The 44,050-nt window shown below is 71.5% G+C and carries 40 protein-coding genes; 26 read left to right on the forward strand and 14 right to left on the reverse strand.

All coding sequences use genetic code 11. The features are described from left to right. Positions 1-153: 153 nt before the first annotated feature. Complete coding sequence (locus ACZ4S3_RS26945; protein WP_467938437.1) at positions 154-2,859, reverse strand: penicillin acylase family protein; 2,706 nt, start codon at positions 2,857-2,859, stop codon at positions 154-156. Positions 2,860-3,059: 200 nt separating this feature from the next. On the opposite strand from ACZ4S3_RS26945, the gene ACZ4S3_RS26950 reads away from it, so the two are divergent. The 6 genes from ACZ4S3_RS26950 (at position 3,060) to mscL (ending at position 8,894) form a co-directional block, all read left to right on the forward strand. After that, positions 3,060-4,607, forward strand: coding sequence for a potassium/proton antiporter (locus ACZ4S3_RS26950; RefSeq protein WP_467938533.1), 1,548 nt, complete (start codon positions 3,060-3,062; stop codon positions 4,605-4,607). A gap of 389 nt (positions 4,608-4,996) precedes the next feature. Continuing rightward, a complete protein-coding gene (locus ACZ4S3_RS26955) occupies positions 4,997-6,298 on the forward strand; it encodes an MFS transporter (protein ID WP_467938439.1) in 1,302 nt (433 codons plus the stop codon). A 112-nt stretch (positions 6,299-6,410) separates the two neighbouring features. Further along, the gene (locus tag ACZ4S3_RS26960; protein ID WP_467938441.1) at positions 6,411-6,758 is read left to right on the forward strand and encodes an FmdB family zinc ribbon protein; all 348 of its coding nucleotides are present in this window, start codon (positions 6,411-6,413) and stop codon (positions 6,756-6,758) included. Between the two features lie 101 nt (positions 6,759-6,859). Then, positions 6,860-7,693 carry an S-methyl-5'-thioadenosine phosphorylase gene (locus tag ACZ4S3_RS26965; RefSeq protein WP_467938443.1) on the forward strand — a complete coding sequence of 278 codons (834 nt, stop codon included), beginning with the start codon at positions 6,860-6,862 and terminating at the stop codon, positions 7,691-7,693. 132 nt (positions 7,694-7,825) lie between these two features. After that, positions 7,826-8,155: a hypothetical protein gene (locus tag ACZ4S3_RS26970; RefSeq protein ID WP_467938445.1), complete on the forward strand. Its 330-nt coding sequence runs from the start codon at positions 7,826-7,828 to the stop codon at positions 8,153-8,155. 235 nt (positions 8,156-8,390) lie between these two features. Then, on the forward strand, positions 8,391-8,894 hold the full coding sequence (gene mscL / locus ACZ4S3_RS26975) for a large conductance mechanosensitive channel protein MscL (RefSeq protein WP_467938447.1): 504 nt from the start codon (positions 8,391-8,393) through the stop codon (positions 8,892-8,894). 39 nt (positions 8,895-8,933) lie between these two features. Here the strand turns inward: mscL and ACZ4S3_RS26980 are convergent, their stop codons facing one another. Further along, positions 8,934-9,149: a hypothetical protein gene (locus tag ACZ4S3_RS26980; protein WP_467938449.1), complete on the reverse strand. Its 216-nt coding sequence runs from the start codon at positions 9,147-9,149 to the stop codon at positions 8,934-8,936. Positions 9,150-9,230: 81 nt separating this feature from the next. Between ACZ4S3_RS26980 and ACZ4S3_RS26985 the strand changes: the two genes are divergently transcribed. Beyond that, positions 9,231-9,602: a MerR family transcriptional regulator gene (locus ACZ4S3_RS26985; protein WP_467938451.1), complete on the forward strand. Its 372-nt coding sequence runs from the start codon at positions 9,231-9,233 to the stop codon at positions 9,600-9,602. A 60-nt stretch (positions 9,603-9,662) separates the two neighbouring features. Here ACZ4S3_RS26985 and ACZ4S3_RS26990 read toward each other — a convergent pair whose 3' ends face one another. Next, positions 9,663-10,184 carry an AMP-binding protein gene (locus ACZ4S3_RS26990; protein ID WP_467938453.1) on the reverse strand — a complete coding sequence of 174 codons (522 nt, stop codon included), beginning with the start codon at positions 10,182-10,184 and terminating at the stop codon, positions 9,663-9,665. Positions 10,185-10,427: 243 nt separating this feature from the next. Between ACZ4S3_RS26990 and ACZ4S3_RS26995 the strand changes: the two genes are divergently transcribed. Continuing rightward, positions 10,428-10,805, forward strand: coding sequence for a hypothetical protein (locus tag ACZ4S3_RS26995; RefSeq protein WP_467938455.1), 378 nt, complete (start codon positions 10,428-10,430; stop codon positions 10,803-10,805). Between the two features lie 30 nt (positions 10,806-10,835). Here ACZ4S3_RS26995 and ACZ4S3_RS27000 read toward each other — a convergent pair whose 3' ends face one another. Next, positions 10,836-12,221, reverse strand: a complete 1,386-nt coding sequence (locus ACZ4S3_RS27000) for a rhodanese-like domain-containing protein (RefSeq protein WP_467938457.1) — start codon at positions 12,219-12,221, stop codon at positions 10,836-10,838. A 160-nt stretch (positions 12,222-12,381) separates the two neighbouring features. Between ACZ4S3_RS27000 and ACZ4S3_RS27005 the strand changes: the two genes are divergently transcribed. From ACZ4S3_RS27005 to ACZ4S3_RS27025, 5 genes are all read left to right on the forward strand, one after another. Then, positions 12,382-13,185: a GntR family transcriptional regulator gene (locus ACZ4S3_RS27005; RefSeq protein ID WP_467938459.1), complete on the forward strand. Its 804-nt coding sequence runs from the start codon at positions 12,382-12,384 to the stop codon at positions 13,183-13,185. 19 nt (positions 13,186-13,204) lie between these two features. Further along, positions 13,205-13,951: a sulfite exporter TauE/SafE family protein gene (locus ACZ4S3_RS27010; protein WP_467938461.1), complete on the forward strand. Its 747-nt coding sequence runs from the start codon at positions 13,205-13,207 to the stop codon at positions 13,949-13,951. Between the two features lie 41 nt (positions 13,952-13,992). After that, on the forward strand, positions 13,993-15,198 hold the full coding sequence (locus ACZ4S3_RS27015) for an NAD(P)/FAD-dependent oxidoreductase (protein WP_467938463.1): 1,206 nt from the start codon (positions 13,993-13,995) through the stop codon (positions 15,196-15,198). A gap of 248 nt (positions 15,199-15,446) precedes the next feature. Further along, the gene (locus tag ACZ4S3_RS27020) at positions 15,447-16,325 is read left to right on the forward strand and encodes a S1 family peptidase (RefSeq protein ID WP_467938465.1); all 879 of its coding nucleotides are present in this window, start codon (positions 15,447-15,449) and stop codon (positions 16,323-16,325) included. 290 nt (positions 16,326-16,615) lie between these two features. Beyond that, positions 16,616-17,554 carry an LppY/LpqO family protein gene (locus ACZ4S3_RS27025; protein ID WP_467938467.1) on the forward strand — a complete coding sequence of 313 codons (939 nt, stop codon included), beginning with the start codon at positions 16,616-16,618 and terminating at the stop codon, positions 17,552-17,554. 60 nt (positions 17,555-17,614) lie between these two features. On the opposite strand, the gene ACZ4S3_RS27030 is transcribed toward ACZ4S3_RS27025, so the two are convergent. Together ACZ4S3_RS27030 and ACZ4S3_RS27035 are read right to left on the reverse strand one after the other, a co-directional pair. After that, positions 17,615-18,709, reverse strand: a complete 1,095-nt coding sequence (locus tag ACZ4S3_RS27030) for a MerR family transcriptional regulator (RefSeq protein ID WP_467938469.1) — start codon at positions 18,707-18,709, stop codon at positions 17,615-17,617. Between the two features lie 98 nt (positions 18,710-18,807). Next, complete coding sequence (locus tag ACZ4S3_RS27035; protein ID WP_467938471.1) at positions 18,808-20,073, reverse strand: amidohydrolase; 1,266 nt, start codon at positions 20,071-20,073, stop codon at positions 18,808-18,810. Positions 20,074-20,311: 238 nt separating this feature from the next. Between ACZ4S3_RS27035 and ACZ4S3_RS27040 the strand changes: the two genes are divergently transcribed. From ACZ4S3_RS27040 to ACZ4S3_RS27060, 5 genes are all read left to right on the forward strand, one after another. Further along, entirely contained in the window at positions 20,312-21,286 is a 975-nt protein-coding gene (locus ACZ4S3_RS27040) for a methyltransferase (protein WP_467938535.1), read from the forward strand. A 161-nt stretch (positions 21,287-21,447) separates the two neighbouring features. Then, a complete protein-coding gene (locus tag ACZ4S3_RS27045; protein ID WP_467938473.1) occupies positions 21,448-21,774 on the forward strand; it encodes a nuclear transport factor 2 family protein in 327 nt (108 codons plus the stop codon). An 11-nt stretch (positions 21,775-21,785) separates the two neighbouring features. Further along, on the forward strand, positions 21,786-22,943 hold the full coding sequence (locus tag ACZ4S3_RS27050; protein WP_467938475.1) for a low temperature requirement protein A: 1,158 nt from the start codon (positions 21,786-21,788) through the stop codon (positions 22,941-22,943). 425 nt (positions 22,944-23,368) lie between these two features. Continuing rightward, complete coding sequence (locus ACZ4S3_RS27055) at positions 23,369-24,199, forward strand: L,D-transpeptidase family protein (RefSeq protein ID WP_467938477.1); 831 nt, start codon at positions 23,369-23,371, stop codon at positions 24,197-24,199. A 39-nt stretch (positions 24,200-24,238) separates the two neighbouring features. Continuing rightward, positions 24,239-25,363 (forward strand): P1 family peptidase, encoded by a 1,125-nt coding sequence (locus tag ACZ4S3_RS27060; RefSeq protein WP_467938479.1) that lies wholly within the window; start codon positions 24,239-24,241, stop codon positions 25,361-25,363. Positions 25,364-25,378: 15 nt separating this feature from the next. On the opposite strand, the gene ACZ4S3_RS27065 is transcribed toward ACZ4S3_RS27060, so the two are convergent. Further along, positions 25,379-26,095 carry a VIT1/CCC1 transporter family protein gene (locus tag ACZ4S3_RS27065; RefSeq protein WP_467938481.1) on the reverse strand — a complete coding sequence of 239 codons (717 nt, stop codon included), beginning with the start codon at positions 26,093-26,095 and terminating at the stop codon, positions 25,379-25,381. Between the two features lie 84 nt (positions 26,096-26,179). Between ACZ4S3_RS27065 and ACZ4S3_RS27070 the strand changes: the two genes are divergently transcribed. Next, on the forward strand, positions 26,180-26,809 hold the full coding sequence (locus tag ACZ4S3_RS27070) for a YIP1 family protein (RefSeq protein ID WP_467938483.1): 630 nt from the start codon (positions 26,180-26,182) through the stop codon (positions 26,807-26,809). A gap of 16 nt (positions 26,810-26,825) precedes the next feature. Here the strand turns inward: ACZ4S3_RS27070 and ACZ4S3_RS27075 are convergent, their stop codons facing one another. Beyond that, the gene (locus tag ACZ4S3_RS27075) at positions 26,826-27,086 is read right to left on the reverse strand and encodes a hypothetical protein (protein ID WP_467938485.1); all 261 of its coding nucleotides are present in this window, start codon (positions 27,084-27,086) and stop codon (positions 26,826-26,828) included. A 301-nt stretch (positions 27,087-27,387) separates the two neighbouring features. On the opposite strand from ACZ4S3_RS27075, the gene ACZ4S3_RS27080 reads away from it, so the two are divergent. After that, on the forward strand, positions 27,388-28,590 hold the full coding sequence (locus tag ACZ4S3_RS27080; RefSeq protein ID WP_467938487.1) for a CaiB/BaiF CoA transferase family protein: 1,203 nt from the start codon (positions 27,388-27,390) through the stop codon (positions 28,588-28,590). 81 nt (positions 28,591-28,671) lie between these two features. Continuing rightward, entirely contained in the window at positions 28,672-30,000 is a 1,329-nt protein-coding gene (locus ACZ4S3_RS27085) for a L,D-transpeptidase (protein ID WP_467938489.1), read from the forward strand. A 185-nt stretch (positions 30,001-30,185) separates the two neighbouring features. Here the strand turns inward: ACZ4S3_RS27085 and ACZ4S3_RS27090 are convergent, their stop codons facing one another. Beyond that, on the reverse strand, positions 30,186-31,019 hold the full coding sequence (locus ACZ4S3_RS27090; RefSeq protein WP_467938491.1) for an AfsR/SARP family transcriptional regulator: 834 nt from the start codon (positions 31,017-31,019) through the stop codon (positions 30,186-30,188). A 193-nt stretch (positions 31,020-31,212) separates the two neighbouring features. On the opposite strand from ACZ4S3_RS27090, the gene ACZ4S3_RS27095 reads away from it, so the two are divergent. After that, positions 31,213-33,414, forward strand: a complete 2,202-nt coding sequence (locus tag ACZ4S3_RS27095) for an MMPL family transporter (protein WP_467938493.1) — start codon at positions 31,213-31,215, stop codon at positions 33,412-33,414. A 244-nt stretch (positions 33,415-33,658) separates the two neighbouring features. Here ACZ4S3_RS27095 and ACZ4S3_RS27100 read toward each other — a convergent pair whose 3' ends face one another. The 4 genes from ACZ4S3_RS27100 to ACZ4S3_RS27115 all read right to left on the reverse strand — a co-directional run bounded on the left by ACZ4S3_RS27100 (position 33,659) and on the right by ACZ4S3_RS27115 (position 38,710). Further along, the gene (locus tag ACZ4S3_RS27100) at positions 33,659-35,704 is read right to left on the reverse strand and encodes a PTS fructose transporter subunit IIABC (RefSeq protein ID WP_467938495.1); all 2,046 of its coding nucleotides are present in this window, start codon (positions 35,702-35,704) and stop codon (positions 33,659-33,661) included. 67 nt (positions 35,705-35,771) lie between these two features. Then, positions 35,772-36,719, reverse strand: a complete 948-nt coding sequence (gene pfkB / locus ACZ4S3_RS27105; RefSeq protein WP_467938497.1) for a 1-phosphofructokinase — start codon at positions 36,717-36,719, stop codon at positions 35,772-35,774. Next, positions 36,716-37,489, reverse strand: a complete 774-nt coding sequence (locus ACZ4S3_RS27110) for a DeoR/GlpR family DNA-binding transcription regulator (protein WP_467938499.1) — start codon at positions 37,487-37,489, stop codon at positions 36,716-36,718. The genes pfkB and ACZ4S3_RS27110 overlap by 4 nt, the downstream gene beginning before the upstream one ends. A 219-nt stretch (positions 37,490-37,708) precedes the next feature. Continuing rightward, positions 37,709-38,710 (reverse strand): sigma-70 family RNA polymerase sigma factor, encoded by a 1,002-nt coding sequence (locus ACZ4S3_RS27115; RefSeq protein ID WP_467938500.1) that lies wholly within the window; start codon positions 38,708-38,710, stop codon positions 37,709-37,711. A gap of 210 nt (positions 38,711-38,920) precedes the next feature. Here ACZ4S3_RS27115 and ACZ4S3_RS27120 point away from each other — a divergent pair, with 210 nt between their 5' ends. From ACZ4S3_RS27120 to ACZ4S3_RS27135, 4 genes are all read left to right on the forward strand, one after another. Then, positions 38,921-39,523 carry a GNAT family N-acetyltransferase gene (locus tag ACZ4S3_RS27120; RefSeq protein ID WP_467938502.1) on the forward strand — a complete coding sequence of 201 codons (603 nt, stop codon included), beginning with the start codon at positions 38,921-38,923 and terminating at the stop codon, positions 39,521-39,523. 221 nt (positions 39,524-39,744) lie between these two features. After that, positions 39,745-40,290: a hypothetical protein gene (locus tag ACZ4S3_RS27125; RefSeq protein ID WP_467938504.1), complete on the forward strand. Its 546-nt coding sequence runs from the start codon at positions 39,745-39,747 to the stop codon at positions 40,288-40,290. 281 nt (positions 40,291-40,571) lie between these two features. Further along, positions 40,572-41,621: a questin oxidase family protein gene (locus tag ACZ4S3_RS27130; RefSeq protein ID WP_467938505.1), complete on the forward strand. Its 1,050-nt coding sequence runs from the start codon at positions 40,572-40,574 to the stop codon at positions 41,619-41,621. Positions 41,622-41,754: 133 nt separating this feature from the next. Further along, complete coding sequence (locus ACZ4S3_RS27135) at positions 41,755-42,252, forward strand: MarR family winged helix-turn-helix transcriptional regulator (RefSeq protein WP_467938507.1); 498 nt, start codon at positions 41,755-41,757, stop codon at positions 42,250-42,252. A 161-nt stretch (positions 42,253-42,413) separates the two neighbouring features. Here ACZ4S3_RS27135 and ACZ4S3_RS27140 read toward each other — a convergent pair whose 3' ends face one another. Next, entirely contained in the window at positions 42,414-43,943 is a 1,530-nt protein-coding gene (locus ACZ4S3_RS27140) for an MFS transporter (RefSeq protein ID WP_467938509.1), read from the reverse strand. Positions 43,944-44,050: the final 107 nt, after the last annotated feature.

The following is a 44,050-nucleotide window of genomic DNA, read 5'->3' on the forward strand; positions in this document are numbered from 1 at the left end:
GGGCCGGCGGGGGCCCCCCCCGGGCGGGGGATGGGGGGGGGGCCGCGGGGGGGGGGGCCCGGGTCCGGCAACTGCGGCGGCCGGGGCGGGGGGGGGGGGGGGGCGGCCCCCCCCCCGCCCCCCCCGACGGCGTGCGCTCCGTGCGTAACGGCGTTACGGCGTCAGCGTCAGGGTGTCCTTCGCCTTCTTCTTGACCTCCGACTCGCTGAACGCCCAGGGCAGCAGTTCGCCCTTGGCCCACTTGTCGGTCTGGTCGTAGTAGTGATCGTTGTAGGCGTGCCCGGAGGCGCCGGTGAGGTTGATCCAGCGGGACTTGTCGAGGTCGGCGAGGTTGACGACCATCCGCATGGACGGGACCCAGGTGACCTTGTAGCCGCCCGCGGCGTTCCAGCCGGTGGCGTCGACCGCGGCCTCACCGCCGCCGACGTTCCACGGGCCGCGGTTGAACAGGCCCTGCAGGAAGCCGGGACCGTCGGTGCCCAGGGTCTGGTTGTTCAGGTACATCTGGTGGAGGCGGCCCCAGCTCCAGTTGTCGATGTTCTTGCCGAGCTTGGCGGTCAGCTCGTAGCGGGCGTCCTTCATGGCCTCCGCGAGGAGCTGGTCGCGGTTCTTGTCACCGGGGTGGCCGGGCCGGTCCTCGGTCTTCCACCAGGCGTTGTGGGGGTCGTCGAGGATTTTCCGGACCACCTCGTACCAGCGGTCGCCGCCGTCGGGCTGCGCCGAGTCGGGGGCCCGCTCGCCGCATTCGCGCACCAGCTTGTCGAGGTCGTCGGCGGGGCCTGTCTCATCTGCCGGGCGGACGTTGAGGCACTGGCCCTCGAGCCGCAGTTCCTTGGGCATCTTGTTGCCGAAGGCGAGCTTGAGGGTGTTGCGCCAGACCGCGTTGAAGTAGGCGGCCGCGGCGGAGTCGGGCTCCTGGGTGAAGTCCCAGCCGTCCAGCAGCTGCTGGGCGTCGCGGACGTATTTGTCCTTGATGTCGATCTTCGTCAGGTACGGGGTCAGCAGCCGGGCGATCTCGCTGCTGTTGTCCTTCTGGAAGGTCTGCATGTCGTCCGTGGAGACCTTGCCGCCGTCCTTGATCTTCGACTCGATGAGGTCGTTGATCCGCTGGCTGCGGGAGCCGTAGCCCCAGTCCTTGGTGAGGAGGTAGGGGTACTTCTCGTCGGTGACGGCCTGGTTGGCGGTGACGATGTAGCCGCGCTCGGGGTTGTACTCGTACGGCAGGGCCTGCTGCGGGACGTAGCCGGTCCAGCGGTACTTCGGGTCCCAGCCGGGCGCCGGGTAGGTACCGTCGCCGCTGCCGCGGACCGGGATCCGGCCGGGCGCCTGGTAGCCGATGTTGCCCTTGGTGTCGGCGTAGATCAGGTTCTGCGAGGGGACCTCGAAGTGCCCGGCGGCCTTGCGGAAGCTCGTCCAGTCCTTGGCGCGGCCGAGCTCGAAGACGGCGTCCATGGACTTGCCGGGCTCCAGCGCGGTCCAGCGCAGCGATACGGCGTAGCCGTCGCCGCGGTCCGGTGCGGCGTTGCCGACCGGGGCGTCCTTGCCGACGCCGGTCAGTTCGTCGTCGCGGTCGGAGACGATCGGCCCGTTGTTGGTCGAGCGGACGGTGATCTGCCGGCTCTCACCGCCGGCGACCTTGATGGTCTCCTTGCGCGTGAGGAACGGCTCCTGCTTGTTGCCCCAGAGGTACCCGTTGGCGCTGATCTTCTCCAGATAGAGGTCGGAGACGTCGGCGCCCAGGTTGGTCATGCCCCAGGAGATGTTCTGGTTGTGGCCGATGACGACGCCGGGCATCCCGGAGAAGGTGAAGCCGGAGACGTCGTAGTTGCACTTGGGGCCGGTGGTACGGCAGTGCAGGCCCATCTGGTACCAGAGCGAGGGCATCTGCGGCGCCAGGTGGGGGTCGTTGGCCAGCAGCGGTTTGCCGGTGGTGGTGTGGTCACCGGAGACGACCCAGGAGTTGGAGCCGATGCCGTTGCCGTTGGGGCCGAGCAGCGCCGGGACCTTGTCGAGGGTCTTGGACAGCGAGGACAGCTGCGACTGGAGCCCCGCGGTGGCGGTGCCGGCCGGGGCGGCGTTGGCCGATCCCTTGGGCTTGAACTGCTTGGTGGCCCGGTCGACCGAACCGCCCTCGACGATCGGCTTGTTCCGCTTGTACGGATATGCCGGGTAGAGCTGGGCGATCTGCGCCGGCTTGAAGCGGCTGGTCATCAGGGAGCGGTCGATCTCCTCCTGCATGTTGCCGCGCAGGTCCCAGGCCATCGCCTTGAGCCAGGCGACCGAGTCGACCGGCGTCCACTTCTCGGGCTTGTAGTCGGTCTCGAAGTCCAGGGCCGTGTATTCCAGGGACAGCGCCGAGCCCTCGTGGCCCTTGAGGTAGGCGTTGACACCGTCGGAGTAGGCCTGGAGGTACTTCTTGGTACTGGGCGACAGCTTGGTGTCGTACTCCTTCTGCGCCACGCGGTGCCAGCCGAGGGTGCGCAGGAATTCATCGCTCTTGACCTGGCTCTTGCCGAACATTTCCGACAGGCGCCCGGCCGTCATGTGGCGGCGGACATCCATCTCCCAGAAGCGGTCCTGGGCCTGGACGTATCCCTGGGCGCGGAAGAGGTCCTCGTCGGTGTCGGCGTAGATCTGCGGGATGCCGTTGCCGTCCCGCGAGACGTCCACGGGGTCGGTCAGACCCGGAAGTTTGAGCGACCCGGTGGTCTCCGGGAAGGAGGCGCGCACGGAACTCACGCCCCAGTACGCGCCACAGCCGATGCCCGCCACGAGCAGCAGCACGACCGTGATGGCGACGAGGCGGCCGCGCCGCCCCTTCTTCTTTTTTGGGGCTGGGCCGGACTTGTTGGCGGGCATCTCTGTCCTTCGAGGGGCAGGGTGGGAGTGCTGGAGCAACCATAGGCGCACGGGTCCGGCGACCCCTACGCGGAGTCACTACGGGCACATTCGACTTTCAAGTAATGGTAAATTGTTAGCCTCAGTAACTAGATACGGTAAGGATCGTCGGTCCGCAGGGACCGCTCCCCTCCGGCTCCCGTGCGAGAAAGGACCAGCTCCTGACTGTCGACCACCTCAATCAACTCCTGCTGGTCTGCTCGCTCGTACTGCTCATCGCGGTGGCCGCGGTACGGCTCTCCTCGCGCAGCGGGCTCCCCAGCCTGCTCATCTATCTGGGGATAGGCATCGCCATAGGGCAGGACGGCCTGGGCGGAGTCGTCTTCGACAACGCCGAACTGACCCAACTCCTCGGCTATGCGGCCCTGGTCGTCATCCTGGCGGAGGGCGGCCTGGGCACCAAGTGGAAAGAAATAAAGCCGGCGCTGCCCCGGGCGGCGCTGCTCTCGACGGTCGGCGTCGCGGTGAGCGTGGGGGTCACCGCGGCGGGAGCGCACTATCTGGCCGGGCTCGGCTGGCGCCAGGCGCTGCTGATCGGCGCCGTGGTCTCCTCGACGGACGCCGCCGCGGTCTTCTCCGTACTGCGCAGTGTGCCGCTGCCCGCCCGCCTGACCGGTGTCCTGGAAGCCGAATCGGGCTTCAACGACGCCCCGGTGGTCATCCTGGTCGTGGCCTTCTCCACGGCCGGGCCGGTCGAGCACTGGTACGCCCTGCTCGGCGAGATAGCCCTTGAGCTGGCCATCGGCGCCGCCATCGGGCTGGCCGTCGGCTGGCTCGGGGCGTACGGCATGCGGCATGTGGCGCTGCCCGCCTCCGGCCTCTACCCGATCGCCGTCATGGCCATCGCGGTCTCCGCCTACGCGGCCGGCGCCCTGGCGCACGGCTCCGGCTTCCTCGCCGTCTATCTGGCCGCGGTGGTCCTCGGCAACGCCAAACTGCCGCACTCGGCCGCCACCCGAGGCTTCGCCGAAGGGCTCGGCTGGATCGGCCAGATCGGCATGTTCGTCCTGCTGGGCCTGCTGGTCACCCCGCACAACCTGCTCGACGACATAATCCCGGCCCTGGTTATCGGCATGATCCTGACGCTGGTGGCGCGGCCGCTGTCGGTGTTCGTGAGCCTGCTGCCCTTCTCCATGCCCTGGCAGGAGAAGACCCTGCTGTCCTGGGCCGGGCTGCGCGGCGCGGTGCCGATTGTGCTGGCCACCATCCCGATGGTCACCGACATCCCCGGCAGCGAACGCGTCTTCAACATCGTCTTCGTGCTCGTCGTGGTCTACACCCTCATCCAGGGCCCGACGCTGCCCTGGCTCGCCCGGCGGCTGCGGCTCGGCGACGACGAGGAGGCCGCCGACCTGGGCATCGAGTCGGCCCCTCTGGAGCGGCTGCGCGGCCATCTGCTGTCGACGTCCATCGGCCCCACCTCCCGGATGCACGGCGTCGAGGTCAGCGAGCTGCGGATGCCCGCGGGTGCCGCGGTCACCCTGGTCGTACGGGACGGCTCCAGCTTCGTACCGTTCCCCACGACCGTGCTGCGGCACGGCGACGAGCTGCTGGTGGTGGCCACCGATCCGGTACGGGATGCGGCCGAGCGGCGGCTGCAGGCGGTCTCCCAGGGCGGCAAGCTGGCCGGCTGGCTGGGGACGGGCGCGGGCGGCCGTGGACACGGCGGCTCCGGAGAGCGCCGGGGCAGGCAGCGGGACGCCGGGTAAGGGATCACGCCTCAGGTCCCGGACGGGTCCCGGAGGTCCGCGGGGCCCGGAAAGGCCCGCGAGGCCCCGGATAGGCCCGTGCGACTCCGACCGGCCGGTATGTGCCGTATCTCTCCACGGATCCCAAGGAATTGCGCGTGAAGCTCTGGTTAATCCCAGGGCTTCACGCGCTCCGGCCTGTAGTATGAAGAAGCAATAAACGAACCAACTCTGCCTGAAGCAGAGCTGGCGCGACCGCTCGGCGGCCGCGGTCCACTGCCACACGCGCAGCCACTTCCTTTAGTGAGGACCACGCGGTATCACTCGGTCCTGCGCGAGAGGACAGCTCTCGGCGCGTACCCGTGACGACCTTGCGGCGGCGCGCTACCAGGCAGCAGAAAGGCCCGGCCGTGGTATCCGCGGTCAAGGACTCCCGTCCCGGTTACGGACAACTGCTGCGCACCCCTGGTGCATGGACATTCGTGCTGCCTGGTTTTCTGGCCCGGCAGCCGTTCGCGATGCTGACGATCGGCATCACCCTGCTCGTCCAGTCCACCACCGGCTCCTACGGCACCGCCGGCGCGGTGACCGCCGCCACCGGCGTCTCGATGGCGCTCTTCGCCCCGCAGAGCGGCAAGCTCGCCGACCGCTTCGGCCAGCGCACGGTGCTGCTCCCCGGCGTCGCGGTGCATGTCGCCGGCGTCGTGGCGCTGATCGTCCTCGCCCTCGCGCACGCCCCCCTGTGGGCGCTGCTCGCGGTGGCCGTCCCCACCGGCGCCTCGACGCCGCAGGTCGGCCCGATGGTGCGGGCCCGCTGGGCGGCGAAGCTGGGCGGCAGCCCGCTGATGCCGACGGCCGCCGCGTTCGAGTCGGTGACCGATGAGTTCACCTTCGTCGTCGGCCCGGTGCTGGCGACCGCCCTCTGCACCGGCATCCACCCGGCCGCCGGCCTGATCGCCGAGGCCGTCCTCACCCTGGCCGGCGGCCTGCTGTTCGCCTCGCAGCGGCGCACCCAGCCGCCCGTCCACCGGGCGCAGGCCGGCGACCGGCCGCGCGTCTCGGCGCTGTCGGTGCCCGGCGTACGCGTCCTGATCGTGGCGTTCCTCGGCATCGGCACCGTCTTCGGCGGCATGCAGGTCTCGCTGACCGCCTTCACCGAGCACATCGGGCACCCCGGCATCAACGGCGTCCTCTACGGGATCTTCGCGGCCGGCAACATGCTGGCGGGCATCGCCTGCGGTGCCATCGCCTGGAAGGTCGGCCCGCGGCGCCGGCTCCTGGTGGGCTACGGACTGCTGGCGCTGGCCACCACCCCGCTGTGGACGGTCACCGCGGTGCCGCTGCTGGCCGCCGTCGGCCTGGTCATCGGCCTGTGCATCGCCCCGGCCCTGATCTCCGGCTACACCCTGGTCGAGTCGCTGGTGCCGGCCGGCGCCCGTACCGAGGCCTTCACCTGGCTGACCGGCGCGGTCGCGCTGGGCCAGGCGGCCGCGTCCTCCTCGGCCGGCCAGCTCGCGGACCGCTTCGGCCCGAGCGCCGGATTCCTGGTGCCGCTGGCCGGTACGGCGTTGGCACTGACGGTGCTGCTGACGCTGCGCGCGCACCTGCTGCCGCGCTCGTCGACCGTGGTCGCGGGCAGCGCCGCCGGAGGCACGGACGCCCCGGCCACCGCCGTCACCGAGGACCGGGAGCGGGAGCTGGCGAGCGCCTGACCGAACGTGGAGTCGGTCACCGTACGCCGGTCACAGTGGACTGACGGGCGGGAATACTGCACTATGGATCGTCGTTAGCACTCATCGAGTGAGAGTGCCAGGAGGAAGTCAAGTGCCGACCTACCAGTACCAGTGCACCGCGTGCGGCGAGGGCCTTGAGGCCGTGCAGAAGTTCACCGATGACGCGCTGACCGAGTGCCCCAGCTGCGACGGACGCCTCAAGAAGGTGTTCTCCGCGGTCGGCATCGTCTTCAAGGGCTCCGGGTTCTACCGCAACGACAGCCGCGGCTCGTCGTCCAGCAGCAGCCCGGCGAAGACTTCCTCCTCGTCGAGCGGCTCGTCCTCGTCGGACTCGGCGGGAAGCTCGGACACCAAGACGGCGTCCTCGTCGTCCTCGGCTTCCTCCTCGTCCTCGACGGCGTCGTCCTCGTCGTCCACGAGCAGCAGCTCCGCGGCCTGACCAGACCTTCTTCGGACCCCGCCGGCATGGACGGCGGGGTCCGCGGCTTTTCCCCGGCCCGCACCTGTGGCCGGTCGCCTCGCCCCGATAGTGTGACCGGCATGTCTCATGCGGAGCTTGGTGTGATCGGCGGCTCGGGGTTCTACTCCTTCCTCGACGACGTGACCGAGATCACGGTGGATACCCCCTACGGGCCACCCAGCGACTCCCTCTTCCTCGGCGAAGTGGCCGGCCGCCGGGTCGCCTTCCTCCCCCGGCACGGCACCGGCCACCACCTCGCGCCGCACCGCATCAACTACCGCGCCAACCTGTGGGCGCTGCGTTCGGTCGGCGTCCGCCAGGTCCTCGGCCCGTGCGCCGTCGGCGGCCTGCGCCCCGAATACGGTCCGGGCACGCTGCTCATCCCCGACCAGCTCGTCGACCGCACCAAGTCCCGTACCCAGTCCTATTTCGACGGCGACCCGCTGCCGAGCGGCCGCATCCCGAACATCGTTCATGTGTCGTTCGCCGACCCGTACTGCCCCGTCGGACGGCGGACCGCCGTCGCGGCGGCCCGCGGGCGCAACTGGGAGCCGGTCGACGGCGGTACCCTCGTCGTCATCGAAGGCCCGCGCTTCTCCACGCGCGCCGAGTCCCGCTGGCATGCCGCGCAGGGCTGGTCGGTGGTCGGTATGACCGGCCACCCCGAGGCCGTACTCGCCCGCGAACTGGGCCTCTGCTACACCTCATTGACCCTGGTCACCGACCTCGACGCGGGCACCGAAACCGGCGAGGGCGTCTCCCACGAAGAGGTCCTCAAGGTCTTCGCCCAGAACGTCGGCCGGCTGCGCGAGGTGCTCTTCGACGTGGTCGCCGCCCTCCCAGACAGTGCCGCCCGCGACTGCCGCTGCGCGGGCGCCCATGAGGGCTGGGACCTGGGCATCGAGCTGCCGTAGGGCTCTGGCGGGTGGCCGAGTTGTCCACAGGGGGCGGGCTCGTCCACAGCCCGCGGCGGGCGGCGAGGAATTCCGGCACGGTGGTGATCACCGGTTCCGAATTCCGCACCCACCCGACAGGCGGTGACGACGATGCCCCGTCCCTCCCCCGGCTTCCCCGCACCCGGCCTTCCCGCACTCGGCCGCCACGTACCCGGCCTTCCCGCCACCGCCTTACGGCTCCCTGCGCCGCCGCTCCCCGAACCGCCGCTGCCGACTCCCCCGACGTGTGAAGTGCCCCACTTCGCACCGGTACGGCCCGAGGGCGGCCGACGCCGATGGCAGCGGATGTCGCGCCTGCGGCTGCTCGCGGCCGGGCTGGCGCTGGCCGCCGCAGCGCTGGCCGCCGGCGCTTCGTACGGTGCCGTACGGACCGCGCCCGCGACCGGATGCCAGGCGGCGGCGCTCTCCGGAGGGCGGTAGCCGTGCCCCAAGATCGAGTGGCTTCTCCACCCGTCGCACGCAAAACTTCTCCGGGTGGGGGTACCCCCTGCTCTTCAAGAGCTCGGGGGAGGGCCGGTCCGCCGAATCCGTACTGACGCTCCTGCCGATCGCCGGTTCGTGTGGTGCGACTGGACAGCCCCGCCCCGCCCTGCCGTAAGTTGCGGTGCTGATTGTTGCTGCACCGTCCGTACCGAGCGTGGAAAGAGGCTGTCAGGTGAGCGAGAACAAGGGCGTCCTGCAGGGATTCAAGGAATTCCTGATGCGGGGCAACGTCATCGAACTCGCGGTCGCGGTCGTCGTCGGTGCGGCGTTCACCAACATCGTCAACGCCGTGGTCAAGGGCGTGATCAACCCGATCATCGGCGCGCTCGGCTCGCAGAACCTCGACAACTACAAGGCCTGCCTCAGCGCCAGCTGCCACCCGGACCCGAAGACCGGCGCATTCACGGATGGCATCTACATCCTGTGGGGCTCGGTGCTCAGCGCCGCACTGACCTTCCTGATCACCGCCGCGGTCGTGTACTTCCTCATGATCCTTCCGATGAACAAGTGGAAGGCCCGCCAGGACGCCCGCAAGCCGGCCGACGACACCGCCGCCGCCCCCACCGAGATCGAACTGCTCACCGAGATCCGCGACGCACTCCTCGCCCAGCGCAACGGCTCGGCCCCGGCCTCCTCGGCATCGGCCACCATCGGCACGCAGAAGACGCAGCGCTAGCGAGCACCACGGACCGGCCCCGCCGCCCCGTCGCCTCGCTCAGAGGTGGTGGGGCGGCTTTTCGTCGAGGAAGCGGGCCAGGTCGGCGGCGCTGCCGGAGGACGTGGGGCGCTCGCCCCAGCCACGGTCGGTGTCGTCCGAGGACTGCTGGTCCAGCGGGTCGTCGAAGATCAGCGCGGCGGGGCGGGGAGCGGGGCGGGCCGCCTCGGGGGTCTCGGGCGCGGGTGCCGGTTCGGGTTCACGGGTGGTGCTCACCTCTTCAGGGTACGGGGCCGGGCCCCTCCAGGATCCGGTGCTGCGCAGGCTCCAAAGCGTCACATTGTGTGAGGGGAGCACATGCGCATCGGAGAGCTCGCGGAGCGTACCGGCACGCCCCGGCGGTTGCTGCGGTACTACGAGGAGCAGCAGCTGATCGTCGCCGGCCGTGCCGCGAACGGCTATCGCGAGTACGACGAGCGGTTCGTGGACCGGGTCCTGCAGATCAGAGCTCTGCTCGACGCCGGACTGCCCACCCGGATCATCAAGCAGATCCTTCCGTGCCTGGACAAGCCCCGGGTCATCCACTTCGCCGACGCGACACCGGACATGCTCGCCACCCTGGGACTCGAGCGCGACCGCATGACGGAACGCATCGAGTGCCTGATCCGGAGCAGGGACGCCGTGGCCGAGTACCTCGAGGTGGTGCGCGGCAACAAAAGCCCGGCTTGAGCTTCCCTCGGCGGCACCGCGGCGTTGCGGTGCCACCGGGCTCGGTGCCGGTGACAGGCCCTACGCCTCGTCGAGCGCCTCGTGCCACCACCGGTCGCGGCCCGGCGTCCAGGACACCGGGCGCGCGCAGCGGTTCACGACCAGGACCGTACGGTCCTGCGCACCGCCGTTGGCGCGGCCCCGCGCCAGCGCGTGATCGAGGACCGCCTTCACCGGCCGTATGGCCCCGTCCCAGAACGCCGCGTCCGCCGTGATCAGCACCCGGGCCCCCGACTCCCGGGTCCGCGCGACCAGTTCGGGCACCGTGAGCGAGACCGGCAGCGTGGTGCGCAACGCGTCCAGGCGGCCGCAGGCGAGTGTGGCGATCACCGACTCGGGCACCAGCGGCAGATGCACCGCCACCTGGTCACCGGCCCGCACGCCGAGTCGGGCGAGTGCGGCCGCCGCCCGGTCGGCCTGCTCGAGGAGCATGCCGTGCGTCAGCTCCTCCATCCGGCCCGGCTCCCCGCTCCAGGTGAGGGCGATCCGCGACGCCTGCGGTTCTCGATTTTCCCGGGCGTCATCTGCATGCTCTGAGGTCACACGGCGCAACATGCGGTTCAGCATGAAGATGAGCGATCAACGATCGATTAACGTCCGTTGTACAGGTGTTCGTTGTACGACGCCCCGCGCCGCTCCCACGCCGGCCCCGCGCCGTTCTTCCCGCACCCGCCGCCGGTAACTCCGCGGCCACCCGGGCCTTTCTGCCCCGCTTCCGGTGCCTCCAATCTCCCTTCCCCGTACCGGCACGTTCCCTGACGTCTTCCGTACGTGTGAGAGGCCCCCGTGTCCCCTTCCTGGCGCAAGCCCCCGCCGCCGCTGCCCCGTTCCCTGCCCGGTTCTGTGTCTCTGGTCCGCGAGCCCGCACTGCTCGCCGTCGCCCTCGGCGTCTTCTGCGTCCAACTGGACTCCTTCGCGCTGAACCTGGCGCTGCCCGCCTGCGCGCGGCCTTCGTACGAGCCGAGCGCCGCTCGCGTGCCCCGCTGGTGGACCTCGCGCTGTTCCGGAACCGGTGACGGCGGGCAGGGCTCCGCGGGCGGGCGTCCGTCGCTGCTGCTCTTGGCCCTGGTCCGCCTGGTGGCGGCGCCGGCCGTGGCCTTGGCCGTACGGGGTGAGGGACGGGGCGCCGTACAAGGTGAGGGAAGGGGCTCCCGGCGGGAGTGACCGCCCGCCCTGGCCCGACCGGGCAGCTCCTCACCCCACGTGGACCGCGCCCTCCCCCGCCACCGCCTGATAGCCCCCCACCACATCCCGCACATCCCCGAACCCCCGCGCCTCCAGCAGCGCCGCCGCGATCACCGACCGGTTTCCGCTGCGGCAGTACAGGACGACGGGCCGCTCGCGGTCCAGGCGGCCGATGTGGCCGGGGAGCGTGGCCAAGGGGATGTTGCGGGCGCCGGGGAGGGCGCCGGCCGCGTACTCGGCGGGGTTACGGACGTCGATCAACTGGTGTTCTTCGGAGGGGAGTTGATGGATGTGGATGCGGTGGCTGCGGGTGGTCAGCGCGGGCTCGCGGGCCAGGGCGGCGGCCGGGTCGGGGACATGGCCGAGGACGCGGTCGTAGCCGATGCGGGCGAGGCGGAGGCGGGCCTCGGCCTCCGTGCCGGGGTCGGCGAGCAGCACGATCGGGGTGCCGGGTGCCACCACGCTGCCGGCGTACTCGGCGAACCGGGTGTCCAGGCTGGTGTGCAGGGAGCCGGTGAGATGGGCCTCGGTGTAAGCGGCGAGGGGCCGGCAGTCCAGGAGGGCGGCGCCGTGCTGGTCGCGGGCGGCGCGGGCCTCCTCCAGGGTGAGGGCCGCCAGCGGGGTGGGCTCCAGGAGAGGGTGTCCGTCGCGGTTGAGGGCCGCGTCATGCGCGAAGTAGCCGGGGGTGGCGGGCTGGCCCGCGGTGACCAGACGGACGAAGTCGGCCTGGGACATGGGCTGCAGGGCGTAGTTGAGGCGCCGCTGGTGGCCGATGGTGGAACTGGTCTCGGTGGAGAGGTTGCGGCCGCAGGACGAGCCGGCGCCGTGTGCGGGAAAGACCCGGGTCGCGTCCGGGAGCACCATGAGTTTGGTGTGCAGGGAGTGATGCAGCCGCAGCGCCATGTCGTGCGGGGAGTGCCCGGCGGCGGAGAGCAGATCGGGGCGGCCGACATCGCCGACGAAGAGGGTGTCGCCGGTCAGGACGCCGAACGGCACGGCGTCGTCGGGGTGTTCGTGGATGACCAGGCAGATGGACTCGGGGGTGTGGCCGGGGGTCGCGAGGACGGTGAGGGTGACGCCTTCGTCCTCGGCGTCGCCCAGCCGGATCCGCTCGCCGTCCCGTAACCGCCGTATGGGGAAGCCGGTCGCGGCGGCCTCACCGAAGGCGATGGTGGCGCCTGTCGCCCGCGCCAGTTCGAGGTGGCCGGAGAGGAAGTCGGCGTGAATGTGCGTCTCAATGACCAGTTCGATACGCAGGCCGACCTCGTCCGCGTCGCGCAGGTAGTCGTCGATGTCGCGCCGCGGGTCGACCAGGACGGCGCGTCCGGTGCGCTGGTCGCCGATCAGGTACGACGCCTGGGAAAGGCAGTCGAGGTAGTACTGCGCGAAATGCACGGTGGCCTCCAGGGGGTGTGCCCAAGGCCCGCTCGGGCAGCGTCCGTTGTGCGGATGCACGGATGTACGTACATTAGGCAGCCTGATGGGCGGCAACAAGCCCGCTCCCTCACGCCCGTCCCTCGCGCACACCCGCGTACGCCCGCCCGCGGAGGAATCCATGACGACCCGCCAGCCGGACTCCCCCGACCCCGGCCCGCGCCCCCTGGACCGGGGCTCGCCGCTCCCCCTGTGGGCGCAGCTCTTCGCCGATCTGCGCCGGAGGATGGAGACCGGCGCGTTCACCGAGGAGTTCCCGGCCGAGCACCGGCTCACCGGCGAGTACGAGGTCAGCCGGCACACCGTCCGCGAGGCGCTGCGCAAACTGCGCGCCGACGGCCTGGTGATCGCCGAACGCGGCCGCGCCAGCCGGCTGGACACCCGCCGCATACAGCAGCCGCTCGGCTCGCTCTACAGCCTCTTCCGTGAGCTGGAGGGCCAGGGCGTGGAGCAGCGCAGCGAGGTGCTGCGGCTGGAGCGGACGGTGGACGGGACGGTCGCGGGGTATCTGGGGCTGGTTCCGGACGCGCCGCTGGTCGTACTGGAGCGGCTGCGCCTCGCGGATGGCGAACCGCTCGCGCACGACACCGCGTATCTGCCCGCCGAGATCGCCGAGCCGCTGCTGGAGACCGACTTCGGGCACACCTCGCTCTACGGCGAGCTGGCGCGGCGCTGCTCGGTGAAGGTCACCGGCGGCCGGGAGCGGATCCAGCCGTTTTTGCCGGACGTCCGGCAGGCGTGGCTGCTGGGGCTCGCCGACCGGGAGGCGGCGTTCGCCATCGAGCGGCTGGGCCGGGCCGGGGAGCGGCCGGTGGAATGGCGTGAGACGGCGGTACGCGGCGACCGGTTCGCCTTCGTCGCGGAGTGGTCCGACGCGAGCCGGGCCGTGGCCCTCGCGCCGCGGGCCGCGTGTCCGTCCGCGTAGCGTGTCGGTCCTCTTAGCCGTGACGGCGCTGCCGTGCGGGCTGCTGATCGGGGTGCTGCTGGGTGCCCTCGGCGGCGGCGGTTCGATAGTGGCCGTACCGGCGCTGGTGTATCTGCTGGGCCAGTCGCCGCACGAGGCGACCGCGGGTGCGCTGGTGGTGGTCGCCGTCGGCGCCGTCACCGGCCTGGCCTGTCATGCGCGTGCGGGCCGGATCCGCTGGGCGGCCGGGGCGGTCTTCGGCGCGCTGGGCACGGCGGGCAGCTATCTCGGCACCCGGTGGAGCGCGGCGCTGGACCCGGCGGTGCTGATGACGGCGTTCGCGGGGCTGATGCTGACGGTGGCGGCGGCGCTGCTGTTACGGGGCCGCGGGCAGCGGCAGACGGCCGCGGGTGCCCGCCGGCATCCCGCCCGCATCGTCGTGACCGCGTCCGCCGTGGGGCTGCTGACCGGCTTCTTCGGTGTCGGCGGCGGCTTCGTCGTCGTACCGGCTCTCACGCTCGTGCTGGGCCTGGAGATGCCGGTCGCCATCGGCACCTCGCTCCTCGTCATCCTCATCAACTCCTTGACGGCGCTGGCCGCTCGGGCCGGTACCGGCGGCCTGGACTGGCCGCTGCTGGCCGGATTCGCGGCCTGTACGGCGGCCGGCAGCTATCTCGGCAACCGCCTCACCACCCGGCTGCCCGTACGCGTCCTGACCACCGCCTTCGCCGCCCTCGTCATCGTCCTCGCCGTCAGCATGGCGGCCACCGCGATACCTCGCCTGTAACCCCGACGCCACCGACCGAGCACCCCTACTGGAGGACCCCCATGACACCCCCCGCCACCCACCACCAGATTCTGATCATCGGCGGCGGCACCGCGGGCATCACCGTCGCCGCCCGGTTACGCCGCGCCGGCATACGGGACATCGCGCTGCTGGAGCCCTCGGACACGCACTGGTACCAGCCGCTGTGGACACTGGTCGGCGGCGGCCAGGCGCCGCTGCGGGCCGCGCTGCGCACCGAGGCGGACGTCATCCCGCCCGGCGTGCGCTGGCTGCGCGAGCGCGCGACCGCCGTCGACCCGGCCGCCCGCACGGTCACCACCGCATCCGGCAGGGTCCTCGGCTACGGGCGTCTGGTCCTCGCGCCCGGCCTCCACCTCGACTGGGACGGCGTGCCCGGCCTGGCCGCGGCGCTCGGCCACGGCGGGGTGAGCAGCAACTACCGGCCCGATCTCGCCCCGCACACCTGGGAGCTGATCCGCCGGATGCGGCGCGGCACGGCGGTGTTCACCATGCCTTCCGGGCCGGTCAAGTGCGGCGGCGCCCCGCAGAAGATCGCGTACCTGGCGGCCGACCACTGGCGCAAGCGCGGCGTGCTGGGCGCGATCCGCACGGTCCTGGTGCTCCCGGAGCCGGCGATGTTCAAGGTGCCGGTGTTCTCCCGGGCGTTGACGGAGACGGCCCGGCGGTACGGCATCGAGGTGCGGCTGCGGTCGGAGATGACGGCCCTGGACGGCGCCGCGCGCGAGGCCGTCGTCACCGATCACGCCACCGGCACGACCGAGACCCTCCGCTACGACCTCCTCCACGCCGTACCGCCGCAGCGCGCCCCCGAATGGCTCGCCGACGGCCCGCTCGCCGACCCCGACTCCCCCTACGGGTATGTCAAGACCGACCGCGAAACCCTCCAGCACCCTGATTTTCCCGAGGTGTTCGCGCTCGGCGACGTGGCCAATCTCCCGACGTCCAAGACGGGAGCGGCAATCCGTAAGCAGGCCCCCGTCCTCGTCGCCAACCTTCTCGCCGGCCTCCGCGGCCGCCCGGCCACCGCCCGCTACGACGGCTACACCTCCTGCCCGCTGGTCACCGCGCGCCACAAGATGCTCCTCGCCGAGTTCGACTACGACCTGCGGCCCGCCCCGTCGATCCCGTTCCTGGACACCACCCGCGAGCGCACCGACATGTGGTTCCTCAAGCGCTACGGGCTGCCGCAGCTGTACTTCAAGGGGATGCTCAAGGGCCTGGCGTAGGGGCGGATCCTCGCCCGGGACTTCGGCGCGTGCCGCGCGAGGGGGCCTCCCCGTCTGAGTACGACAACGGATACCCGAACTCCAGTAACTCCTGGGACTGTTGTGACTTCTGTGAGCTCTGTGAATCCAGTGAGCTCTGCGGCTACTGAGTCACTTGTTATTGACGTTGTGAGACATGAATCAAGTGGCTAGCGTGGCAACAGGATTGAACATACATTCGAGGGAGCAGTTCCTACGTGAAACGCGGAATGAAGTTAAAGGGCGCCGCCAAGCGGGCGCGGTACGCACCGGTCGCGGTCGCCGCGACCGTTCTCGTCGGTGCGATGGCGGGTACGGGGACGGCCGGTGCGGCCCCCGCCCCCGGGCCCGGCGACAACTCGCCGAAGATCATTGGTGGCGGCGCGGCACCGGCCTACTCGTTCATGGCCGCTATCCACGGCGGCTGGGGTGACCCCAAGGCCTTTACCTGCGGCGGCGGGCTGATCCGCGGCGACTGGGTGGTCACCGCGGCGCACTGCGTCTCCAAGCCGGGCAAGGACGGCACGTCCGAGACCATCCCGGCCTCGGAGTTCCAGGTGCGCATAGGCTCCACGGACCGGACCACCGGCGGCACCGTCGTGGGCGTCAAGAGCATCATCGTGCACCCGGACAACGTCGCCTCGGACGATCGCAGCAACGGCAACGATCTCGCGCTGCTGCACCTGAACAAGAAGGTCTCCCAGGAACCGGTCGCGATGTCGTCCACGGCGACCGGCGCCGGCACGGCGGTCCGCGAGATCGGCTGGGGTTACACCAGCCCGGCGGACAAGGGCCAGGACAAGCTCCCCAAGGCCCTCAACCAGCTCGACACCACCACCATCCCGGCCAACACGCCCAAGTGCGTGAAGGGCCCGGACGGGGACGAGTCCTGGGGCATCCACAAGGGCGACGTGTGCGCCGACAACCCCACCGGCAAGTTCGGCCCGTGCGGCGGCGACTCCGGATCCCCGCTGCTGAAGAAGGTCAACGGCCGCTGGGAGATCATCGGCGTCGACAGCCGCGGCGTCGGGCATGTCTGCGGCGAGACGCCGGATGTCTACACCGAGATCCACTACTTCAAGGACTGGGTGTCCAAGGCCATCGGCTGAACCGGCGGATGCGTACTGCCTGACACCCACAGATGACTGACGGGGGCACAGCTGTGAGAGCTGTGCCCCCGTGCCGTTCCGGGTGCCCCGCGGCGCCGCGGGAACACCCCGGCCGCCTGCCACGTCGACACCACGGGCCTGACTACTTAGGCCACTTGGCCCCACGCGATGACGGCGATGACGTGGGGCTCCGGTCCGTCGTGCTTCCATCCCGTCATGGAGGTGCTCACGTGATGGCCGGAGACCGACCGCAGGACAGTTACCCGCATGCAGGTGCACCGCGACGGCGCATGCTCGCCGCAGCCGCCCTGGCTCCCCTGCTGGCCGGGGCGCAGACCCCCGCCCGCGCCCTGCCCACTACGACGGCCGGGGCACAGAGCAATCCCGTCAAGCCCGTTTCCACCACCCTGTCGGACTGGTCGAATGTGGCCGACACGCTGGGCCGACGGGGCGACATGAAGCGTAAGACGATGTACCACACCGCTCTCCCCCGCCGGGACCTGCTGGTGGTCTCCCGCCATATCGCCGTCAAACCGGCGCTCGCCCTCGGCTCGCATGTGTCCTTCGTCCGTTACGCCGACGACACCACGCTGCTGATGGGCGATGTGGTGGTCACCGAGGACGAACTGCAGCCTTTCACCGATGCCCTGCACGAGCACCGGATCGGGCAGACCGCGATCCACAAGCACCTCCTTTCCCAGACGCCCGACATCTGGTGGATCCACGTCCATGGCCACGGCCACCCGGCGGCCCTGGCCCGCGGCCTGCGCGCGGCGTTCGACCGCACCGGCACCCCGCCCGCGCTGCTGTCCGTCCCGGAACAGCCCGTCGACCTGGACACCGACGGCATCGATGCCGCGATGGGCGTCAAGGGCTCCGTCGACGACGGCATCTACAAGTGCATCTACGTCCGCCGCGAGACCATCACCGACGGCGGCATGGTGCTGCCCCCGGGCCTGGGCTCGACCACCGCGCTCAACTTCCAGCCGCTGGGCGGCGGCCGGGCCGCGATCAGCGGCGACTGCGCGATGATCGCCGAGGAAGTCCAGGACGTCCTGGTGGCCCTGCGGCGGGCCGGGGCCGAGCTCGTCGAGCTGCACAACCACGGACTGACGGACGAACCCCGCCTGTTCTTCACCCACTTCTGGGTCGTCGGTGACGGCGTCCGGCTCGCCCGTGCCCTGCGCCCCGCGGTGGACGCGACCAACGTCGTACCGGCGGCCGGCTGACCACCGCGCGGGGTGGGCTCCGTCCCGCTACGGGCGGGGCCGACTTCAGGCGCTACGGCCTCACCCCGCACCCACCTCCCCCACCGCACACGCCACGTTGTCCGGCGCCCCCGCCTCATGGGCCAGCGCGATCAGCTCCCGTACGGCCTCCTCGGGGCCGGCCGCCGCCGTCAGGACGTCCCGCATCCCCTCGGCCGTGACCACGCCCGACAGCCCGTCGGTGCACAGCAGATACCGCTCGCCCGGCCGCGCCTGAAGCAGCTGCAGATCGGGGGCGAACTCCGCGCCCCCGCCGAGCGCCCGCAGCAGCAGCGCGCGCTGAGGGTGCGACGGCACCTCCTCAGGGGTGAGCCGGCCCTCATCCACCAGCGACTGCACCATGCTGTGGTCGTGGGTGATCCGGAACAGCCCGGAGTCGCGCAGCACATACGCCCGCGAGTCCCCTACGTGCAGCAGCCCCAGCCGCGAGCCGGAGCGCAGCAGCGCGGTCAGGGTGCAGCCGGTCGCCCCGTCCGCCGCCGGGGCCGCCCGGTTGGCGCGCCGGGCCGCCTCCTCCAGGGCGGTGAGCGGGTCCACGGTGGCCGGGTCGGTGTCCTCCAGGGCCGTCAGCTCGTCGATCGCGGCGGCCGCGGCCGGGCCGCCCTGCGCGCCGTAGCCGTCGGCCACCGCGAGCAGCCGCGGTCCGGCGTACGCCGCGTCCTGGTTGGCCGGGCGGACCAGCCCCCGGTCGGTCCGGGCGGCGTAGCGCATCGTCAAGGGGGAGGGTGAAGGGGTACGTGGTGCCGTCATGACGGTGTCGTCCTTCCTGTGCAACTGGTCGACGAGGAAGGCGGCCAGGTCCCGGCGGGCGGCCGTGTCGGCCTCGACCTGCGCCCAGTACGCGGCGACCGCCTCGGCCGCCGGGCGGGGCGCCAGTTCGCACACCTCACGGATGCGGGCGAGCGGCATACCGAGCCTGCGCAGCCAGGCGACCAGCCTGGCCCGCTCCAGCTGGGCCGGGGCGTAGCGGCGGTAGCCGTTGTACGGATCGACGCGGGCCGGGCGCAGCAGGCCGAGCTCGTCGTACAGGCGCAGCGCCTTGGGCGAGAGCCGGGACGCCCGTGCGAACGCCCCGATGGTCAGCAGTTCACCGGCCGTCCCGCCGCTCCCCGCCACCCGTCCGCCCTCCTCGTACCGGGCCCTTCGCCCGGCACGGCCGATGCTGGGCCTTCCCCCAAGGACAAGGTCAACGGCCCGGGTCAGGGCCCCGTGCGTCAGCTCTCGGCCGGCTCCAGCCGGTTCATCGCCGCCGCCGTCAGTGCCTGCACGCCCATCGTCAGCGTCGGCCGCACCACCGGCACGAAATGCGGCGAGTGGTTGGAGGGGATGTCCTGCGCCAGCCGCCCCGCCGCCAGTGCCGTACGGAACTCCTCGGGGTCCCAGCCGCCCAGCCACCAGTAGTAGAGCGGCGCCTCGGCGGCGGTGGCCAGCAGGCCCGCGTCCTCGCTGCCCGATGCCGGGTCGTAGGCGAACAGCCGTTGCTCGCCGAAGAGTCGGGTGAATTCCTCGTTGACCTTGCGCAGGGTCCGGGAGTCGTTGACGGTGACGGGGAAGGAGTCGAGGACCTTGGTCTCCGGGGGGCACTCGGCGCCGGAGGCGGTGGCCTCGGCGCGGGCGATCCGGTCGATGGCGGCCAGCACCCGGCTGCGTACGGTCTCGTCGAAGCTGCGGACGCTGAGCCGTACGACGGCGTGGTCGGGGATGACATTCGCGCCGTCACCGGCGTGGAAGGAGCCGACGCTGATCACGGCCTGGTCCTTGGGGGCCACTTCGCGGGCCACGACGGACTGCACCCGCTGCACGAACGACGCCGCCATCAGGATCGGGTCGATGGTGGTCTCCGGGCGCGAGCCGTGTCCGCCGATGCCGTGGAAGGTGATCTCCAGACTGTCCGCGGCGGCCATGCAGGCCCCGGGGCAGTACGCGATCAACCCGGCGCCGAACGGGGCGACATGCTGGGCCAGCACCACGTCGGGGACGGGCACCAGGCCCTTGCTGTAGAGGCCGTCGTCGAGCATGGCCCGAGCGCCGTTGCCGACCTCCTCGGCGGGCTGGAACAGCGCGACCAGAGTGCCCGACCAGCTGTCCCGGCCCGCGGCGAGCAGGTCCGCGGCGCCCAGCAGACAGGTCACATGGACATCGTGGCCGCAGGCGTGCATCCGGCCGGGCGTCTCGGAGGCGTAGGCCAGGCCGGAGCGTTCGGTGACGGGCAGTGCGTCCATGTCGGCGCGGAGCAGGACCACCGGCCCCGGTCCGTTGCGCAGCACGCCGGTGACGCCGGTGCCGCCGATGCCGGTCGTGACGTCATAGCCGTACGCGGTCAGCCGGCGGGCGGCCTCGGCGGCCGTACGCGTTTCCTGGAAGCCGAGTTCGGGGTGGCGGTGCAGGTCCTCGTAGAGCGCCACCAGGTCCGCGAGGCGGGCGTCGAGCGGGGCCAGGACGGAGTCGATGACGGGGCTGGAGTGGTCGCTGTCGCTCATACGCGCATTCGACCATGAACGGCCCCGGCCGCACCCACCGGCAGACCCCTCGCACGGCATCGGTCCGTACCCGCCCCCGCCTGGCCGGACTTCGCGGGTCGCCCGCGGCCGCCCCGTGACACCTCGGCCCCCGACTGCCACCGTGAACCAGCCTGCCCGAGCCGCTGACTGGAGGCTGACATTGGCCACCGCATCCACCCCACCGAACGGCGAACCCACCGACCTCGCGGCCCACCTGATGGACCAGGCCATGGGCCATCTCTTCTCCGCCGCACTGCGCACCGCGGCCCACTACCGCATCGCCGACCATCTCGCCGAGGGCCCGCGCACCGCCGAACAGCTGGCCCTCGCCACCGACACCCACGCCCCGCATCTGCGCCGGGTGCTGCGCTATCTCGCCGCCCGCGGCATCTTCCGGGAGGACGCCGCGGGCGCCTACCAGCTGACACCGGCCGCCAGAGCGCTGCGCACCGACGTCCCCGACTCGCTGCACCCCGCCGTCATGATGATCACCGACGAGCTGTTCCTGCGGACCTCGGCACGGATGCCGGAAGCGGTACGGGAGGGCGGCGCGGCCTTCGAGCGGCTCTTCGGGGCGCCGCTCTTCGAGCATCTGAGGTCCGACCCGGTGCAGCGCGAGCTGTTCGACAGCGGGATGTCGTCACTGTCCGGCCCGGTGGACGAGGCGGTGGTCGCCGCCTACCCGTTCCCGGAGAACGGCACGGTCGTGGACATCGGCGGCGGCCGCGGCGGCCTGCTACGCGCCGCGCTGCGCCGCCACCCTCAGCTGACCGGCGTGCTCTTCGACCAGCCGCCGCCGCTGGCCCACCATCTGCTGGACGGCGACGAGCTCAAGGGCCGCTGGCGCACCGAGGAGGGCGACTTCTTCGCGTCCGTACCGGAGGGCGGGGATGTGTATGTCCTCAAGCATGTGCTGCACGACTGGCCGGACGAGGCCTGCCGGCGCATTCTGCGCACCTGTCATGCCGCGATGGCCCTCGGCAGCCGGCTGCTGGTCATCGACTGCGTACTGCCGCAGGGCAATGCACCGCATTTCGGCAAGACGATGGACGTCGCGATGATGACGGTCCTGAACGGCCAGGAGCGGACCGCGGAGGAGTTCTCGAGGCTGCTTTCGGACGGGGGATTCCGGCTGACGCGGGTACTGCCGACGGCGGCGTTCCCCTCGATCGTGGAGGCGGTGGCGGATTAGCCGCCCGGCCGCGCCGGCGGCCCGGCCCGCCCCGGCTCCCGCGACACGACACGCCGCGCTCTCGCGCCCAGCGCGGCGCCGCGGCCCGCCCGGGATGTACTGATGCCACCCCGCGCCCACGGCCCGGGGCCGGAACCAGCGCACGGAGCCAAGGAGCCGCCATGCCCACCCCGCCCCTCCCCGCGCCCGTCGACCGAGCCCTGCACGCCGCCAACGGCGGCGACATCGACGGTTTCCTCGCCGCCTTCGCCGACGACGGAGCGGTCAACGACTGGGGCCGCGAATTCCGGGGCCATGAGGCCATCCGCGACTGGAGCGACGCCGAGTTCATCGGCCGCCAGGTCACCCTCGAGGTGACGGCCGTACGGACGCAGGGCGCCACGACCACGGTCAGCCTCCAGGTCGGCGGCAACGGCTACACCGGCCCGTCCGACTTCGCCTTCACCATCGAGGGCGACCGCATCGCGCTGATGCGGATCACCGGCTGACGGTCCCGCCCATGACAGTCCCCATGCGGGCGCGCAGCCGTGACGAGGCACACCGCACCGCCACCCCGCTGGAACTCTTCTTCGACCTGTGCTTCGTCGTGGCCATCGCCCAGGCAGGCCGCCAGCTGGTGCACGCCCTGGCCGAGGGCCATCCGGGCCACGGCATCACCGGCTATCTGATGCTGTTCTTCGCCATCTGGTGGGCCTGGGTCAACTTCAGCTGGTTCGCGTCGGCCTACGACACCGACGACGTGCTCTTCCGTGTGGTGACCCTCATTCAGATCGTGGGTGTGCTGATCCTGGCCGCGGGGGTGCCACGCGCCTTCGCCGACAGCGACTTCCGGATCGTGTGGTTCGGCTATGTGGTGATGCGGCTGGCCCTGGTCTCCCAGTGGCTGCGGGCCGCGCACGGCAGCCAGGGGGCCGAACGGCGGACCGCGCTACGCTATGCCCTGGGCGTCACCGTGTGCCAGATCGGCTGGCTCGCGCTGGTGCTCCTGCCGGCGGCCGCCGCGCCCTGGGTGTTCGTGGTGATGGGCCTGCTGGAACTGTCCGTCCCCGCCCTCGCCGAGCGGGAGCGGCAGACGACCTGGCATCCGCATCACATCGCGGAGCGCTACGGCCTGTTCACGATCATCGTGCTCGGCGAGACGATCGCGGCGGCCACCGTCGCCGTGCAGTCCGCGCTGGACGAGCACGACGCGCTGGGCACCCTGCTGCCGATCGCGGGCGGCGGCCTGCTGCTGGTCTTCGCCGCGTACTGGATCTATTTCGCGGTCCCCATCCATCTGCATCTGCGCTCCAACACCCAGGCGTTCGGGTGGGGCTACGGCCACTACCTGGTCTACGTCTCGGCGGCGGCGATCGGCGCGGGCATCGAGATCGCGGTGGAGGAATCGGTGGGCAAGACGCATCTGTCGGTGTTCGCGGCGTCCGCCTGTGGCACGGTGCCCGCCGCCCTGTTCATGTTCACGGTCTGGCTGATCCACTCCCGCCACCAAAAGCGCGGCCTGGCGCAGCAGCTGGTGCTCCCGGTGTCCTGCGTGCTGGTCCTGGTCTGCACCTTCGCGGGGCGGCTCGCGGTGCCGGCGGCGGGTCTGGTGGCCTGCGTCACGGTCGCGGTGGGTGTCACCCTGACGGCGCGGCAGGGCACGGCTCTGGAGGCGTAACCGGGCACCCCGGACGGCCCGGCCCGTTACGGCCGCCGGCGCCGTTTCGCCCGTAAGCGTGCCGAACGGCCGTACGCGGCCACCGAAGCGGGCGAATCCCGTGCGGACGTATGCCGTCGGCCCTCAACTGGCCTGCCGCTGGGCCGAATCGGTGCCGTATTCGGCCATCTTCGGACGTCGGAGGCGGTCTGCCCGCAGCGCTGCCGCGCCCACCTCAATCCCCACCAATTCCCCGCGAACGGGCATCACTTCCCGTGCCGTCATCCGCCCTTTCCCCGCCCTTCACCAGGGGCGGAGGAGGGGCCTCGGCAGGGACGCGGTAGGGTGCAGATTGCCCTTTTTATGCCTGCGGGTTTCCGTATCAGCAGTCCGGTATCGGTAGTCTGCACGGCCGTCCACCCGTCCGTACCCGAGGAGACGCCAGCATGGCCCGCCACGCTCAGCCCCGCGCGCGCAAGAGCCTTTCCCGGCGCAGCAAGGCCGTCGGCGGTCTGGCCCTCACCACGCTGGTCGGCACCGCCCTGTGGGCCTGGCCGGCCTCGGGCAACGATCACAACGGCCTGGCCGACGGCAAGAACGGCACGCCGAAGACGGCCGCCGGCCGCGACTCGGCCGCCGCCCCGAACAGGTCCGCCGCCTCCAGGACCGAGCCCAACGCCGTCTCCGCCGCCCGGATGATCCCCGGTCTGAGCGACGCCGCCCGCAAGCAGATACCGGCCGCCACCCGCCAGGTACTGGTCGTCACCGGCAAGACCGGCGACTCCTACCAGTCCCGGGTCATCCTCTACACCCGCGCCAAGGGCTCCGAGGACTGGCGGCCCGGCGGCACCTGGGACGCGCACAACGCCGCCCACGGCTGGACCGAAGACCACCACTACGGTGACCTTCGCTCGCCGGAGGGCGTCTACACCCTGACCGATGCGGGCGGCCGGCTCGCCGCCCCCGACGGCACCAAGCTGCCCTACGACCACAACAGCAACTTCGTCGCCCATGGCACCGGTGTGGAGGGTGAGCCGCTGGCCGGCGCCTTCGACTACGTCATCGCCATCAACTACAACCGGGTGCCGGGCACTTCCCCCCTGGACCAGCAACGGCCGGACGGCGCGCACAAGGGCGGCGGCGTCTGGCTGCACGTCGACCACGACGGCCCCACCCAGGGGTGCGTGAGCCTCAAGCCGAAGGTGATGCGGGAACTGCTGCGCACCCTGGACCCCGCCCAGCACCCGGTTGTCGTGATGGGCCCGGCCGGTATCTGACTCCCGCCGGGGCGCCCGCCGGCGTGGTACCCATGACCCATGGCTGACGCACAGCAGGGACGGGACGTACCGCATCTGCCGGGGCCGCACGACGCACTGACCGACGTCACCGGCCTGCGGGTGGGGCACGCCGAGCGGATCGGCGACGGATATCTGACCGGCACCACCGTGGTCCTCGCCCCCGCGGGCGGCGCCGTCGCGGCCGTCGACGTACGGGGCGGCGGGCCCGGCACCCGCGAGACCGACGCGCTGGATCCACGCAATCTCGTCCAGCGGGTGGAGGCGGTGGTGCTGACCGGTGGCAGCGCCTTCGGGCTGGATGCCGCGTCCGGTGTGGTGGCGTGGCTGGAGGAGCAGGGCCGCGGCTTCCTCGTCGGCCCCGACCCCACTCAGGTCGTGCCGGTGGTCCCGGCGGCCGCCCTGTTCGACCTGGGGCGCGGCGGCGACTGGCGGGCCCGGCCGGATGCCGCGCTGGGCCGGGCGGCGGCCGAGGCGGCGGCGGGTACGGACCCGCGCTCCCCGGTGACACAGGGCAATACCGGCGCCGGTACGGGGGCGGTGGCCGGCGGCCTCAAGGGCGGCATCGGCACCGCGAGCGTGGTGCTGCCCTGCGGCACCACCGTCGCCGCGCTGGCCGCGGTCAACGCGGCGGGCGGCTTCGCCGATCCCGACACCGGCGCGCTCTACGGGCGGCTCGCGGGCGGCCCGGCCGCCTTCCCCTCCCCCGACGTCCACGCCACCGCCCAGCACCGGCTCGCCGAGGCCAGGGAGCTCTCGCGGGCCCGCGCGGCCGCCTCGGTCCGGCCGCCGCTGCACACCACCCTCGCGGTGGTCGCCACCGACGCGGTCCTCACCCGCGCCCAGGCCCACAAGCTCGCGGGCACCGCACACGACGGCCTGGCCCGCGCGGTCCGCCCCGTCCATCTCCTCTCCGACGGCGACACGGTCTTCGCACTGTCCACCGGCACCCGCCCGGTCGCCCCCCAGGAGGTTCTCGCCGACCCGGTGTTCGGGGTGCACAGGGAGGCCGGGGCGCTGAACGAGATCCTGGCCGCGGGGGCCGATGTGCTGACGCGGGCCGTGGTCAAGGCGGCGCTGTCGGCGGAGACGGTGGACGGTCCGGGGGGCGTGTTTCCGTCGTACCGGGATCTGTACGGGATCTGACGGCGGGCGCCGCGGTCACACCCCCGCAGCCCCCAGCAGCGTTCCCGCCGCGTACGTCACCGCCATCGCCAGCGCACCGCCCGCCGCATTGCGCAGCAGCGCCGGGCCGACCGGGGCGGCTCCCATCCGGGCGCTGCTCCAGCCGCACAGGACGAGGGCGGCGAGCACCGCGACCACGGTGACCGGCAGGCGCACCACGGCGGGCGGCAGCACGATCGCGAGCAGCGGCAGCAGGGCGCCGACGGTGAAGGCGAGGAAGCTGGCGCCGGCCGCGTGCCAGGGGTTGGTCAGTTCGTCGGGGTCGATGCCCAGCTCGACCTCGGCGTGGGCACGCAGCGCATCGTGCGCGGTGAGCTGCTCGGCGACCTCCCTGGCCAGCTCCGCGCTCAGCCCCTTGCCCTCCAGCAGCTCGGTGAGTTCGGTGAGTTCGGCCTGCGGTTCGGTGGCCAGCTCGCGCTTCTCCATGGCCAGGGCGGCCTTTTCGGAGTCGCGCTGGGTGGAGACCGATACGTATTCGCCCGCGGCCATCGACATCGATCCGGCCAGCAGTCCGGCCAGGCCCGCGGTCAGCAGGGCGCCGCGCTCGTCGGTGGCGCCGGCCACGCCGACGACGAGGCCGGCGGTGGAGACGATGCCGTCGTTGGCGCCGAGGACCGCGGCCCGCAGCCAGTTGAGCCGGCTGCCGAGCCCGCGGCCATGGGCCTCGTCGTGCTCGGGTGTCTGAGAGCTCACCGGCCGAGCGTCTCATCTACGCCACGGTGTCGCCGCCCGACTCCCCCGCGCCGCCCGGAAATCGCCGGTGGTAGAAACGGCCGTATGTCCGCATCGCCACCTCCCCACTCCCCGCCCCCTTCCCCTCCTCCCCCCACGCTCGTCCAGCCGGCACCCCGTAAGCCCGCGCCACGCCGCCGACTGTGGTGGCACCGGCTGATCTTCGGGCTCTGGTACCGGCCGGTGGAGGTCCTGGACGAGGCGCGGGACCGCAGCGCCTGGGGTGCGGCGGTGCTGTTGTCGCTGGTCAGCGGCGGTATCGGCATACTCTCGGTGGAGGCGTTCCGGCAGCAGTGGTCGGCCGGGCGGACCATGGCGCTGCAACTGGCCGGGCTGGCCGAGGCCGGCGTCCTGGTGGCCAGCCTCGCGCTGGGGTCGGTCACCCACGCCATAGCTCGCACGCTGGGCGGCAGCGGCCGCTACGCGCCGACCGCGAGCCTGTTCATCGTGCTGTTCTGGGTGACGGATCTGCCCCGGCTGGCCATCGTGGCCTGGCTGCCGACCGACACCACCTTCGTCCAGGCCGCGACCTATGCGACCTGGGGCTTCGGCTATGTCCTGGCAGTGCTGCTGATCAGGGGTCAGCACCATCTCACTACGCTGAAGTCGGCGGCCGCGGTGGCGGTGCAGATGCTGGCCGCGCTGGCGCTGCTCCGGCTGGGCCCGGTCCGCTGACGGTGCGGCCGGTCAGCTAACCGCGGCCGGTCAGCTGCCGTACGAGTCCCGCGAACGCCTCCCGCTCGGCGGCGCTCAGCTCCACGCTCTCCGAGGGCGGTCCGGCGGGCCCCGTCTGCCGTGGGACCGCGCCGAGCAGCTGCGGCCGGCCACGCCCGGCCGCAGCCTGGTGGCGGGCCCGTCGCATCAGTCTGACCAGTGCGACAACCCAGGCGACGGTCGCGACGAACAGCGCGGCGAGCGTGACCTGCTGCAGAATCGAAACGGAGGGGAGCATACGGTCCTCCAGGACAGGCGCTGGACGGGACTGGGCCGGGCGGGACGGGACGGGACTGGGCTGTTCCATTGGACACCACGGCTCATGGCTTCCGACAGGGGATCTAGCACCGTAATTGCCGAAGTGACACATCTCCTATGACATTTCAGCCCTTTCCCAGTGGCCGCCCCCAGGCGCGCCCCCGCCACCTTCCGGCGTGGCAGGGTCCGTCGCCGCTCCTTGGACACCCCGGAGGCTTCCCTCCGGCGAAGACCGCCCCCAACGATGGCGGCACCTCGTCCGCGACGTGAGGAGTACGTACGTGCCGCAGCAGTCCCCGCCGCAGCCGCCCCAGCCCCCGGCCCGCGCCCTCGACGGCGTTCTCGTGGCCGACTTCAGCCGGGTGCTGGCCGGGCCGCTGGCCGCCGCCACGCTCGCCGACCTGGGCGCCGAGGTGATCAAGGTGGAGCGGCCCGGCACCGGCGATGACACCCGCGCCTGGGGGCCGCCGTTCGCCGCGGAAGGGACCGCCGCGTACTTCGATGCGGCGAACCGCTCCAAGCGCGGCCTGGCGCTGGACCTCGGCGATCCGGCCGACGCGGCCGCCGCCCGCGAACTGGCGCGCCGGGCCGACGTGCTGATCGAGAACTTCCGCCCCGGCTCGCTCGCCAAGTACGGCCTGGACCACGCGGCCACCCGCGCCGCCAACCCCGGCCTGGTGCACTGCGCCATCACCGGCTTCGGCTCCGGCGAGGGCGCCCGGCTGCCGGGCTACGACTTCGTGGTGCAGGCCGTCGGCGGCCTGATGAGCATCACGGGGGAGCCCGGCGGCACGCCCCTAAAGGCGGGCGTGGCGCTGGTGGACGTACTGACCTCCAAGGACGCCACCACCGGCATCCTCGCGGCGCTGCGGCACCGCGACCGCACCGGCCAGGGCCAGCTGGTGGAGGTCAACCTGCTGTCCTCGCTGCTCGGCTCGCTGGTCAACCAGGCATCGGGTCATCTGGCCACGGGGCACGACCCGGGGCCGATGGGCAACCGGCACCCGAGCATCGCCCCGTACGAGACGCTGGCCTGCCGGGACGGGCTGCTCGCGGTGGCGGTCGGCAACGACCGGCAATTCCGGGCACTGGCCCAGGCGCTGGGCGCACCGGAGCTGGCCGACGACCTGCGCTTCGTACGGAACCAGGACCGGGTGGAACACCGCGGCGACCTCATCAAGTCGCTGGAGGAACGGCTGGCGGCCGACACCCCGCAGGGCTGGACCGAGCGGCTGAGCGCCGTCTCCGTGCCGTGCGGGCCGGTCAATACACTCTCCGAGGCGCTGGAGCTGGCAGCGCGCCTCGGGCTCGACCCGGTCATCCCGGTCGGCGAGGGCCGGATTCCCCAAGTCGCCAGTCCGCTCCGGCTCTCGGGGACCCCGGTGACCCAACCGCTGGCGCCACCCCGCCTGGACGAACACGGCACACCGCTGCGAACCTGGTTGTCGGGACCCGCCGACCGGCCCCTCCCCCCGCGAGTGTGACCTTCGTCACAACATGGCCGTGCCCGCAACCAAATCCGCCCGTAGGTGCTGTTTACCAGCACGGAATCACAACACCCCTGTATGGAGCAGCTCGTGACATCGCCGGACAACCCCGCACCCGCCTGGTCCCGCACCGCCCACCAGCCGCTCCAGCCAGCCGAACAGACCACGGCGGGTGTCTCACGCCGCGCCCGCCGGACCCGCCGTACGCTGGCCGTGGCCTCGCTCCTCGCGGCCGGTGCGCTGACCCTGTCGGCCTGTGGCGGCGACGCCGAGGCCGGCGGTCATGACGCCAAGAACGGCCAGGCCGGTGCGGATGCCGCGGCCAAGAAGGACGCCTCGGACGCCAAGATCAAGGTGTCGTCGAAGGACGGCGCCACCGACGCCAGCATCAACGACACCGGGGTGAAGGTCACCGGCGGCAAGTTGACCGATGTGAAGCTCACCGTGGCCGACTCCGGCGCCCCGGTGGCCGGAGCCATATCGGACGACAAGGCCTCCTGGAAGCCCGGCGTCCAGCTGGAGCGGGGCACCAAGTACAAGATCACGGCGAATGCCAAGGACGCCAAGGGCCGTTCGGCCACCGAGAACGCCACCTTCACCACGGTCTCCTCGGCCAACAGCTTCATCGGCTCGTTCACCCCCGACAACGGCAAGACCGTCGGTGTCGGGATGCCGGTGTCGTTCAACTTCGACAAGGTGATCACCAACAAGAAGGACGTCCAGTCCCACATCAAGGTCACCTCCAGCAGCGGCCAGCAGGTCGTCGGCCACTGGTTCGGCGCCCAGCGCCTGGACTTCCGGCCGCAGGACTACTGGAAGGCCGGCTCCAAGGTCACCATGAAGATCGACCTGGACGGTGTGAAGGGCGGCCAGGGCATCACCGGCGTCCAGTCCAAGACGGTCACCTTCACCATCGGGCGCTCGCAGGTCTCCACCGTCGACATGAACACCCAGACCATGACGATCAAGCGGGACGGTAAGACCTACAAGACCATCAAGATCTCCGGTGGCAGCCCCGACCACCCGACCTACAACGGCCAGATGGTGATCTCGGAGAAGTTCGAGCAGACCCGGATGGACGGCTCGACGGTCGGCTTCGGCGGCGAGTACGACATCAAGGACGTCCCGCACGCCATGCGCCTGTCGTCCTCCGGCACCTTCATCCACGGCAACTACTGGGGTTCCCCGTCCGTCTTCGGCAACACCGGCACCAGCCACGGCTGCGTCGGTCTGCAGGACAACAAGGGCGGCGGTGGCGACACCCCGGGCAAGTGGTTCTTCAGCGAGTCGCTGGTCGGCGATGTCGTCATCGTGAAGAACTCGAAGGACCAGACGGTCCAGCCGGACAACGGCCTCAACGGCTGGAACCTGTCCTGGTCGCAGTGGCAGGCGGGCAGCGCGGCCTGAGCGGTGCCATGACCTCTGAGCGCTGACGGTGGCCGGTCCCTTTCCGGGGCCGGCCACCGTCGCGTTCACTGTCGCGGTCCCCTCCCGCCCCGGTCGCGGTCCTCGTCGCGCTGCTTACGGGCGTCGCCGGTCTTTGCGGAAGCCCGGGGGCGGACAAGTACGCACTAATGAGTGCGTACTCACCTTTAGGTGAGCAGGCGAGCGCCCATCAAGCCCTCGTCCCGGCGGAGCGTCGGGACCGTCATCAGCTGCGGGTCCTGGAGCAGCAGCCGCTCGTGGAGCGCCCGTAGCGCCGGGCCCGGCTCCGCGCCCAGTTCGTCGACGACGCGGCGGCGGTGGGCGGCGTACACCGCCAGCGCCTCGTTGCCGCGGTCGGAGCGGTAGAGCGCCAGCATCAGCAGCCACACGAACCGCTCCCGCAGCGGGTACTTGTGCACCGCGTAGTGCAGATACGGGATGGCGTTGCGGTGTCCGCCCAGCTCCAGTTCCAGCTCGGCGCGTATCTCCATGTCCGTCAGGAACCGCTCCTGCCGGTAGAGCCGTTCGCGCTCCAGCATGGGCCCTTCGAGGCCTTCGGCGAGCGGCCCGGTGGACATCGTGCGCGCCTTCTCCAGCAGCCGCGCCGCCTCGTGGATGTCGCCCTTGCGGGCCGCGGAGATACCCGCCGACGCCAGCCGTTCGTACACATACAGATCGACCTCGGCGGCACCGATGTCCAGCCGGTAGCCGGCGCCGGACCAGTCCACCGACACGCCCTGGCCGCGCAGTCCGGAGACGGACTTCTGGATCAGGTTCTTGGCGTACGCCGGGTAGTCCTGGCCCCACAGCGCCTCGGTCAGCTGCTGTACGCCGGTCTCCAGGCCGGGCCGCAGCAGCAGGACGGCCAGCAGGGCGCGCTGCTTGGGCGGCCCCAGATCGAGCACCGCCGAGCCGCGGGTGACATGCAGCGGCCCGAAGAGCCGGCAGCGCAGCCGCGTCCCGCCGTCCTCGCCGTCGCCCTCGAAGCCACGTTCGCGCAACAGCACACCTGACATCAATTCCCCCCGGATACGCCCGCGGTAAGGCTACAGAGGACCGCCGCGGCCCTTCGTCCAGCGTCTGCTCCAGCACATTCGCCAGCGACTTCACCAGCGGTCCGTCAAGTGGCCTGCTCCAGGGTGGAACGGATCCCCGTCACCCGGGGTGCGAGCTGGATGAGAGCGGAGAACAACAGTGATACGACGGTGGGGGCGGGTGGTCGCGCGGCGGCCACGGCCGGTGATCTGGGTCGGCGTCCTGCTGGCCGTGGTGGGGCTGGTGCTCGCCGCGGGTGTCATGGACCGTCTGGTGCTCAGCCGCTTCGAGAGCCCAGGGTCCGAATCGGTGCGCACCCGGGCCGTCCTGGCTAAGGAGTTCGGTACGGGCACGCCCAGCGTGCTGCTGATGGTCACCGCCCGGCACGGCACCGTGGACGGCGCCGCGGTGGCTGCCGAGGGCCGCAAGGTGGAGCGGGAGCTGGCCGGGCGGGACGGCGTGGCAGAGGTCGCCTCGTACTGGTCGCGGGGCAACTCGCCCGCCATGCGCGGCGCCGACGGCAGACAGGCCCTGATCATCGCGCGGATGGCGGGCACGGTGACCGAGGCCCGCACCCGGCTCGCCACTCTCTCCCCGGACTTCACCCGGGACGAGCCGCGGGTGTCGGTCGCGGTGGGCGGCGGGGACGAGGTGTTCCGGCAGGCGGCGCAGCAGTCCCGGCAGGACTTCCTGCGCGCCGAGCTGATCGCCCTCCCGCTGGTGCTGGTGCTTCTGTTCGCCCTCTTCCGCCGGTTCTCGACCGCCGTGCTCACCCTCGTCATGGGTCTGTTCTCAGTGATCACCACGCTGGCGCTGCTGCGCGGCGTCACCTACGTCACCGATGTCTCGACCTTCGCCGCCAATCTGGCGCTGGTGATGGGCATCGGGCTCGGCGTGGACTACAGCCTGTTCGTCATCAACCGCTTCGGGGAGGAGCTGTCGGCCGGGCGGACGGTCGCCGAGTCCGTCGAGCACGCGGTCGCCCGCGCCGGGCGCACCGTCGCCTTCAGCGGCCTGACGGTACTGGTGTCCCTGTCCTGCCTGCTTCTCTTCCCGTTCCCCTTCCTCCGGTCGTTCGCGTACGCCGGTATCGGCACCGTGCTGACCTCGGTGTTCGCGGCGCTGGTGCTGCTGCCCGCGGCTCTGGCCCGGCTGGGCGGGCGGGTCGTTCGCGGCGGCGCGGCGGGGCGGTGGGGCATCGGCGCCGGCGGTAGTGGCGGCGGCTGGTGGCGCGCCACCGCGCTGCGGATGATGCGTCGGCCCCTGCTGTACGGCATCCCGGCGGTGGCCGTCCTGCTGGGGCTGGCGTCGCCGACGCTGGGCCTGACCTTCGGTACACCGGACGAGCGGGTGCTGCCCGCGAGCGCGTCCAGCCGGGTGGTGCAGCAGCAGATCCGCGACAACTTCGCCGGGGAGGAAATGGACGCGATCCAGGTCCTGCGCAGGGAAGAAGCCGGTGCCGGCGGGCGGCGCTCGATCGAGGCGACGGCCGTGGCCCTCTCCCGTGTCCGTGAGGTGCTGCAGGTGGACACGCTCACCGGTTCCTACGCCGACGGCCGCAAGATCTCCGCACCGGACGGCCCGGCGGGGAGGTTCACCGGCGGGGGCGGCGACACCTGGTATTCGGTCGTCGCCACGCACCGGGGTCTGGACCGGGACACCGACCGGGTCCTCGCGGACGTACGCAGGACGGCGGGCGGCGGCACCGCAGCCGGGGAGGCCACGGTCCGGCTGGGCGGCTATCCGGCCGAACTGAGCGATTTCCGCCGCACGTTGACCGGCCGGCTGCCCCTCGTCCTCGGGCTCATCCTGACCGTCACCTTCGTCCTGCTCTTCCTGATGACCGGCAGTGTGCTGCTCCCGGCGAAGGCCATGGTGCTCAACACCCTCAGCATGGCGGTGATGTCCGGCGTCCTGGTGTGGGTGTTCCAGGAGGGCCATCTGTCCGGGCTGCTGGGCTTCACCCCGAGCGGCTCCATCGAGCCCAGCATCCCGATCCTGATGTTCTGCACGGCCTTCGGCCTGTCCATGGACTACGAGGTCTTCATGCTGGCGCGGATCAAGGAGGAGTACGACCGCAGCGGCGACACCACCGGCGCGGTGGTCGCGGGCCTGGAGCGCAGCGGGCCACTGATCACCTCGGCGGCGGTCATTCTCGCGGCCTCGTTCGCCACCTATGCCTCCTCCGGAATCGTCTTTCTGAAGATGCTGGGCATCGGCATGGTGGTGGTGATTCTCCTCGACGCCACGCTGATCCGGGCGGTGCTGGTACCGGTGTTCATGCGGCTCGCCGGAAAGGCGAATTGGTGGGCGCCGGGGCCGCTGCGGGCGCTGCACCGGCGCTTTGGGATATCCGAGTAGTTACGGGATATCCGGGTCGACGGAATTCCCTTGCCGTCTTCGCCGAATGCCTTCACCATCGCCGAAAAGCATCATCAGCGAGCGGATCCGATAAGCGGGCGAAACGGGGCGGCGGGCACGCAGATACGGTGATCCGCGTGCCCGCCGCGTACGTCTCCTACGAGACGCCGGCGCAGACTTTCCGCAGCGCTGGGACGCGATGGCGGACGGCGACCGGCTCGCCACCGCGCCCCCTGCTGACGGATCAGGCGGCGACCGGCGCGTCCCGCTCGTGCGAGGCGGCCTCCCCCCGCGCCGAGGACCGCGCCCCGGGGGACCCACGAAGCCCCTTGAGCAGCGTCACCAGGCCCGCGCTGACGCCCGTACCGGCCGCGACGGCCACCAGGTAGAGCAGCGGCTGCCCGATCAGGGGGACGACGAAGATGCCGCCGTGCGGGGCGCGCAGGGTGCAGCCGAAGGCCATCGACAGGGCGCCGGTGACCGCGCCGCCGGCCATCGCGGAGGGGATGACGCGCAGCGGGTCGGCGGCGGCGAAGGGGATGGCGCCCTCGGTGATGAAGGAGGCGCCCAGCACCCAGGCCGCCTTGCCGTTCTCCCGCTCGGCCTTGGTGAAGAGCCGGCCGCGTACGGTCGTGGCCAGCGCCATCGCCAAGGGCGGGACCATACCGGCCGCCATCACCGCGGCCATCACCTTCAGGCTCCCCTCGTTGGGGTTGGCGAGGCCGCCGACCGCGAAGGCGTAGGCGACCTTGTTCAGCGGGCCGCCGAGGTCGAAGCACATCATCAGGCCGAGGAGCGCGCCCAGGATGACGGCGTTGGCGCCGGTCAGGCCGGACAGCCAGTCGGTCAGCCCCTTCTGCAGCGCGGCGATCGGCTTGCCGACCACCAGGAACATCAGGAAGCCGACGATCGCCGCGGAGATGAGCGGGATGACGACGACCGGCATGATGCCGCGCAACGGAGCCGGGACGTCGACCCGCTGGATCGCCATCACCACCGCGCCCGCGATGAGTCCGGCGATCAGGCCGCCGAGGAATCCCGCGTTGACGGTGAGGGCGATGGCGCCGCCGACGAAGCCCGGGACGAGACCGGGCCGGTCCGCCATGCCGTACGCGATGAAGCCGGCCAGGACCGGGACGAGGAAGCCGAAGGCGACGCTGCCGACCTGGAAGAGCAGGGCCGCCCAGCTGGTGGACTCGGTCCAGATGAAGTGGTCGGCGACGGACGGCGCCTTGTTGATCGTGTAGCCGCCGATGGCGAAGGCGAGGGCGATCAGGAGGCCGCCCGCGGCGACGAAGGGAACCATGTAGCTGACGCCGGTCATCAGCCATTTGCGCAGGCGGGTGGCGTAGCCGTCGGCGGCCGTGTCGGCGCCCTTGTCCATGGGGGCGGTGGCGTGCGCGGGGGCGCTCACCTCGCCGCGTGCGGCCTTCTCGCGTACCTCGGCGATGAGTTCGGCGGGGCGGTTGATGCCCGCCTTCACCCCGACGTCGACGGTCGGCTTGCCGGCGAAGCGGTCCTTGTCCCGTACCTCGACGTCATGCGCGAAGATCACGCCGTCCGCGTCCGCGACCAGCTGCGGGTCCAGGCACTTGAACCCGGCCGAGCCCTGCGTCTCGACGAACACCTCGACACCGGCGGCCTTTCCGGCCTTCTCGAGCGACTCGGCGGCCATGTAGGTGTGCGCGATGCCGGTGGGGCAGGAGGTGATGGCGACGATACGGAAGGGGGCGGGGGCGGCCTCGGGCTCGGGGGTCGGCGCAGGCTCGGGGGCCGGCTCGGGCTCGGGGGCCGGCTCGGGCTCGGGAGCGGCCTCGGGCCCGGCCGCCTCGGCGGTGTCGGGCTCCGGCTCCTCCCCCCGTATGAGCGCCGCGGCACGCCCCGGCTCGCTCGCCGACCGCAGTGCCCCGGTGAAGGTCTCATCCATCAGATGGCGGGCGAGCGTCGAGAGAATCGACAGATGGTCCGCGTCGCCGCCCGCCGGAGCCGCGATCAGAAAGATCAGATCGGCCGGGCCGTCCGGCGCACCGAAGTCGATCCCGGAGGCACTGCGCCCGAAGGCCAGCGTCGGCTCCGTCACGTGTGCACTGCGGCAGTGCGGGATACCGATGCCGCCGTCCAGGCCGGTCGGCATCTGCGCCTCGCGCGCGGCCACATCCGCAAGGAAGCCGTCCAGATCGGTGACGCGGCCCGCCGCGACCATCCGCTCGGCCAGCGAGCGGGCGGCGGCGTCCTTCGTTGCTGCGGACAGGCCGAGGTCGACCAGTTCCGCGGTGATCAGCTCACTCATCGCGGGCTCCCTTGCGCGCGTGACCGCCTCAAGAGCGGTGGGGACGGTACGGGGTGGCGGAGGCCGGTCATGGCACCGGCTCCATGAGCTTGCGCTCCCAGGGCACGTCATCGGTCGTGCGGACCGCCGAAGGAGCCAGATCCGACGGCGCCGGCATCAGGCTCCCGGGGAGCTGGACGGCGGCCGCGCCATGCGCCACCGCCGCGGCCAGCGCCCGTACGCCCCTGCCGCCCGCCGCCAGGAACCCGGCCAGCGAGGCGTCCCCCGCACCGACGTTGCTGCGCACGGCGGCGACGGGGGCGCTGCCGAAGTGGGCGCCGTCCTCGTCGACCAGCAGCTGGCCGTCGGCGCCCAGCGAGGCCAGTACGGCACGCGCGCCCGCCGAACGCAGTTCCTCGGCGGCCTTGACGGCATCGCCGAGGGTGGCGAGCGGGCGGCCGACGGCCTGGGCCAGCTCCTCGGCGTTCGGCTTGACGACGTCCGGGCGCTCGGCCAGCGCCGCGGTCAGCGACGGGCCGGAGGTGTCGAGCGCGATCCGGGCACCGGCCCGGTGGGCCCGCGCGACCAGTTCGGCGTACCACTCGGGCGGCAGCCCGCGCGGCAGGCTGCCGCAGCAGGCGATCCAGTCGGCGCCCGCCGAACGCTCACCGACCGTCGCGAGCAGCGCTTCCGACTCCTCGGCGGTGAGCTCGGGCCCGGTGGCATTGATCTTCGTGAGCGTGCCGTCGGGTTCGGCGACGGAGATGTTGGAACGGGTCTGGCCGGCCACCGGAACACCCGCCACCTCGATCCCCTCGGCTTCCAGCAGCCCCGCCAGCGCCGCGCCCGCCGGTCCGCCCAGCGGGAGTACGGCAAGGGTGCGGTGTCCGGCGGCGGCGACCGCCCGCGAGACATTGACGCCCTTGCCGCCCGGGTCGATCCGGTCGGCGGTGGCCCGGAGCACGGCGCCACGGTCCAGCGCCGGGATCTCGTAGGTGCGGTCCAGGCTGGGGTTGGGGGTGACGGTGAGGATCATGCGCGTACTACTTCCGTGCCCGCGCGCTCGATGGCGAGGGCGTCGTCGGGGCTCAGCCCGGTGTCGGTGATGAGCAGGTCCACGTCCGAGAGGTCACCGAAGCGGGCGAAGTGCCGCTGCCCGAACTTGGCGGAGTCGGCGAGGAGGACGACCCGGCGGGCGGCGCGGATCAGCGCCCGCTTGACGGCGGCCTCCGCGAGGTCGGGGGTGGTCAGGCCGCCGTCGAGACAGAAGCCGTTGGTGGCGAGGAAGAGCACATCGGCGTTGATCTCGCGGTAGGCGCGCAGCGCCCAGTCGTCGACCGCGGCGCGGGTGCGGTGGCGGATGCGGCCGCCGACGAGGTGGAGGGTGAGCCCGGGGTGGTCGGCCAGCCGCGCGGCGACCGGCAGACCGTGGGTGACGACGGTCAGCTCGGCTTCCAGGGGGATCTCGGCGGCGAGCCGGGCGGCGGTCGTCCCGGCGTCCAGGATCACGCTGCCGGAGCCGGATGCGCCCCCGGGGAGCTCGGCGAGCGCGGCCCGCGCGATGCGCTGCTTCTCATCGGCCGCCACGGCGTCCCGCTCCGCGAGGTCCGGCTCGAAGTCCAGCCGGCCGGCCGGGATGGCGCCGCCGTGCACCCTGCGCACCAGCCCCGCCCGGTCCAGGGCCTTCAGATCGCGCCGTACGGTCTCGGCGGTGACCTGGAATTCCTCGGCGAGGGAGAGCACATCCACCCGCCCGCCCTCACGGGCGAGCCGCAGAATCTCCTGCTGGCGCTCCGGTGCGTACATTCGCGTTTGCGTCCGTTCCTTGCCCGAACCTGTGGTTTCGGCGCGATGCTACGCCGAGACATCCGCGAAGTAAACATGTTCGGGCAGAAGGCAGACTCAAACAGACATCACCGCCGACCGCCGGCCCACGGCACGGCCACCCGGCCCACGGCGCAAAAGAGCCCCGCCGCCATCCATGGGCACCGGGGCTCGTTCTACGAGAATCTGCAGGCTGCGGGGCTACGCCGCCGCGTCGAACCCCGTGTCCCGCGCCATCCGCTTCAGCTCCAGCAGCGCGTGCTTCTCGATCTGGCGGATCCGCTCGCGGGTCAGACCGTGCTGCTTGCCGACCTCGGTCAGCGTGCGCTCGCGGCCGTCCTCGATGCCGTACCGCGCCTTGATGATGGAGGCGGTGCGATGGTCGAGGCGGTCGATCAGATCCTCCAGCTCCTCGCTGCGCAGCAGCGTGAGCACCGACTGCTCGGGCGAGGCGGCGGAGGTGTCCTCCAGCAGATCGCCGAACTGGGTGTCGCCGTCGTCGTCCACCGACATGTTCAGGCTGACCGGGTCGCGCGCCCAGTCCAGTACGTCGGTGACGCGGGCGGGCGTGGAGCCCAGCTCGCCGGCGACCTCTTCGGGCTCCGGGTCGCGGCCGTTCTCGCGGTTGAACTCGCGCTGCACCCGGCGGATGCGGCCGAGCTCCTCGACGAGGTGCACGGGCAGCCGGATCGTGCGCGACTGGTCGGCGATGGAGCGGGTGATGGCCTGACGGATCCACCACGTCGCATACGTCGAGAACTTGAAGCCCTTGGCGTAGTCGAACTTCTCCACGGCACGCACCAGACCGGCGTTGCCCTCCTGGATCAGATCCAGCAGCGGCAGACCGGCACGGGGGTAACGTCGCGCCACGGCGACGACCAGCCGCAGGTTGGAACGGATGAAAATGTCCTTGGCCTTGGCGCCTTCGGCGGCCAGTGCCTCGAGCTCCTCGCGGCCGGCACCTGCGGCATTGCCGTCGGTGACGTCGCCGTCCAGGATCTGCTGGGCGTACACGCCCGCCTCGATGGTCTGGGACAGCTCGACCTCCTTGGCGGCGTCGAGCAGAGGCGTGCGCGCGATCTCGTCGAGGTACATGCCGACCAGGTCGCGGTCGGCGATCTCCCCGCCTACGGCGCGAACGCTGCGGGCCCCGTCAGAACCGCTGCTGCTTTCCTGACGACGGGCGACGGCACGGGTTGCCATGCGTGTGCTCCCTTTGCGATGTTGGGGTCTCCCCTGCTCGAGCGAAGCCGAGAGCTTGGGGAAGGTCGCGGGACGGTGAGGCGGGAGACTCGATACTTGACTGAGTGACCCGTCCGAAGGAAACAACGGCTGGAATCCGGACAGAATTCCCATGCCGCGACCCTATTTTTGTGATCATGCAGTACCCTGCTCCCTCACCAGGGAGGTGGGATGCTGCCCGAGAGCAGGGAAGTGCAGGTCAGAGCGGGCGTCGAGGCGGACCTCGTGGCCCTCACGGAGCTCTACAACCACTACATTCGTGAGACGTCCATCACGTTCGACACGGAGCCCTTCACTCCCGAGCGGCGTCGCCCGTGGCTGCTCTCCCACCCCGAAGACGGCCCGCACCGGCTTCTGGTTGCGCAGGAGGCCGGAACACCCCCGGACGGCGCCATTCCGGGCCCCGGCGGCCCCGCCTCCGCAGGACCGCTCCTCGGGTACGCGACCAGCAGCGCCTTCCGCCCGAAGGCCGCCTACGCGCCGTCCGTCGAGGTCACCGTCTACTGCGCCCCGCACGCCGCCGGCCGCGGCATCGGCACCCTCCTCTACAAAGCCCTGTTCGAGGCGCTGGCCACCGAGGACGTGCACCGCGCCTTCGCGGGCATCACCCAGCCGAACGAGGCCTCCCATCGCCTGCACACCCGCTTCGGCTTCCGGCACGTCGGTACGTACACCGAGGTGGGCCGCAAGTTCGACCGCTACTGGGATGTCGCCTGGTATCAGAAGGATCTGAACCGGGACATGGGTCAGGACCTGGACCGGGGCACGGAGTAGGGCCTGGACCAGGGCATGGGGGGCAGGACCTGGACCGGGAGATGGGTCGCGGGCCGGGTCAGCACATGGACCGAACGGCGGCCCCGCCCCGGGCCGGCCGGCCCCGCTCCGGACTTCCTTGCCCGCTGATCCAGTTGACGCATGCCCTACGCGGGTGTCGCCTGGACGGAGAGCCATTTCGACTGCCTCCCGAAAGGCGGGGCAAGCGAGAGGAGCCCGTCATGGACACGCACCCCCAGCGGCGCGAGGCACACGAGGCCGCCCGCTCACACGGCACCGTCGAGCCGGAGCACGGCGCGAGCCCCGAGACCCCAGAGACCGGCTTCAGGCTCCCGGGCACCACGCGCCGGGTCCCGACGACCGTGGCGATGCCGATCATCGCGGCCCTCGCCTTCGGCTGCTTCACGATCTTCCGCGTGCACAGCGACGGCACCAAGGGCGGTCCCACCATCCTGTACGGACTGTGCGCGGCCGTGGTCACCGGGGCACTGGGGCTGTATCTGGTCCACTTCCAGTCGACCATGATCACGGAAACCCGGGCGCTGGGATACGGCGCGCTCTTCGGGGCGTCGATGGGCTGGGTCTACAGCCTCGGCGGGGAGTCGATCCTCAAGTCGTGCGCCTTCGGCCTCGGCCTCGGCGCCGTGATGTTCGTCGTCTCGCTGTACCTCTTCCGTGGCCGCCGCGTCCGCGAACCGCACGGCTCGCACCGGCCCCACACGACCCACCGCGCCCACGGCGCGCACCGCGCGCACGCGGCACACTGAGCCGGCCGCCCCCTCCCCTCCGTAGGGAGGGGAGGATTCAAACACCCCTGCCGTACCGCCGCGGCGCCCGCCGCCGCCACTTCAGCCCGGCCCGCGCCCCGGCCACGCCCCCCTCCCTCGCGCTCAACGCTCCGTACTCACCCCTGACTTCAGCGTCGCACCCGCCACTGACAATCCCCTCCGCGCAGCCCTCTGCACCCCCTCCGCACACCCCTCACCTGCGGCCTTACGACCAGCGGCGTAGGGCCGCAGGCCGTTACGCCCCGCCCCCGCCTCGAGCCATGGATACGGCGCGCGGCACACTCGACGAAGCCCTGGAACGCCTGCACACCACCGGCCCGGAATTCCGTGGCTTCTTGAGCAATCACGGCCCGATGGCCGTCGAGGTCCTGGTCCGGCACGGCCAGGCCCGGACCGTTCACCGCTGGCTCGACGGTTACGCCACCAAGCTGGAGGACGTACCGGGCCCGCAGTCGCCCCTCGACGACACCAACTGGCAACAGGCGCTGGGCGATCCGCGCCGGGTCACCGACTGGACCACGTACCTGACGCGCCAGGTGGCCGAACGCCCCTGGCGTGAGGTCCTGACCGAGTGGTGGCCGCGGTTACTGCCCGGCATCGCGGGCGCCGCGACCCACCCCGTGATCCGCGTCGGTCACGCCGTACGGGTTCTCCTGGAGGAAGGCGAAGAGGCGCCGCGCATCGCCGAGTTGGCGCATGCCATCGGGTACTGGGCGGCCCGCCACACCACCCTGCCGGTGACCGTCCGGCCCGTCGGCACCGCCTCCCCCGCCGACGCGCCGGCCGCCCTCCCGCGCATCGCCGACCAGCGGGTTCTCCCACTCGACGGACTGGCCCAACTCCCGGACACGGACGGCTGGCCGGCGGCCGCCGAGGCGGTACACGCCCCGCAGGATCCCGATGCCGCCCGCGACCAGCCGGCCGCCCTGGTCCAGGCCGCCACCCACCGCTATCTCGACTACGCACACGGTGACGCGATCCTGCTGGTGCACGCCGCCACCGCCCCGAACGCCGTCCTGCGCACCCTTCCGGCCCTCCCCCGCGGCCTGTGGGCGCCCTCCCTCGGCATGGCCTGGGCCGCCTGCGCCGCCCTGACCTCCGTCTACTCGCCCGCCGAGGCACTGCCGCCGCTACGGGCCGGCACGCTCACCCCGGAGGAAGTCTTCGCCCGCGCCACCGCACACGGCGACGAACACGCCATCAAGCTGACGGACACGGCCTTGGATGTGGCCTCCTGGGCCCCGGCCGGCGACGAGCGCGCCCTGTCCGCCGCTCTCCGCGCCCTGGAGCTGATCCAGCCCGCGGCCTGAGGGGGCGGTCGGCGCCGTTGGCCTGGATCTGCGGGCAATCAGGGGCCCAGGCAATCACCAACCACCATTTTCCAGCCTATCTCCGCATTGTTAAAACTTCAATAAATTACCCAACGGTGAGACAGTGGATGGTATGAGCACCGAACCCCCAGCCGAGCCACGCTGGCTCAGCGACGAGGAGCAATACGCCTGGCAGTGCTACCTCCATGCCACCACGCTCCTGGAGGATCACCTGGACCGCCAGTTGCAGCGTGACGCTGGGATGCCGCACGTCTATTACGGCCTGCTCGTCCAGCTCTCCCGTGCGCCGCGGCGCCGGATGCGGATGACCGAGCTGGCCCAGAACGCCAAGATCACCCGGTCCCGCCTCTCCCATGCCATAGCCCGGCTGGAGAAGAACGGCTGGGTACACCGCGAGGACTGCCCGTCCGACAAGCGGGGCCAGAACGCCTACCTCACGGACGAGGGCATGCGGGTCCTGGAAAAGACGGCGCCCGGACATGTCGCCGCCGTCCGGGCCGCGATCTTCGACCGGCTCTCCCCCGAGCAGATTGGCCATCTGGCCGAAATCTGTCGGGTGATGGCCGACGGACTTCAGCCAAAAGGCGCCGACCTCCCCTGGCTCCGCTAACGGATCGGGGTGTCGACGCCTTCGAGTGGTCCACCAGATGCCTGCGGCGGTCCTCCCGGACGGAAAGAGGGAGGGAGGAGGGGCGGCGACATGCAGCCGCCCGTCCCCCCTTCCTCAGTTCCCTCAGTCCCCTCAGGCCGCTCAGGTCCTCAGTTCCCGCCTCAATGCACCATGACCGGAACCTGAACGTCCGCGTCCGCGCTCTCGCCCGTACCGGCACCCTCACCGGACGAGGCCGCCGGCGAACCGCCACCCTGATGCCCGGTGTTGACGAAGACGAAGGCGATCGCCGCAGCCAGGACGAGGATGCCGACCGCCCACCAGATAGCGGTGGTGTAGCCGTGCACCATCGACTCCAGCTTGAGCAGCTTCTGCGAGGCCGCACCGGCCGCGTGCGAGGTGGCGTACGCCGTGGTGGCGCTGGCCGCGATGGTGTTCAGCAGCGCCGTACCGATCGCGCCGCCCACCTGCTGCGAGGTGTTGACCATCGCGGAGGCGACACCGGCGTCGCGCGGCTGGACGCCGTGCGTGGCCAGGGACATCGCCGGCATGAACGCCGTACCCATACCGAGCCCCAGCAGCAGGAACGCGGGCAGGATCAGCGCCGGGTAGGAGGTGTCCAGGTCGATCTGGGTCAGCACCAGCATGCCGACCGCGGCGACCACGAAGCCGGGCGCCATCAGCAGCCGCGGCCGGACGCGGGTCATCAGCCGGGCGCCGATCTGCGTCGAGCCGGTGATCATGCCGATGATCATCGGGAGGAAGGCCAGGCCGGTCGCGACCGGGGTGTAGCCCTTCACGACCTGCAGGTAGTAGGTCAGGAAGAGGAAGAGGCCGAACATGCCGATGACGGCCAGCCCGAGTGAGGCGTAGACGCCGGCGCGGTTCCGCTCAGCGACCACCCGCAGCGGCAGCAGCGGGGCCTTCACCTTGGACTCGACCAGCACAAACGCCAGCAGCAGCACGGCGGCCGCGACGAACAGGCCCAGCGTCGGGGCGGCCAGCCAGCCGTCCGACTCGGCGCGGGTGAACCCGTACACCAGTGAGACCAGGCCGAGCGTGGCCAGGATGACACCGGGGACGTCGAGGCGGGAGGGGTTGCGGCCCTCGGCGGGCTCGCGGATGACCAGGACGGCGCCGGTCGCGGCGACCACGGCGAACGGGATGTTGACGAAGAAGGTCCAGCGCCAGTTCATGTACTCGGTCAGCACACCGCCGAGGATGAGCCCCACGGCGCCGCCGCCACCGGCGATCGCACCGAAGATGCCGAACGCCTTCGCCCGCTCCCTGGCCTCGGTGAACGTCACCGCCAGCAGCGACAGCGCGGCCGGCGCCAGCAGCGCGCCGAAGAGACCCTGCAGCGCCCGCGCGCCCAGCAGCATCCCCTGGTCGCCCGCGGACCCGCCGAGCGCGGAGGCGGCCGCGAAGCCGACGAGTCCGATGATGAAGGTCCGCTTGCGGCCCCACAGGTCGGCGACGCGTCCGCCGAAGAGCAGCAGCCCGCCGAAGGCCAGGGCGTAGGCGGTGATGACCCACTGCCGGTTGGCGTCGGTGATGCCGAGGTCCGTCTGGGCGGAGGGCAGCGCGATGTTCACGATCGTCGCGTCGAGCACGACCATCAGCTGGGCGAGAGCGATGAATATCAGCGCTTTCCAGCGCCGGGGATCGGCAGAGGTAGCTGTTTCAGGCATGGAGAGGTCCACCTAGTGACCTGAGTCAGAGATTCGGTGGCAGTAGGCGGCGATTTTGTCGAGGATTTCGTCGGCTGTTTTCGTCCAGGTGAAGGGTCTGGGTTGCT

This window comes from Streptomyces sp. NPDC028368, from assembly GCF_055565615.1.

Bases quoted from the DNA above. Each gene is read 5' to 3' on its own strand.
- ACZ4S3_RS26945 (WP_467938437.1), bottom strand. From the start codon at position 2,859: ATGCCCGCCAACAAGTCCGGCCCAGCCCCAAAAAAGAAGAAGGGGCGG.
- ACZ4S3_RS26965 (WP_467938443.1), top strand. From the start codon at position 6,860: ATGTCTCATGCGGAGCTTGGTGTGATCGGCGGCTCGGGGTTCTACTCC.
- ACZ4S3_RS26970 (WP_467938445.1), top strand. From the start codon at position 7,826: ATGCCCCGTCCCTCCCCCGGCTTCCCCGCACCCGGCCTTCCCGCACTC.
- ACZ4S3_RS26985 (WP_467938451.1), top strand. From the start codon at position 9,231: ATGCGCATCGGAGAGCTCGCGGAGCGTACCGGCACGCCCCGGCGGTTG.
- ACZ4S3_RS27005 (WP_467938459.1), top strand. From the start codon at position 12,382: ATGACGACCCGCCAGCCGGACTCCCCCGACCCCGGCCCGCGCCCCCTG.
- ACZ4S3_RS27015 (WP_467938463.1), top strand. From the start codon at position 13,993: ATGACACCCCCCGCCACCCACCACCAGATTCTGATCATCGGCGGCGGC.
- ACZ4S3_RS27020 (WP_467938465.1), top strand. From the start codon at position 15,447: ATGAAGTTAAAGGGCGCCGCCAAGCGGGCGCGGTACGCACCGGTCGCG.
- ACZ4S3_RS27025 (WP_467938467.1), top strand. From the start codon at position 16,616: ATGCTCGCCGCAGCCGCCCTGGCTCCCCTGCTGGCCGGGGCGCAGACC.
- ACZ4S3_RS27035 (WP_467938471.1), bottom strand. From the start codon at position 20,073: ATGAGCGACAGCGACCACTCCAGCCCCGTCATCGACTCCGTCCTGGCC.
- ACZ4S3_RS27040 (WP_467938535.1), top strand. From the start codon at position 20,312: ATGGACCAGGCCATGGGCCATCTCTTCTCCGCCGCACTGCGCACCGCG.
- ACZ4S3_RS27045 (WP_467938473.1), top strand. From the start codon at position 21,448: ATGCCCACCCCGCCCCTCCCCGCGCCCGTCGACCGAGCCCTGCACGCC.
- ACZ4S3_RS27050 (WP_467938475.1), top strand. From the start codon at position 21,786: ATGACAGTCCCCATGCGGGCGCGCAGCCGTGACGAGGCACACCGCACC.
- ACZ4S3_RS27055 (WP_467938477.1), top strand. From the start codon at position 23,369: ATGGCCCGCCACGCTCAGCCCCGCGCGCGCAAGAGCCTTTCCCGGCGC.
- ACZ4S3_RS27060 (WP_467938479.1), top strand. From the start codon at position 24,239: ATGGCTGACGCACAGCAGGGACGGGACGTACCGCATCTGCCGGGGCCG.
- ACZ4S3_RS27070 (WP_467938483.1), top strand. From the start codon at position 26,180: ATGTCCGCATCGCCACCTCCCCACTCCCCGCCCCCTTCCCCTCCTCCC.
- ACZ4S3_RS27075 (WP_467938485.1), bottom strand. From the start codon at position 27,086: ATGCTCCCCTCCGTTTCGATTCTGCAGCAGGTCACGCTCGCCGCGCTG.
- ACZ4S3_RS27085 (WP_467938489.1), top strand. From the start codon at position 28,672: ATGGAGCAGCTCGTGACATCGCCGGACAACCCCGCACCCGCCTGGTCC.
- ACZ4S3_RS27100 (WP_467938495.1), bottom strand. From the start codon at position 35,704: ATGAGTGAGCTGATCACCGCGGAACTGGTCGACCTCGGCCTGTCCGCA.
- pfkB (WP_467938497.1), bottom strand. From the start codon at position 36,719: ATGATCCTCACCGTCACCCCCAACCCCAGCCTGGACCGCACCTACGAG.
- ACZ4S3_RS27110 (WP_467938499.1), bottom strand. From the start codon at position 37,489: ATGTACGCACCGGAGCGCCAGCAGGAGATTCTGCGGCTCGCCCGTGAG.
- ACZ4S3_RS27115 (WP_467938500.1), bottom strand. From the start codon at position 38,710: ATGGCAACCCGTGCCGTCGCCCGTCGTCAGGAAAGCAGCAGCGGTTCT.
- ACZ4S3_RS27120 (WP_467938502.1), top strand. From the start codon at position 38,921: ATGCTGCCCGAGAGCAGGGAAGTGCAGGTCAGAGCGGGCGTCGAGGCG.
- ACZ4S3_RS27125 (WP_467938504.1), top strand. From the start codon at position 39,745: ATGGACACGCACCCCCAGCGGCGCGAGGCACACGAGGCCGCCCGCTCA.
- ACZ4S3_RS27130 (WP_467938505.1), top strand. From the start codon at position 40,572: ATGGATACGGCGCGCGGCACACTCGACGAAGCCCTGGAACGCCTGCAC.
- ACZ4S3_RS27135 (WP_467938507.1), top strand. From the start codon at position 41,755: ATGAGCACCGAACCCCCAGCCGAGCCACGCTGGCTCAGCGACGAGGAG.
- ACZ4S3_RS27140 (WP_467938509.1), bottom strand. From the start codon at position 43,943: ATGCCTGAAACAGCTACCTCTGCCGATCCCCGGCGCTGGAAAGCGCTG.